This window comes from Pseudoxanthomonas yeongjuensis, assembly GCF_010093345.1.
Lineage (GTDB): Bacteria > Pseudomonadota > Gammaproteobacteria > Xanthomonadales > Xanthomonadaceae > Pseudoxanthomonas_A > Pseudoxanthomonas_A yeongjuensis.
This window is the reverse complement of the sequence record NZ_PDWT01000009.1, coordinates 1-54,965: the sequence shown is the minus strand read 5'-3', so window position 1 is coordinate 54,965 and position 54,965 is coordinate 1. Positions and strand designations below refer to the sequence as shown.

Annotated in this window: 57 protein-coding genes (1 of these 57 running past the window's edge); 21 read left to right on the top strand and 36 right to left on the bottom strand. The window is 65.4% G+C overall.

Features of this window, described 5'->3' with window-relative positions:
- Window positions 1-155, top strand: partial view of a Smr/MutS family protein gene (locus CSC74_RS16045; protein ID WP_162315506.1) — the 3' portion only. Its footprint begins 385 nt before the window's first position; only the last 155 of its 540 coding nucleotides appear in the window; its start codon lies off the left edge, out of view; it ends in the stop codon at window positions 153-155.
- Between the two features lie 33 nt (window positions 156-188).
- Here the strand turns inward: CSC74_RS16045 and CSC74_RS16040 are convergent, their stop codons facing one another.
- From CSC74_RS16040 to CSC74_RS15995, 10 genes are all read right to left on the bottom strand, one after another.
- Complete coding sequence (locus CSC74_RS16040; protein WP_162315505.1) at window positions 189-419, bottom strand: hypothetical protein; 231 nt, start codon at window positions 417-419, stop codon at window positions 189-191.
- 82 nt (window positions 420-501) lie between these two features.
- Window positions 502-1,617, bottom strand: a complete 1,116-nt coding sequence (gene truD, locus CSC74_RS16035) for a tRNA pseudouridine(13) synthase TruD (RefSeq protein ID WP_162315504.1) — start codon at window positions 1,615-1,617, stop codon at window positions 502-504.
- Window positions 1,614-2,108 carry a 2-C-methyl-D-erythritol 2,4-cyclodiphosphate synthase gene (ispF, locus tag CSC74_RS16030; protein WP_162315503.1) on the bottom strand — a complete coding sequence of 165 codons (495 nt, stop codon included), beginning with the start codon at window positions 2,106-2,108 and terminating at the stop codon, window positions 1,614-1,616. Before ispF ends, truD begins: the two co-directional genes overlap by 4 nt.
- A 112-nt stretch (window positions 2,109-2,220) precedes the next feature.
- Entirely contained in the window at window positions 2,221-2,916 is a 696-nt protein-coding gene (gene ispD / locus CSC74_RS16025) for a 2-C-methyl-D-erythritol 4-phosphate cytidylyltransferase (protein ID WP_162315502.1), read from the bottom strand.
- On the bottom strand, window positions 2,916-3,260 hold the full coding sequence (ftsB, locus tag CSC74_RS16020) for a cell division protein FtsB (RefSeq protein WP_162315501.1): 345 nt from the start codon (window positions 3,258-3,260) through the stop codon (window positions 2,916-2,918). The genes ispD and ftsB overlap by 1 nt, the downstream gene beginning before the upstream one ends.
- 3 nt (window positions 3,261-3,263) lie before the next feature.
- Complete coding sequence (gene eno / locus CSC74_RS16015) at window positions 3,264-4,550, bottom strand: phosphopyruvate hydratase (RefSeq protein WP_162315500.1); 1,287 nt, start codon at window positions 4,548-4,550, stop codon at window positions 3,264-3,266.
- A complete protein-coding gene (locus CSC74_RS16010) occupies window positions 4,547-5,035 on the bottom strand; it encodes a hypothetical protein (RefSeq protein WP_162315499.1) in 489 nt (162 codons plus the stop codon). The genes eno and CSC74_RS16010 overlap by 4 nt, the downstream gene beginning before the upstream one ends.
- A 46-nt stretch (window positions 5,036-5,081) precedes the next feature.
- Window positions 5,082-5,915, bottom strand: a complete 834-nt coding sequence (kdsA, locus tag CSC74_RS16005) for a 3-deoxy-8-phosphooctulonate synthase (protein WP_162315498.1) — start codon at window positions 5,913-5,915, stop codon at window positions 5,082-5,084.
- 88 nt (window positions 5,916-6,003) lie between these two features.
- Window positions 6,004-7,680, bottom strand: a complete 1,677-nt coding sequence (gene pyrG / locus CSC74_RS16000; protein ID WP_162315497.1) for a CTP synthase — start codon at window positions 7,678-7,680, stop codon at window positions 6,004-6,006.
- Between the two features lie 173 nt (window positions 7,681-7,853).
- The gene (locus CSC74_RS15995; RefSeq protein ID WP_162315496.1) at window positions 7,854-8,111 is read right to left on the bottom strand and encodes a hypothetical protein; all 258 of its coding nucleotides are present in this window, start codon (window positions 8,109-8,111) and stop codon (window positions 7,854-7,856) included.
- Between the two features lie 162 nt (window positions 8,112-8,273).
- Here CSC74_RS15995 and parE point away from each other — a divergent pair, with 162 nt between their 5' ends.
- The gene (gene parE, locus CSC74_RS15990) at window positions 8,274-10,163 is read left to right on the top strand and encodes a DNA topoisomerase IV subunit B (RefSeq protein ID WP_162315495.1); all 1,890 of its coding nucleotides are present in this window, start codon (window positions 8,274-8,276) and stop codon (window positions 10,161-10,163) included.
- A 138-nt stretch (window positions 10,164-10,301) separates the two neighbouring features.
- Here the strand turns inward: parE and CSC74_RS15985 are convergent, their stop codons facing one another.
- The 5 genes from CSC74_RS15985 to CSC74_RS15965 all read right to left on the bottom strand — a co-directional run bounded on the left by CSC74_RS15985 (window position 10,302) and on the right by CSC74_RS15965 (window position 15,363).
- Window positions 10,302-11,264 carry a DMT family transporter gene (locus CSC74_RS15985; RefSeq protein WP_162315494.1) on the bottom strand — a complete coding sequence of 321 codons (963 nt, stop codon included), beginning with the start codon at window positions 11,262-11,264 and terminating at the stop codon, window positions 10,302-10,304.
- Window positions 11,261-12,037: an N-formylglutamate deformylase gene (hutG, locus tag CSC74_RS15980; RefSeq protein ID WP_162315493.1), complete on the bottom strand. Its 777-nt coding sequence runs from the start codon at window positions 12,035-12,037 to the stop codon at window positions 11,261-11,263. The genes CSC74_RS15985 and hutG overlap by 4 nt, the downstream gene beginning before the upstream one ends.
- A 118-nt stretch (window positions 12,038-12,155) precedes the next feature.
- A complete protein-coding gene (gene gorA / locus CSC74_RS15975) occupies window positions 12,156-13,523 on the bottom strand; it encodes a glutathione-disulfide reductase (RefSeq protein ID WP_162315492.1) in 1,368 nt (455 codons plus the stop codon).
- Window positions 13,520-14,770, bottom strand: a complete 1,251-nt coding sequence (locus CSC74_RS15970) for an NAD(P)/FAD-dependent oxidoreductase (protein WP_162315491.1) — start codon at window positions 14,768-14,770, stop codon at window positions 13,520-13,522. The genes gorA and CSC74_RS15970 overlap by 4 nt, the downstream gene beginning before the upstream one ends.
- A gap of 113 nt (window positions 14,771-14,883) precedes the next feature.
- Window positions 14,884-15,363, bottom strand: coding sequence for an FKBP-type peptidyl-prolyl cis-trans isomerase (locus tag CSC74_RS15965; RefSeq protein WP_162315490.1), 480 nt, complete (start codon window positions 15,361-15,363; stop codon window positions 14,884-14,886).
- 58 nt (window positions 15,364-15,421) lie between these two features.
- Between CSC74_RS15965 and CSC74_RS15960 the strand changes: the two genes are divergently transcribed.
- Both CSC74_RS15960 and CSC74_RS15955 read left to right on the top strand, forming a co-directional pair.
- Window positions 15,422-16,036 (top strand): C40 family peptidase, encoded by a 615-nt coding sequence (locus tag CSC74_RS15960; RefSeq protein WP_425501473.1) that lies wholly within the window; start codon window positions 15,422-15,424, stop codon window positions 16,034-16,036.
- Window positions 16,037-16,142: 106 nt separating this feature from the next.
- Window positions 16,143-16,985 carry a C40 family peptidase gene (locus tag CSC74_RS15955; protein ID WP_211369668.1) on the top strand — a complete coding sequence of 281 codons (843 nt, stop codon included), beginning with the start codon at window positions 16,143-16,145 and terminating at the stop codon, window positions 16,983-16,985.
- 36 nt (window positions 16,986-17,021) lie between these two features.
- Here the strand turns inward: CSC74_RS15955 and CSC74_RS15950 are convergent, their stop codons facing one another.
- Window positions 17,022-17,552: an acyl-CoA thioesterase gene (locus CSC74_RS15950; RefSeq protein ID WP_162315489.1), complete on the bottom strand. Its 531-nt coding sequence runs from the start codon at window positions 17,550-17,552 to the stop codon at window positions 17,022-17,024.
- 115 nt (window positions 17,553-17,667) lie between these two features.
- Between CSC74_RS15950 and CSC74_RS15945 the strand changes: the two genes are divergently transcribed.
- The gene (locus CSC74_RS15945; protein ID WP_162315488.1) at window positions 17,668-18,084 is read left to right on the top strand and encodes a hypothetical protein; all 417 of its coding nucleotides are present in this window, start codon (window positions 17,668-17,670) and stop codon (window positions 18,082-18,084) included.
- 88 nt (window positions 18,085-18,172) lie between these two features.
- Window positions 18,173-18,580 carry a hypothetical protein gene (locus tag CSC74_RS15940; RefSeq protein WP_162315487.1) on the top strand — a complete coding sequence of 136 codons (408 nt, stop codon included), beginning with the start codon at window positions 18,173-18,175 and terminating at the stop codon, window positions 18,578-18,580.
- A 16-nt stretch (window positions 18,581-18,596) separates the two neighbouring features.
- Here CSC74_RS15940 and CSC74_RS15935 read toward each other — a convergent pair whose 3' ends face one another.
- Both CSC74_RS15935 and CSC74_RS15930 read right to left on the bottom strand, forming a co-directional pair.
- Window positions 18,597-19,019, bottom strand: a complete 423-nt coding sequence (locus CSC74_RS15935; RefSeq protein WP_162315486.1) for a GNAT family N-acetyltransferase — start codon at window positions 19,017-19,019, stop codon at window positions 18,597-18,599.
- Window positions 19,016-20,353 (bottom strand): dicarboxylate/amino acid:cation symporter, encoded by a 1,338-nt coding sequence (locus CSC74_RS15930; protein WP_162315485.1) that lies wholly within the window; start codon window positions 20,351-20,353, stop codon window positions 19,016-19,018. Before CSC74_RS15930 ends, CSC74_RS15935 begins: the two co-directional genes overlap by 4 nt.
- Window positions 20,354-20,493: 140 nt before the next feature.
- Here CSC74_RS15930 and CSC74_RS15925 point away from each other — a divergent pair, with 140 nt between their 5' ends.
- Window positions 20,494-22,185, top strand: a complete 1,692-nt coding sequence (locus CSC74_RS15925; RefSeq protein WP_162315484.1) for an alkaline phosphatase — start codon at window positions 20,494-20,496, stop codon at window positions 22,183-22,185.
- A 122-nt stretch (window positions 22,186-22,307) separates the two neighbouring features.
- Here the strand turns inward: CSC74_RS15925 and CSC74_RS15920 are convergent, their stop codons facing one another.
- Window positions 22,308-22,724, bottom strand: coding sequence for a CopD family protein (locus CSC74_RS15920; protein ID WP_162315483.1), 417 nt, complete (start codon window positions 22,722-22,724; stop codon window positions 22,308-22,310).
- Between the two features lie 226 nt (window positions 22,725-22,950).
- Between CSC74_RS15920 and CSC74_RS15915 the strand changes: the two genes are divergently transcribed.
- Together CSC74_RS15915 and CSC74_RS15910 are read left to right on the top strand one after the other, a co-directional pair.
- Window positions 22,951-23,541, top strand: a complete 591-nt coding sequence (locus CSC74_RS15915) for a class I SAM-dependent DNA methyltransferase (RefSeq protein ID WP_162315482.1) — start codon at window positions 22,951-22,953, stop codon at window positions 23,539-23,541.
- A 466-nt stretch (window positions 23,542-24,007) separates the two neighbouring features.
- Window positions 24,008-25,249, top strand: coding sequence for a polyhydroxyalkanoate depolymerase (locus tag CSC74_RS15910; protein ID WP_162315535.1), 1,242 nt, complete (start codon window positions 24,008-24,010; stop codon window positions 25,247-25,249).
- A gap of 81 nt (window positions 25,250-25,330) precedes the next feature.
- On the opposite strand, the gene CSC74_RS15905 is transcribed toward CSC74_RS15910, so the two are convergent.
- The gene (locus CSC74_RS15905) at window positions 25,331-26,239 is read right to left on the bottom strand and encodes a sensor domain-containing protein (RefSeq protein WP_162315481.1); all 909 of its coding nucleotides are present in this window, start codon (window positions 26,237-26,239) and stop codon (window positions 25,331-25,333) included.
- The gene (locus CSC74_RS15900; protein WP_162315480.1) at window positions 26,236-26,601 is read right to left on the bottom strand and encodes a PadR family transcriptional regulator; all 366 of its coding nucleotides are present in this window, start codon (window positions 26,599-26,601) and stop codon (window positions 26,236-26,238) included. The genes CSC74_RS15905 and CSC74_RS15900 overlap by 4 nt, the downstream gene beginning before the upstream one ends.
- 245 nt (window positions 26,602-26,846) lie before the next feature.
- Here CSC74_RS15900 and CSC74_RS15895 point away from each other — a divergent pair, with 245 nt between their 5' ends.
- Window positions 26,847-29,306 (top strand): membrane-bound PQQ-dependent dehydrogenase, glucose/quinate/shikimate family, encoded by a 2,460-nt coding sequence (locus CSC74_RS15895; protein ID WP_162315479.1) that lies wholly within the window; start codon window positions 26,847-26,849, stop codon window positions 29,304-29,306.
- 102 nt (window positions 29,307-29,408) lie between these two features.
- Complete coding sequence (locus CSC74_RS15890) at window positions 29,409-30,338, top strand: peptidylprolyl isomerase (protein ID WP_162315478.1); 930 nt, start codon at window positions 29,409-29,411, stop codon at window positions 30,336-30,338.
- 58 nt (window positions 30,339-30,396) lie between these two features.
- Here CSC74_RS15890 and CSC74_RS15885 read toward each other — a convergent pair whose 3' ends face one another.
- Window positions 30,397-30,627: a cyclase gene (locus CSC74_RS15885; protein ID WP_246193329.1), complete on the bottom strand. Its 231-nt coding sequence runs from the start codon at window positions 30,625-30,627 to the stop codon at window positions 30,397-30,399.
- Window positions 30,624-31,532, bottom strand: a complete 909-nt coding sequence (locus CSC74_RS15880; RefSeq protein WP_162315477.1) for a DMT family transporter — start codon at window positions 31,530-31,532, stop codon at window positions 30,624-30,626. Before CSC74_RS15880 ends, CSC74_RS15885 begins: the two co-directional genes overlap by 4 nt.
- Before the next feature lie 114 nt (window positions 31,533-31,646).
- Between CSC74_RS15880 and CSC74_RS15875 the strand changes: the two genes are divergently transcribed.
- Window positions 31,647-32,579, top strand: a complete 933-nt coding sequence (locus tag CSC74_RS15875; RefSeq protein WP_162315476.1) for a LysR substrate-binding domain-containing protein — start codon at window positions 31,647-31,649, stop codon at window positions 32,577-32,579.
- Window positions 32,580-32,802: 223 nt separating this feature from the next.
- On the opposite strand, the gene CSC74_RS15870 is transcribed toward CSC74_RS15875, so the two are convergent.
- The 4 genes from CSC74_RS15870 to CSC74_RS15855 all read right to left on the bottom strand — a co-directional run bounded on the left by CSC74_RS15870 (window position 32,803) and on the right by CSC74_RS15855 (window position 36,242).
- Window positions 32,803-33,903, bottom strand: a complete 1,101-nt coding sequence (locus CSC74_RS15870; protein WP_162315475.1) for a class I SAM-dependent methyltransferase — start codon at window positions 33,901-33,903, stop codon at window positions 32,803-32,805.
- A gap of 294 nt (window positions 33,904-34,197) precedes the next feature.
- Window positions 34,198-35,088 (bottom strand): DUF2785 domain-containing protein, encoded by an 891-nt coding sequence (locus tag CSC74_RS15865; protein ID WP_162315474.1) that lies wholly within the window; start codon window positions 35,086-35,088, stop codon window positions 34,198-34,200.
- 3 nt (window positions 35,089-35,091) lie between these two features.
- Window positions 35,092-35,853, bottom strand: coding sequence for a DUF4349 domain-containing protein (locus CSC74_RS15860; protein ID WP_246193327.1), 762 nt, complete (start codon window positions 35,851-35,853; stop codon window positions 35,092-35,094).
- Window positions 35,854-35,894: 41 nt separating this feature from the next.
- Window positions 35,895-36,242 carry a GFA family protein gene (locus CSC74_RS15855; RefSeq protein ID WP_162315472.1) on the bottom strand — a complete coding sequence of 116 codons (348 nt, stop codon included), beginning with the start codon at window positions 36,240-36,242 and terminating at the stop codon, window positions 35,895-35,897.
- A gap of 119 nt (window positions 36,243-36,361) precedes the next feature.
- Between CSC74_RS15855 and CSC74_RS15850 the strand changes: the two genes are divergently transcribed.
- Complete coding sequence (locus tag CSC74_RS15850; RefSeq protein ID WP_162315471.1) at window positions 36,362-38,176, top strand: DUF885 domain-containing protein; 1,815 nt, start codon at window positions 36,362-36,364, stop codon at window positions 38,174-38,176.
- A gap of 13 nt (window positions 38,177-38,189) precedes the next feature.
- Here the strand turns inward: CSC74_RS15850 and CSC74_RS15845 are convergent, their stop codons facing one another.
- The 4 genes from CSC74_RS15845 to rraA form a co-directional block, all read right to left on the bottom strand.
- Window positions 38,190-39,416: a putative bifunctional diguanylate cyclase/phosphodiesterase gene (locus CSC74_RS15845; protein ID WP_162315470.1), complete on the bottom strand. Its 1,227-nt coding sequence runs from the start codon at window positions 39,414-39,416 to the stop codon at window positions 38,190-38,192.
- Window positions 39,417-39,462: 46 nt separating this feature from the next.
- The gene (locus tag CSC74_RS15840) at window positions 39,463-40,707 is read right to left on the bottom strand and encodes a cyclic di-GMP phosphodiesterase (RefSeq protein ID WP_162315469.1); all 1,245 of its coding nucleotides are present in this window, start codon (window positions 40,705-40,707) and stop codon (window positions 39,463-39,465) included.
- Between the two features lie 151 nt (window positions 40,708-40,858).
- Entirely contained in the window at window positions 40,859-42,691 is a 1,833-nt protein-coding gene (locus tag CSC74_RS15835; protein WP_281349765.1) for an ABC transporter ATP-binding protein, read from the bottom strand.
- 36 nt (window positions 42,692-42,727) lie between these two features.
- Window positions 42,728-43,207, bottom strand: coding sequence for a ribonuclease E activity regulator RraA (gene rraA, locus CSC74_RS15830; protein ID WP_162315532.1), 480 nt, complete (start codon window positions 43,205-43,207; stop codon window positions 42,728-42,730).
- Window positions 43,208-43,296: 89 nt separating this feature from the next.
- Here rraA and CSC74_RS15825 point away from each other — a divergent pair, with 89 nt between their 5' ends.
- Window positions 43,297-43,722: a VOC family protein gene (locus tag CSC74_RS15825; protein WP_162315468.1), complete on the top strand. Its 426-nt coding sequence runs from the start codon at window positions 43,297-43,299 to the stop codon at window positions 43,720-43,722.
- On the top strand, window positions 43,719-44,591 hold the full coding sequence (locus CSC74_RS15820; protein ID WP_162315467.1) for a DUF72 domain-containing protein: 873 nt from the start codon (window positions 43,719-43,721) through the stop codon (window positions 44,589-44,591). The genes CSC74_RS15825 and CSC74_RS15820 overlap by 4 nt, the downstream gene beginning before the upstream one ends.
- Window positions 44,592-44,696: 105 nt before the next feature.
- Here the strand turns inward: CSC74_RS15820 and CSC74_RS15815 are convergent, their stop codons facing one another.
- Window positions 44,697-45,056, bottom strand: coding sequence for a TfoX/Sxy family protein (locus CSC74_RS15815; protein WP_162315466.1), 360 nt, complete (start codon window positions 45,054-45,056; stop codon window positions 44,697-44,699).
- Between the two features lie 55 nt (window positions 45,057-45,111).
- Between CSC74_RS15815 and CSC74_RS15810 the strand changes: the two genes are divergently transcribed.
- A complete protein-coding gene (locus CSC74_RS15810) occupies window positions 45,112-46,056 on the top strand; it encodes a DMT family transporter (protein WP_162315531.1) in 945 nt (314 codons plus the stop codon).
- An 82-nt stretch (window positions 46,057-46,138) separates the two neighbouring features.
- Here CSC74_RS15810 and CSC74_RS15805 read toward each other — a convergent pair whose 3' ends face one another.
- The 3 genes from CSC74_RS15805 to CSC74_RS15795 form a co-directional block, all read right to left on the bottom strand.
- Window positions 46,139-46,861 carry a pseudouridine synthase gene (locus CSC74_RS15805; protein WP_162315465.1) on the bottom strand — a complete coding sequence of 241 codons (723 nt, stop codon included), beginning with the start codon at window positions 46,859-46,861 and terminating at the stop codon, window positions 46,139-46,141.
- A gap of 148 nt (window positions 46,862-47,009) precedes the next feature.
- Window positions 47,010-49,040, bottom strand: coding sequence for a DEAD/DEAH box helicase (locus tag CSC74_RS15800; RefSeq protein ID WP_162315464.1), 2,031 nt, complete (start codon window positions 49,038-49,040; stop codon window positions 47,010-47,012).
- A gap of 188 nt (window positions 49,041-49,228) precedes the next feature.
- Window positions 49,229-50,254, bottom strand: a complete 1,026-nt coding sequence (locus CSC74_RS15795; protein ID WP_211369667.1) for a fatty acid desaturase family protein — start codon at window positions 50,252-50,254, stop codon at window positions 49,229-49,231.
- Window positions 50,255-50,482: 228 nt separating this feature from the next.
- Here CSC74_RS15795 and CSC74_RS15790 point away from each other — a divergent pair, with 228 nt between their 5' ends.
- Both CSC74_RS15790 and CSC74_RS15785 read left to right on the top strand, forming a co-directional pair.
- Entirely contained in the window at window positions 50,483-50,983 is a 501-nt protein-coding gene (locus CSC74_RS15790) for an RNA polymerase sigma factor (RefSeq protein ID WP_162315462.1), read from the top strand.
- 14 nt (window positions 50,984-50,997) lie between these two features.
- Window positions 50,998-51,666, top strand: a complete 669-nt coding sequence (locus CSC74_RS15785) for a serine/threonine protein kinase (protein ID WP_162315461.1) — start codon at window positions 50,998-51,000, stop codon at window positions 51,664-51,666.
- A gap of 54 nt (window positions 51,667-51,720) precedes the next feature.
- Here the strand turns inward: CSC74_RS15785 and CSC74_RS15780 are convergent, their stop codons facing one another.
- Window positions 51,721-52,239 (bottom strand): DUF4019 domain-containing protein, encoded by a 519-nt coding sequence (locus CSC74_RS15780; protein WP_162315460.1) that lies wholly within the window; start codon window positions 52,237-52,239, stop codon window positions 51,721-51,723.
- Window positions 52,240-52,422: 183 nt separating this feature from the next.
- On the opposite strand from CSC74_RS15780, the gene CSC74_RS15775 reads away from it, so the two are divergent.
- The 3 genes from CSC74_RS15775 to CSC74_RS15765 form a co-directional block, all read left to right on the top strand.
- Complete coding sequence (locus CSC74_RS15775) at window positions 52,423-52,647, top strand: RNA-binding S4 domain-containing protein (protein ID WP_162315459.1); 225 nt, start codon at window positions 52,423-52,425, stop codon at window positions 52,645-52,647.
- Window positions 52,648-52,715: 68 nt separating this feature from the next.
- Entirely contained in the window at window positions 52,716-53,276 is a 561-nt protein-coding gene (locus tag CSC74_RS15770) for a LemA family protein (RefSeq protein ID WP_162315458.1), read from the top strand.
- Window positions 53,273-54,965: DUF2207 domain-containing protein (locus CSC74_RS15765; protein ID WP_162315457.1), on the top strand; the 1,693-nt coding region annotated here is incomplete at its 3' end. The genes CSC74_RS15770 and CSC74_RS15765, both read left to right, overlap by 4 nt.

Here is a 54,965-nt window from a genome sequence, read left to right as displayed (position 1 = left end):
ATGGCAAGGGCCGGCGCGACGATGGGGGAATGCCGGTGTTGAAGAACCTGGTCGACCGCATGCTGCGGCAGCGCGCCGACATCCTCGCATTCCATTCCGCACCGGCCGCGCAAGGCGGTACCGGCGCCGTGCTGGTGTTGCTGGCGCGGCGCTGAGGGGCGGCCGCGCTACGCGCTTTCCGACTGCGGCTATTGAGTGGTGGCTACGGGCTCGACGATCCGCTTCTTCGGCGGGTTGACCCACATGACCCGGGTGCCACGCTGCTTGGCGATGTACTCGACCGTAGCAACGTAGGTGTTGTCGGTCACCACGCTTTCGTGCTGCATCGGCGCTTTTTCATAGGCGGTCCCGGTGCTGGCGCAAGCCGTCAACAACAGGAGCGTCGACGAAACGACCGCGAAGCTCAGAAAAGCTTTCATGACGATTCCCTCCGAAGATATACCTAAAGAAACAGGCCTCCCTGGGTATTGGAACGGACATCATCCGGATGCCCAATTCGGCTTATACGCCGGCTTGCAGCCCCTGGCCGTGCCCATCTGGGCTTTCCGACGAGCGGCATTGCGACAGGGAATCATCGGCGGCATGGCCGAGCTCCTGCAGCAAAGCCGTCGCGTAGCAGCCTGGCGGCAGCGAGAATGCCAGGCGCAGGGCAGAATCGTCCTGCCATTGCCACGCCAGGCCTTCGGCCACCAGCCGCAAGGCCCTGCGCTCCTGCTTCAATCCGGCCGATTCCAGCCCGGCGCGCAGGGCGATCGCATCTTTGTCGTCCAAGGCGGCCAGCTCCCTCTCCGCGCACTTGCCGACGCTGCGCAGTCCACCCGCGCCCCACAACGGTCCACTGGGATGGATATCGAACCGGGCCAGACGCCCGGCCAGGTCCTCGCTCCACGGTTCCGGGCCGAACACGCTGCGGCTGCCGGAAAGCATCCATACCTCGCCGTCCGTACCCTGGTCCCAGCTCGCGTCGCGTACACGCGCGGCAAGCACGCGATTGAACAACTCCGAACGCGCCGCCGACAGCAGGATCGAGCGCTGGTCGCGGCGCACGCGCCGGCCCGCGAACATCGACAATGCCGCCGCGATGTTGCCGCCCCCGCGACCGAATCGCTGTTCGCCGAACCAGTTGGGCAAACCGCATGCGGCGATCCGTGCCAGCCGCGCGTCGATGGCCGCGCGTTCGCCTTGCACGTCGCGCAGCACCAGCGCGAAGCGGTTGCCGGCCAGCGCGCCGCGCGGCAGCTTGCGGTTGTGCCAGGTGGCGTCGAGCACGCTCAGGTAGGGTCCCGGGCCCGATCCGGGACCGTCCGCCTGCAGGGTCGCCATCTCCGGCGCCACGCGCCTGGGCAGGTGCAGGCTGAAACGCTGGCGCGTCACCGCATGCCGGTCTTTCATCCCGGCATAGCCGATCGCCATCTCCGGCAACCCCGCCCATGCGGCCAGCTGCTTGGCTACGGCCGCGGTGTTCAAGCCTCGCTTCTCGATGGTCAGCAGCAGGTGCTCGCCTTCGCCCGTGGGCTCGAACGCATCGATTTCCTCTACCCGGAAATCCTCCGGCGTGCTGCGGATCCGTGCGCTCAGCACCGCCGCGCCGAAAGCGCTGGGAAGGTCTACGCTCACGCCCTGGAAACCAGCAACACCACCGCCTGCGCGGCGATGCCTTCGCCACGGCCGGTGAAGCCGAGTTTCTCGCTGGTGGTGGCCTTGATGCCGATGTCGCCGCTGTCGATGCCCAGGTCATCGGCCAGCTGTGCGCGCATCGCTTCCGCATGCGGCCCGACCTTGGGCCGTTCGCAGATCACGGTGATGTCGGCATTTCCCACGCGCCAGCCGTGTTCACCGAGCAGACCGTTGCAATGGCGCAGGAAGGCGCGGCTGTCGGCGTCTTTCCATTGCGGGTCGGAGGGCGGGAAATGCCTGCCGATGTCGCCCAGCGCCAGCGCACCGAGCATGGCGTCGCACAAGGCATGGATGACCACGTCGCCATCGCTGTGCGCTTCCACGCCCTGGTCATGCGGCACGCGGATGCCGCCGAGCATGAGATGGTCGCCCGGACCGAAGGCATGCACGTCGATGCCCTGGCCGATGCGGATGTTCAAGGATTTCTGCATGGAATGAATACCGCTCGTTATCATCGAAAACCGGTGTAGGAGCGCCCATGGGCGCGAGCTCTCCGGTGGGCTCCTGGATGCGGATCGAAGAGCTCGCGCCCAAGGGACGCTCCTACAGAGAACGTTGGGAGAGTATGAACTCGAAGCGCGCCAGGTCGGCCGGTGTGGTGACCTTGAAGTTGTCCTCGCTGCCTTCGATCAGCAGCGGGCGCAGTCCCTGCAATTCCATCGCCATCGATTCGTCGGTCGCTTCGACACCGGCCCTGGCCGCTTCCTCGAGCGCTTTCGCAAGTTGCAGGCGGCGGAACAGCTGCGGAGTCAGCGCGCGCCACAAGCGCGCGCGCGGTTCGGTTCCGTCGATGCCGCCGTCATCGCCCGCGCGCTTGAGCGTGTCGCGCACCGGCGCGGCCAGGATCGCGCCGACCGGATCGTTGCGGCCGCGTTCCAGCAGCTGCTGCAGGTCGTTCTGGCCCAGATTGGGCCGGGCCGCATCGTGCACCAGCACGAAATCATCGGCCTTCACTTCCGCAGGCAACGCATCCAGTGCCGCGGACACCGAACGCGCACGCGTCGCGCCGCCGATGCAGGTCAGCACCGGCTTGTCCAGGAAGGAGGTCCAGCCCGGCCAGTCGGGATCGTTGTCCGAGATCGCGACCATCGCCCCCTCAATCGCGGGATGCGCCAGCAGCGCAGCCAGCGCATGCGCGAGCAACGGCTGGCCGGCGGCGGCGAGATACTGTTTCGGCACTTCGCCGCCGAAGCGCGTGCCGCGCCCGGCGGCAGGCACCACCGCCCAGATCCCGGGCATCAGTGTTGCGGCTCCGTATCCGTGCCGGCCCGCGATTCTTCATCCACCGGCGCAGGGGACGAAGGCGATTCGACCACCCGGTAGAACTTCTCGCCGGGCTTGATCATGCCCAGTTCGCTGCGCGCGCGCTCCTCCACCGCGGCTTCGCCGGATTTGAGGTCTTCCACTTCCGCGGCGAGCTCGTTGTTGCGCTCCTGCAGCCCGTGGTTCTCATGCTCTTGCTGGGCGACATGGCTCTGCAACGCATTCACCTCGCCCCAGCTGCCTTCGCCCAACCACAGGCGGTACTGCAGCCAACCCAGCAACAGGGCCAGCAGCAGCATCGGCAGCAGCAGGCGCCGCATCGTTTACCGCTTCAGCGAAACGAAGGCGTCGCGACCGGCATAGCGCGCGCCCTTGCCCAGCGCCTCCTCGATCCGCAGCAGCTGGTTGTACTTGGCCACGCGGTCGCTGCGGCACAGCGAGCCGGTCTTGATCTGGGTCGCGGTGGTGGCGACCGAGATATCGGCGATGGTGGTGTCCTCGGTTTCGCCGGAACGATGCGAGACGATGGCCGCGTAGTTGGCGTGGTGGGCCATGGCGATGGCTTCCAGGGTCTCGGTCAGCGTGCCGATCTGGTTGACCTTGATCAGAATGGCGTTGGCGGTAGCGGATTCGATGCCTTGCTTGAAAATCCGCGGATTGGTGACGAACAGATCGTCGCCGACCAGTTGCACCTTGTTGCCGACGCGTTCGGTGAGCAGCTTCCAGCCGGCCCAGTCGTCCTCGGCCATGCCGTCCTCGATGGTGATGATCGGGTATTCGGCCGCCCAGCCGGCCAGGAAATCGGTGAACTGTTCCGAGGTCAGGCGCTTGCCCTCGCCCATCAGGTGGTATTTGCCGTTCTCGTAGAACTCGGTGGAGGCCACGTCCAGGCCCAGCAGGATGTCCTCGCCGGCGGTGTAGCCGGCCTTGCCGATCGCCTCCAGGATCGTGTCCAGCGCTTCCACGTTGCTGCGCAGGTCGGGGGCGAAACCGCCTTCGTCGCCCACCGCCGTGCTCAGGCCGTGGCCTTTCAGCACCGACTTCAGCGCATGGAAGATCTCGGCGCCGGCGCGCAACGATTCGGCGAACGAATCGAAGCCGACCGGCAGGACCATGAATTCCTGCAGGTCGACGTTGTTGTCGGCATGCGCGCCGCCATTGATGATGTTCATCATCGGCACCGGCAGGACCACGTCATTGCCATTGGCGAGGTGCTGCCACAGCGGCATCTTCTTCGAAGCCGCGAGCGCGTGCGCATTGGCCAGGGAAACGCCGAGCAGTGCGTTCGCGCCGAGGCGGCCCTTGTTCTCGGTGCCGTCGATGTCGATCAGGCGGCGGTCCAGGCCTTCCTGGTCGGCCGCGTCGAAACCTTTCAGCGCAGTAGCGATGGCGCCGTTGACGTTGGCCACCGCATGCAGCACGCCCTTGCCCAGGTAGCGGGTCTTGTCGCCATCGCGCAATTCGACCGCTTCCTTGGAGCCGGTCGAAGCGCCCGAAGGCACCAAGGCCCGGCCGAAGGAACCGTCGGCCAGAGTGACTTCCGCTTCGAGGGTGGGATTGCCGCGGCTGTCGAGGATTTCGCGGGCGTGGATCTTGGCGATTGAGGTCATGGTTTTGCCGAGTCTGAGAGGCTGAGAAAGGATTCCACTTCGGCCAGCGCCGTCAGGCTTTGCTGGCTTTCGTCTAACGGGAACGTACCGTAGGTGGGCACGATCTCGACCGATGGGCTGGGCCACTGGGCGAACACCAGATAGTCCTTGCCTTCCAGGAAATAGACGTCGCAATTGGTCGCGCCGTTCTGGATCAGGAATTGTTCCGGCTGCTTTTCTTTCAGGACGCGCACGGTGGAAAATTCCGCTGAAGTGGTCGGGTAACGGAATGGTACGTTCATTGGTGGGTCGGTGAGCAGCCGCTCCATCAATGCCTCATCTCCCGCGCTCAGTGGCCGGATTCGCTCGACATGGACAATGGCAATCAGATCGGACGTACTTGCCAGATCGCTATACGACGGTGTCGTCCTGGGCGGACTCATCCGACATGCGAAGGCATCGAATGAAGCAAATGCCAGCACCGCGAGCAAGATTGCGACTGCCACTCTTCTCATCGAAGCCACCTGACAGATAGATTGAACCCTTCGTCCATCAGATAGCACTCTCCAGAAACCCGTTCTTCTTGGTGACTGCATCTAGCGCCATCAGCGTTTCCAGCAGCGCCTCCATCTTGCCCAGCGGCCAGGCATTCGGGCCATCGGACAGCGCTTCTTCCGGCTTCGGATGGGTTTCCATGAAGATGCCGGCGATGCCGACCGCCATCGCCGCGCGCGACAGCACCGGCACGAATTCGCGCTGGCCGCCGCTCTTGCCATCCATGCCACCGGGCAACTGCACTGAATGGGTGGCATCGAACACCACCGGGCAGCCGGTATCGCGCATCACGCTGAGCGAGCGCATGTCGGAAACGAGGTTGTTGTAGCCGAAGCTGGCGCCGCGTTCGCAAGCCATGATCTGCTCGTTGCCGGTGGCCTTGGCCTTGTTGGTGACGTGCTTCATTTCCCAGGGCGACAGGAACTGGCCCTTCTTGATGTTGACCGGACGTCCGGCGCTGGCGACCTTGTGGATGAAGTCGGTCTGCCGGCACAGGAACGCGGGCGTCTGCAGCACATCGACCACCGAGGCCACTTCCTCCAGCGGCGTGTATTCATGCACGTCGGTCAATACCGGCACTCCGATCTGCTTCTTCACTTCGGCCAGCACCTTGAGACCCTCTTCCACGCCCGGGCCGCGGAAGCTGGTGCCGGAGGTGCGGTTGGCCTTGTCGAAACTGGACTTGAAGATGAAGTTGATCCCCAGTCGGCCGGTGATTTCCTTCAGCTTGCCGGCGACATCGAGTTGCAGCTGCATCGATTCGATGACGCAGGGACCGGCGATGAGGAAGAACGGCTTATCGAGACCGACTTCGAAGTCACAGAGTTTCATGCACGCAACCTTGTTTGTGGGAGGGGCTTCAGCCCCGACCGGAAGAAGGAAAGAGCGTCGGGGCTGAAGCCCCTCCCACATGAACTCCTCACGCCCGCGCTTCCTTCAACAACTTCCCGCCCGCCATGCCTTCATTCGCCTTGCGCTCGCGCGCGGCGCGGATGAAGCCGACGAACAGCGGATGGCCGTCGCGGGGCGTGGACAGGAACTCGGGGTGCGCCTGGCAGGCCAGGAACCAGGGGTGCACCGTGCGCGGCAACTCGATCATTTCCACCAGCAGGTCGTCCATCGACTTGGCGGAAATCACCAGTCCGGCATCTTCCATCTGGGTGCGGTAGCGGTTGTTGAATTCGTAGCGGTGGCGATGGCGTTCGGCGACCACGTCCTTGCCGTACAACTCGCGGGCGAGTGTTCCCGGCTTCAGACGCGCCTCCTGCAGGCCCAGGCGCATGCTGCCGCCCAGGTCGGTGCGCTCGTCGCGCTTCTCGACTTCGCCGGTCGCCGTGCGCCATTCGGTGATCAGACCGATCACCGGATGCGTGGACTGCTTGTCGTTCTCGGTGCTGTTGGCGTCGGCCATGCCGAGGATATTGCGCGCGTAATCGACCACCGCGGCCTGCATGCCGTAGCAGATGCCGAAATACGGCACGCCATGTTCGCGTGCATACCGCGCGCTGACGACCTTGCCTTCGAAACCGCGGTCGCCGAAGCCGCCCGGCACCAGGATGCCGTCGACGTCCTGCAGCGCGGACAGGTCGCCGCCCTCCAGCTCCTGCGCTTCCAGCCATTTCAGGTTGACCCGGGTACGCTGGCGCAGACCCCCGTGCTTCAGCGCCTCGCCGACGGACTTGTACGCATCCTTGTGGTCAACGTATTTGCCGACCACGGCGATGGTGACCTCGTCCAGGGGATTGAGTGTGGCATCGACCGCTGCTTCCCACTCCGACAGATCCGCTGGACCCGACACCGGCAGCTTGAGCTGGGTGGCGACGATCTCGTCCAGGCCCTGCTCGTGCAGGTACAGCGGGATCTTGTAGAGCACGTCCACGTCGCGCGCGGTGATCACCGCGCGTTCGGACACATTGGTGAACGAGGCGATCTTGCGCCGTTCGGAATCCGGCAGCTCCTGCTCGCTGCGGCACAGCAGCACATCGGGCTGGATGCCGATCGAGCGCAATTCCTTGACCGAATGCTGGGTGGGTTTGGTCTTCAGCTCGCCGGCGGCGGCGATGTACGGCACCAGGGTCAAGTGCATGAACAAGGCCTTGTCCTGGCCCCGCTCGGTGCGGATCTGGCGGATCGCCTCCAGGAACGGCAGCGATTCGATGTCGCCGACGGTGCCGCCGATTTCCACCAGGGCGACATCGAAGCCCGACGTGGCCTCGTCGATGCAGCGCTTGATCTCGTCGGTGATGTGCGGGATCACCTGCACGGTGGCGCCGAGGTAATCGCCGCGGCGCTCCTTGCGGATCACGTTCTCGTAGATGCGGCCGGTGGTGATGGAGTTCTTGCGGCTCAGGCGCGTGCGCACGAAGCGCTCGTAGTGGCCCAGGTCCAGGTCGGTTTCGGCGCCATCGTCGGTGACGTAGACCTCGCCGTGCTGGAACGGGCTCATGGTGCCCGGATCGACGTTGATGTACGGATCCAGCTTCATCATCGTGACCCGCAGGCCGCGGGCTTCAAGGATGGAGGCAAGCGAAGCGGCGGCGATGCCCTTGCCTAGCGAGGACACCACGCCGCCGGTAACAAAAATCAGGGGAGTCATGGACGGGGCTCCGGAAAGCCATAGTTTACAGGCCCGCCCGGTTTCCACCAAGCGATCCGGCAATTCGCGGCGACAATTTCGCCCCCCTAGAAAACACGACGCCCCGACTCAGCGGGGCGCGTGTGGGCGAAAAGCCGCCCTAAATCGTGGTTGCTTGCCGGGAATACCGAAGATCAGGGCTTCTTGCGCTCCTCTTCCTCTTCTTCCCTGCCGGAGTTGCCGGCGTTCTCGCCCTTTGCCTTGCGGGCCGCCGCCGCAGCCTCGTTCCTGGCGCGGCGCTGGGCCTTCTTGTCGGCGTCGGACTGGGGCTCGGCGCTCTGGCTGCTGGACGAGGCCTTGTCGGCGTCCGCCTTGCCGGACTGCGCCCAGGCGGTGGCGGCGAGCACGGCGCTGGCGATGACGCCGAGGATCAGGATGTTGCGCTTGTTCATCAGGGTTCTCCCGTGTACGGCCAGCGTGGCGACCGGCCAGCGCGGAAAATAGCCCACTGCGGCCCACCTGCCACTGAACGTGCAAAAAAAATCCCCAAGCCGCACACTTCGGGGCTGCAGTCGCCGCCCGGAAATCGCAACCAAATCCATGAATATCGCCCCATGAATACCCGCTACAACGCCGCCGACATCGAAGTCCTCTCCGGCCTGGACCCGGTCAAACGCCGTCCGGGCATGTACACCGACACTACCCGCCCCAACCATCTGGCCCAGGAAGTCATCGACAACGCGGTGGACGAGGCCCTCGCCGGCCATGCCAGCGGCATCGAGGTGACCCTGTACAAGGACGGCAGCTGCGAAGTCAGCGACGACGGCCGCGGCATGCCGGTGGACATCCATCCGGAAGAGAAGGTTTCGGGCGTGGAACTGATCCTGACCCGCCTGCATGCGGGCGGCAAGTTCAACAACCGCAACTACACCTTCAGCGGCGGCCTGCATGGCGTCGGCGTCAGCGTGGTCAATGCGCTGTCGAAGAAGGTGGAGCTGTTCATCAAGCGCGACGGCAACGAATACCGCATGGAATTCCGCGATGGCGACGCGGCATCGAAGCTGGAAGTGGTCAACACGGTGGGCAAGAAGAACACCGGCACGCGGCTGCGCTTCTGGGTCGACCCCAAGTATTTCGATACGCCCAAATACAACCTGCGCGCGCTCAAGCACCTGTTGCGGGCCAAGGCGGTGCTGTGCCCGGGCCTGACCGTGAAGCTGTTCGACGAGGCCAGCGGCGAGCGCGACGAATGGCATTACCGCGACGGCCTGCGCGATTACCTGCTGGGCGAACTGCAGGGTCGCGAACTGCTGCCGCCGGAATTGTTCGTAGGCCAGCTGTCCCGGCAGAACGAGATCGTGGACTGGGCCGTGTCCTGGATTCCCGATGGCGAACTGGTGCAGGAAAGCTACGTCAACCTGATCCCCACCGCGCAGCACGGCACCCATGTCAACGGATTGCGCAGCGGCCTGACCGATGCGCTGCGCGAGTTCTGCGATTTCCGCAACCTGCTGCCGCGCGGGGTGAAGCTGGCGCCGGAAGACGTGTGGGACCGGGTGGCCTTCGTGTTGTCGCTGAAGATGACCGACCCGCAGTTCAGCGGCCAGACCAAGGAACGCCTGAGTTCGCGCCAGGCCGCCGGCTTCATCGAAGGCGCCGCGCACGACGCGTTCTCGCTGTGGCTGAACCAGCACACCGATTTCGGCGAACGCATCGCCCAGCTGGCGATCGAACGCGCCAGCGCGCGACTGAAGACCGAAAAGCAGATCGTGCGCAAGAAGGTGACCCAGGGCCCCGCCCTGCCCGGCAAGCTCGCCGACTGCATTTCCCAGGACCTGTCGCGCACCGAACTGTTCCTGGTCGAAGGCGATTCGGCCGGCGGCAGCGCCAAGCAGGCGCGCGACAAGGATTTCCAGGCGATCCTGCCGTTGCGCGGCAAGATCCTCAACACCTGGGAAGTCGCCAGCACTTCGGTCCTGGCCTCCGAGGAAGTGCACAACCTGGCCATCGCCATCGGCTGCGACCCGGGCAAGGACGACATCGGCGGCCTGCGTTACGGCAAGGTGGTGATCCTGGCCGACGCCGATTCCGATGGCCTGCATATCGCGACGCTGCTGACCGCGCTGTTCCTCAAGCATTTCCCGGCGCTGGTCCAGGCCGGCAACATCTTCGTGGCGATGCCTCCGCTGTTCCGCGTCGACGTGGGCAAGCAGGTGTTCTACGCGCTGGACGAGGAAGAAAAACGCCTGCTGCTGGAGAAGATCGAGCGCGAGAAGCTCAAGGGCGCGGTCAACGTCACCCGCTTCAAGGGCCTGGGCGAAATGAACCCCTCGCAGCTGCGCGAATCCACCATCCATCCGGACACCCGCCGGCTGGTGCAGCTGACCAACGACGACGACGGCGACACGCGCTCGCTGATGGACATGCTGCTGGCGAAGAAGCGCGCTTCGGACCGCAAGGCGTGGCTGGAGCTGAAGGGCGATCTGGCTTCCTTGGAAGTCTGATATCCGCCATTCACCAGCGGCGGCCGTGGCGACGGCAAATACAGCCTTGCTGCCGAACGCATCCCGTGGTGCGGAAGTGTAGATCGTGGCTCGCCATCGCCGGCCGTCGCGACGGCACACGGAACCTCGCTGCTGGACTTATCCCGGGCGCGGTCGCGTCACCACGAACACGCCCAGCATCACCATTACCGTGCCTGCGACCTGCCAGGGGCCCATCGGTTCGCCGAGGATCAGCAGGCTCATGACGATGGTCGAGACCGGGCCGACCATGCCGATCTGCGAGGCCAACGCCGACCCCAGCCGTTGCACCGCCATCATCGTGGCCAGCACCGGCAATACGGTGCACACGGTGCCGTTGAGCAGCGACAGCCAGTAGACGTCGGCCGGCTGCCCGAACAACGAATGCCATGGCCGCACGATCATGAAATGCAGCAGGCAGAAGCAGGCCGCCACGGCGCTGGCATAGGCGGTCAGGCGCACTGCACCGACCCGTGCCACCACTTCCCCGCTGCCGACCAGGTAGCTGGCGTAACTGAGCGCACTGAGGAACACCAGCACTCCACCGAGCGCGATGCCATCGCCACCGGTTTCCAGGTCATGGCCGAAGGCCAGGGCGACGCCGAGATAGCTGATGGCCAGCGCCAGCAACTGCCGTCCGGCGGGCTTGCGCCGGAACAGCACCACGCCGATCAGCAGGACCAGCGTGGGGGTGAGATACAGGATCAACCGCTCGAGGGTCGCGGTGATGTACTGCAGTCCGGCGAAATCCAGGAAACTGGCCAGGTAATAGCCGCTGAAACCCAGTCCCACCACTTTCCACCGATCGCCTCCACGCAGGCGGAAGCGTTGCGTGTCGCGCCTGACCCACCATGCCATCAAGGCGAAGAACGGCAGCGCGACCAGCATGCGCAACGCCAGCAGGGTGATGGCGTCGGCGCCAAGCCGGTAGCCGAGCTTGACGATGATGGCCTTGCCCGAGAATGCGATGGCGCCGAACAGGGCCAGGCCGATGCCCGACCAGGGATGGCCGGGACGCGTCGGCGGCTCGGGTCGTGTTTCTACATGCGGGGTTTCGTCCGGAACGGTGGACGCCGCGCTCATGCCAGCATCTGGCCGATCAGCTCGCGCAGCACGGCCTGGGTGCGCGCGGCCTTTTCTTCGTCCCACTCGAAGCTGCTTTCGTCCATGTAGATGCGCTGGCTGATTTCCAGTTGCACGGCATCGACGCCCTTGGCGGGATCGCCGTATTCGCGGGTGATGTAGCCGCCCTTGAAGCGCCCGTTGACTATGAAGTCGTAGCCGTCCTGCGACGCCAGCACCGATTCCAGGCGCGATTGCAGCGGTGGGGAACAGCTCGCTCCTGCCGACGTGCCCAGGTTGAGGTCGGGCAATCGTCCCTCGAACAGGAACGGCACCACGCCGCGGATGGAATGCCCTTCCCACAGTCTGGCGCGGCCATGTCGCGCGTGGATGCGCTGCAGCTCGCCCGCCAACGCACGGTGATACGGGCGCCAGTAACGTTCGACCCGTTCCGCCACTTCGGTTTCATCGGGATCGTGCCCATCGCGATAGACGGGTTCGCCGCTGAATTGCACATGCGGGCACAAGCCAGTGGTGTTCTGACCGGGATACAGCGACACGTCGTCTTCGGGCCGGTTCAGGTCGATCACATAACGCGAATATATCGGCACGATCATCGAGGCGCCGAGTTCGCGGGCGAAATCGTAGAGCCTGGAGACGTGCCAGTCGGTATCGGGCACGCTACGCGCGGAATCGGTGAGCCGCGCGGCGATGTCGGCGGGAACAGCGGTGCCGTCGTGCGGCAGGCTGATCAACAGCGGCGCGGTGCCGCGGTGCAAGGTGTAGGTGTCCATCCGCGCATTGTACGTAGGTCCGGTTGTGGGGGTTGTGGGAGCGGCGTAAGCCGCGAAATGATGTCTCGATATCCCATCGCGGCTTACGCCGCTCCCACAATCCTACAGCTTCACGACTTCAGCGCATCAACACCACTTCCTCGGCCGAAGTCGGGTGGATCGCCATGGTGTCGTCCAGGTCGCGCTTGGTGATGCCTTTCTTCAGCGCCACCGCGAACCCCTGCAGCATCTCGTCGACGCCTTCGCCCAGCAGGTGGATGCCGACCACGCGCTCCTCCTCGCCTACGCACACCAGCTTGAACAGGCTGCGCTGCGGCGAATCGGCCAGCGCGTGCAGCATCGGGCGGAACCGGGTGGTGTAGACCTTCACCGCGTCGCCATGGCGTTCCCGCGCCTCGGCTTCGCACAGGCCCACCATGCCCAGCGGCGGATGCGAGAACACCACGGTGGCGATGTCCCGGTAATCCAGCCTGGCTTCCGGTTGCCCGCCGAAGAGACGATCCATCAGGCGACGGGCGGCGGCAATCGCGACGGGCGTGAGCGCGAGGCGGCTCGAGACATCGCCGACCGCGTGCACATTGGCCAAGCTGGTGTCCTGCAACGCATCGACCACGACGAAGCCGCCGCCATCGACGGATACGCCGATGTCGTCCAGCCCGAGCCGATCGCTGTTGGGCACCCGCCCGGTGGCGAAGATCACGCTGTCGAAAAGTTCGCCGGCCCGGCCGGAGTGTTCGACCACCCTGAGCCGCTTTTCATCGACCTGCTCGATCGCGGCCACCGGATCGGCGAAGTGGCAGTGGATGCCGTGCTGCCGCAGGTTTTCCGCGAGTTCGTCGCTGAGTTCCACATCGAACGAATCGAGCAGGCGACTGCCACGCACGAAAACCTCCACTTTGCTGCCTAGCGCCTGCAACACGCCGGCGAGCTCGACGGCGATATAGCCGCCGCCGACGATGGCGACGCGCCCTGGCGCATCGCACAGGCTGAAGAAATCATCCGACACGAGGCCCAACTCCGCGCCCGGGATATCGGGACGCCTCGGCTTGCCGCCGGTCGCGATCAGTACGTGCGCAGCGGATACGCGCAGGCCCTGGTGTGTTTCCACCGTGTGCGCATCGACGAAATGTCCGCGACACGGCATGTGCACGATGCCCGCTGCGTCGAGGCGCTTGCGATAGCTGTCGTGGATGCCTGCGATATAGCGCTGGCGATGGACGATGAATTCGCGCCAGTCGAGCTTCGGCGGCGGCAGGTCGAAGCCGAGTCGAGAGGCCATGTCGATGCGCTGCGACAATTCGGCCGCCAGCCACATCGCCTTCTTCGGCACGCAGCCGACATTGACGCAGGTGCCGCCGAATTCGCCCGGCTCCAGCAAGGCAACGCGTGCGCCATGCGAGGCCGCGCGGAAGGCCCCCGCGAGCCCGCCGGAGCCGCCGCCGATCACTACCAGGTCGTAGTCGTAATCGGGTTGCCTGGCGCTCATGCGAAACGCTCCATGCGATAAGGCGTCGGATCGATCGCGGTACTTTTATCGGTGATCAGGTCGGCCATCAACTGCCCGCTCGCCGCGCTCATGCTGACCCCGAGCATGCCGTGGCCGGTGGCCAGCCAGACATGGCGATGGCGCGGCGCCCGCCCGAGGATCGGCAGGTCGTCCCAGGTCATCGGCCGCCAGCCATACCAGCGCTCGTGCACCGTGGCGCCGAACGGCTCATGCAGGTATTCGCTGGCGCCGCGCTCCAGCGCGGCCAGGCGCGTGGCATTGAGGGTCTGGTCGTAGCCCGAGAATTCCATGGTGCTGCCCAGGCGGAAACCGCTGTCCCAGGCCGTCACGCACACCTGGCGATCCTTCAGCACCATCGGCCGTTTCGGCACGATAGAGGGTCGCGAATAGGTGATCGAATAGCCCTTGCCCGGCTGGATCGGCAGGTCGAGGCCCAGGCTCCGCGCCAGTCGTGGCGACCATGAGCCCAGCGCGATGACGGCCTCGCTGCCGTTGCGGGAACCGAGGCCGGTACCCGCGACTGCGCCGTCCGCGGAATCCTGCAGCGATTCGACCCGGCAATTTTCCTCGATCACGCCGCCACGCTCGCGCACCGCCCTCGCAAGTTCGGCCACATAGCGATCCGGGCGCAGGCGCGCATCGCCCGGGAAGCGGACCGCGCCGACCATCCCAGCTTTCAATGCAGGTTCGTCGCGCAGGTAAGCGTCGCCGTCGAAGATCTCGCTGGCGATCCCGAACTCGCGCAGCAATTCGCACTCCCGTGCGTAGTGATCGAAGTTGGCCTGTTCGCGGAATACGTAGTCGAGCCCTTCCTCGGCGAATTCGCATCTCAGCGCATAGCGATCCACCCAATCGGCGAGCCGGCTACGCGAGTCGTCGAGGATCGCCGAACGCGAAACCGTGCTCTGCCGCCAATCCTTCATGTTGCAGCGCGCGGCGAAATGCGCCAGCCAGCGCCACAGCGCCGGATCCAGTCGTGGTTTCAGGTACAGCGGCGCGTCCGGGGTGAACATCCAGCGCAAGCCCCGCGCGACCATGCCCGGCGCGGCCAGGGGCGGTGCATGGCTGGGAGTGAGCGTGCCGCAGTTGCCGTGCGAGGCGCCGCTGCCGACGGCGCCGGCTTCGAGCACGCGCACGCCGCGGCCGGCTTCGATCAGCGCCAGCGCGGTGGCCAGGCCGATCACGCCGCCGCCGATCACCAGGACGTCATCGCGTGGGGAATTCACCACGCTAGTGTATTCGGATCGGCTGTATCCGGATCGATGGGACGCAAACGCGGACGGCCCGCCGAAGCGGGCCGTCCCAGGTCATAGGTACCCGCTCATCGCATGCGATGCGCTCAGTGGTGGTGGCCGCCGTCGCCATGCACGTGGCCGTGCTCGAGTTCCTCGGCGCTGGCTTCGCGCACATCGACGATCTCCACGTCGAAATGCAGGTCCTTGCCGGCCATCGGGTGGTTGAGGTCGACATCGACCACGCTCATGCCGACCTTCTCGATGGTCACCGCGCGCGGGCCGAAGTTGGTCTGCAGCACGACCTGCATGCCCGGCTCCAGCTTCTGCGCGCCGAAGTGCTTCTTGGGCACGCGCTGGCTCAGGCCATCGCGCTTCTCGCCGTAGGCATCGGCCGCGGCCACGTCCACGCCGAAGCTCTCGCCGGCTTCGCGATCCAGCATGGCCGTTTCCAGGCCCGGGATGATGTTGCCGTGACCGTAGAGGATGGCCAGGGGCTCACGGTCGTTCGAACTCTCCAGCGCTTCCTGGCCCACTTCGGACACGGTGTAGTGGAAACGGACCACGCTGTCTTTTGCGATTTTCATGCTCGGCTCTGGCTGGGCTGCGCCGCACGACGAGAGGGCGACAGCGAAGGGGCGGCTTGTGGGCCACGGGGGATTGCGGTCAAGATTGGCCGCAATGAAGGCCGCGCATTATCCCGGCTTGTCCGGTTCCACGCCAGTTGCCGCCCGATCCACGAGGCGCCGCGGGCTCCTGTTCGCCGCCATGGCCGGCTTCTGCATGCTGCTGGGCGCTTGCGGCGGCAACGACAACGTCCGCCCCTCGAAGCCGGCTTCGGTCGCTCAGCGCCATTGGCCCCAGGTCCGGCCCGCCGATCCGGCCGCGGCCAACGCGGTGCTGATGCGGGCCATCGGCCTGGTCGGCACGCCTTATCTCTATGGCGGCAACACCCCGCAATCGGGTTTCGACTGCAGCGGCCTGGTGACCTATGTCTACCGGGACATGCTGGACCTGCGGCTGCCGCGCACCTCGCGGGAACTGGCCGGGGTCCAGGGGCCACGGATCGCGCCGGAGAAGCTGGCCGCCGCCGACCTGGTCTTCTTCGGCAGCAAGGGCAGCGTCAGCCATGTCGGCATCTACGTGGGCGAAGGGCGTTTCGTGCATGCGCCCAGCACCGGCGGCACAGTCCGCCTGGACCGGCTGGATGGGCCTTACTGGCGGGATCACTATTCCGGTGCCAAGCGGGTCCTGCACTGAATTGTGACCGCCATCGCTTTTGCTCACGTCCAGCTAACGAAATTTGAACCTCATGAACGACTTATGACGGCATGATCCGTCCCTTGCCCGCTACACAGATTTCCGCGTGACGACCGACGACCTGCAAAAAGGCCTGCCCGCCGCCCGCCGCTCCGCGCTCCGGAGCGTGTCACGCTCCCTCTTCTGCGCTACCGCCCTCTGCCTGACCAGCGTTTGCGTCCAGGCCAAGACCGCTCCCGCAAGCATCACTCCCGAACCCATCGCCAAGCCCACACTGGCCTTGACCGGCGATGCCGCCTTGACCAGCGATGCCATGGCTGGCGATGCCAGGTCCGAAACCGTGGCCGCCACCGCGAAAACCGCCCAGAACAGCGTCCGCGAGAAGGCCGCCGCCGCCGCCGCCGCCACCCTCACCGCTTTGCTGCCGCGCCTGGCCGCCAGCGACAGCATGCCGATTCTGGACCGCTCGGCCATGTTCGCCGGCGACCTCAGCCGCCTGCTGGCCAACTACGACCTCAACCAGTCCGGCGCGATCATGCAGGCGGGCACGCAAGCGGGATCGGGCGGCAAGGTCCAGGCCGTGCTCCAGCGCGCACTGACCCTGCTGGGTACGCCTTATCGCTGGGGCGGTACGTCGCCCGACAGCGGTTTCGACTGCAGCGGCCTGGTCGGCTACGTGTTCCACACCGCCCTGGGAATCGACCTGCCTCGCGTTTCCCGCGACATGGCCAGCAAGACCGACGCCGAACTGATCAGGAACCGCAATGAACTGAAGCAGGGCGACCTGGTGTTCTTCGGCCATCGCGGCCGGGTCAACCATGTCGGCATCTACGTCGGCGAAGGCCGCTTCCTGCATTCGCCCAGCACCGGCAAGGACGTGCGCGTGGACAGCCTGCTCACCGGCTACTGGAGCGCCAAGTTCATGCAGGCGCGTCGCCTGACCATGTAAGCAGGCGGCCCGGGAGCCCGCAAGCCAGAAGGCCGCCTAATCCGCGGCCTTTTTCGTGCCCGCTTCTTTCGTGCTCGCTTCCTGGTAGTGGACGAAGGTCTGTTCGATGCCCTTGCTCAGCTCCATCACCCTGGTCGCGTATTCGGCCAGCAAGCGGTCGTCTTCGGTTTCCGGTTTCCATGCCGGTACCGGCATCGGCTTGCCTTCCACGCCGTCCAGGGCCACGAACACGATGATGCAATGCGTGCACAGGCGGTTTTCCGCCTGGCTCGCGTCCAACCCCGGATCGCGGGCGCGCACATCGATGGCGAAATGCATGCTGCTGGTGCCGGTGTAGACCAGGGTGGCGGTGACGGTGACCAGGTCGCTGATACGGATCGGGGCGACGAAACGGATCCCGCCCACGGCCACGGTCACGCTGTAATGGCCGCTCCAGCCGACCGCGGCCGCATAGCCGACCTGGTCGATCCACTTCATCACCACGCCGCCGTGGACCTTGCCGCCGTAGTTGACATCGGTCGGCTCGGCCAGGAAACGGAAAGTCAGTTCGCGTTGTTCGCCACTCATCCGGGTGCGCTCCTCGACGGCAGGGAACAGGTTACGCCAGCTTGCGACGGCGTGTGCTTGAGGCCATGCTTCGCGCAGGGGGATTCACAAACGCAAACCTTCCAGGAGCGAACCTATGCTGCGCACCTTGCTTGCGATCGTGGCCGGCCTGATCACCGCGATGCTGGTGATCTTCGGAGTGGAAGCCGCCGGAATGCTGTTGTTCCCGCCGCCAGCCGGGATGCCGCTGGACACCGAAGCGGACCTGGCCAGGCTGGTGGCGATGTCATCGCCCGCGGCCAAGGCCTGGCTGGTATTCGGTTGGGCGCTGGGCAGTTTCGTCGGCGCCTGGGTCGCGGCGCGGATCGGTCGCCAGCATCGCCGGATCGCCGCATCGGCCGTGGCCTTGTTCATCGTCGCCGGCACGGTGATGAACGCAATGGTGATCGCGCACCCGCTGTGGATGAACCTGCTGGGCATCCTGTTGCCGGTTCCGCTCGCCTTGCTGGCTTCGCGCCTGGTCGGGCCACGGGTAACGCCCGGGAATCCGTAGATACGCCCTCGGCGGGTTGCCAGCCCGCGCCTGCCGCGCCATGCTTCGCCCATTGCAATATCCCATTGCAAACAAGGAGAACAAGGCGATGGCACGCACGATACTGGGAATGATTGTCGGGGCGCTGGTCGCCAGTCTGGCTCTGCTTGGCTGCTGGTACGCCAGCGCGAAGCTGTATCCGTTGCCGACCAGCGACGATTTCGCCACGCCGGAATCGTTGTCGGCCTACGCCGCCGGAACGCCCTCCACGGCGATCGCCTGCATCCTCGGCGGATGGGCGCTGGCCGGGCTGCTCGGCGGCTGGACCTCGGCGAAGATCGCGCAGCCTCATCGCGGCGCGGCGGCGCTGGTGATCGGCGCGGCGCTCACGATCACGGTGATCGTCTATGCCACGCTGATGCCGAATCCCGAATGGGTGACCGTGGTCGGCGTATTGCTGCCGATGCCGTTCGCGGTGGCGGCCGGGTTGCTGGCGATCCCACGCGGCGAATCCTGATCCGGCACGGCCGCGCTCACGGCTTGACCGTATAGTCCATCCCCACCGAAACCGGCCCGGCTTCGACGAAGCCGTACTTCGCATACAGGTGTTTCGCATCGCCATCGGCGAACAGCGAAACATTGGAAGACACCGGCGCATTCGCGCGCAGCCACGCGTCCAGCGCGTCCATGATCCGCCTGCCCAGGCCGCGCTTCTGGTATTCGGGCTGGACCGCGATGTCCACCACGACGAAGAAACAGCCGCCGTCGCCGATGATCCGGCCCATGCCGATGACCCGCTCGCCGTCGATCACACTGACGCCGTACAAGGTGTTGGCGAGTCCGCGCACCGCCGCTTCGGCCGACTTGGGCGAGAGCCCGGCCGCGCTGCGCAGGCGGCGGTAATCGTCGATGCCCGGGAAGCGTTCGACCAGACGGAAGCTTTCCGTCGCGCTCACGGAGATTTCTCCGCGCCCAGCGGATCTTCTTCGATGCCGAGGTTGGTCGGCGCGGCTTCGTAGATCTTCCGGTCCAGCAACCCGGTTTCCTTGGCTACCAGCACCGGCACCAGCATCTGTCCGGTCACATTCGTCATGGTCCGCATCATGTCCAGCACGCGGTCGATCGCGTAGAGATAGCCGATGGTTTCCAGCGGCAAGCCCGCGGCGCTCAACACCACCGTGGCCATGATCACCGCCGTACCCGGCACGCCGGCGGTACCGAAACTGCCCAGCACCGAGGCCAGGGCGATGATCAGGTATTGCGCCAGCGACAGTTCGATGCCCGCGTATTGCGAGATGAACACCGCGGCCAGCGCCGGATAGATCGCGCCGCAACCGTCCATCTTGATGGTCGCGCCCAGCGGCACCGCGAATGCGGCGTAATCCTTGTCCACGCCCAGGTTGTGGGTGGCGCTGCGCAACGACACCGGCAGCGCGGCGAAGCTGCTCGAGGCGACGAACGCCACCTGCATGCCCGGCGCGGCGCCGCGGAAGAACTTCAACGGATTCAGCCCATGCGCCAGCAGCAGGCCGCCATACACCACGACGATATGGAATGCGCAAGCCGCGTACAGCGCGAAGACGAAGGCCAGCAGCGGCCGCAGTTGCTCGAATCCGTAGCCACCGACCAGCGCGGCGATCAGGCCGAACGTGCCCAGCGGGGTGAACTCCAGCACGAAGCGGGTCACCTGGATCATGATCTCGCTGGCTTCGCCCACCAGCTTGCGCGCTGCGGCGACGCGGTCGCCCAGCTTGACGATGGCGAAACCGACCAGGCCGGCGAAGAAGATCACCTGCAGCACCGTGCCGTTGCGCGGCACCAGCACGGTCATGCCATCGCTGCTCTTGGCGCTGGCCGCGCCCGACAACGCCTGGAACGGGTTGGACGGCACCAGGTTGAGCAACATGTCGAGCACGCCCGGCACGTCCTTGGGCTTGTAGTCGGATGCCACCTGCAGCACGCCGACGCCGGCGCCCGGCTTGATGATCCAGCCGAAAGCCAGGCCCACGCCTACCGCCAGGACCGCAGTGACCGCGAACCAGACGAAGGTGCGCCCGGCCAGCGCGGCGATCGATTTCTGGCCATGCAGCGAGCTCACCGCATTGATCACGGCGAAAAATACCAATGGCACCGCGATCATCTTGATCAGGGTCACGTACAGGTCGCCCAGCGGCCCGAACCAGGTCTCCGCCGACGGCCCGAACGCCCATCCCGCCAGCGCGCCGAGCACGAAGCCGGCGAGCACGCGTTGCCAGAACGGAATCCTGAACCAGGCAGCCACTGATTTCATTTCATCGAATCGCTTTGAACATGCGCGAACGATAGCGCAGCCCATCGGTTGGCGCGACGGCAACACTGGAATTGCCAGTTGTCATCGGCAGGACGCTGTAGCCACGGCATAATCGGCCCTTGTCCAGCATGGAATACATGATGCGTCGTCTGTCCCCCGTCCTGACCAGCCTTGCCCTCACCCTGCTTTCCTCCTGTGCCGCCACGCCCGTACGCCGCGCGGAATCCGCAGTCCACACCATCGAAGTCCCCGCCGTCGCGCACCCCGCTGGCGAAACCCCCGCCTGGTGGTATCGCAGCGGCGCCGCGCGCGCGGCCGGCAACGGCGCGATGCAGGGACGGGCGAAGAACGTGATCCTGTTCCTCGGCGATGGCATGAGCCTGACCACGGTCGCCGCGGCGCGCATCCTCGAAGGCCAGCGCAAGGGCAGTCCGGGCGAGGAGAACCAGTTGTCGTGGGAAACGTTCCCCAGCACCGCTTTGAGCAAGACCTACAACACCGATTCGCAGACGCCCGATTCGGCCGGCACCATGACCGCGATCACCACCGGCGTGAAGAGCCACATGGGCGCGATCGGCGTGGCCTCCGGGCGCAAGGACGATTGCGCCACCAGCCTGGAACAGCCGCTGCTGAGCTGGCTGGAGCTCGCCGACAGTGCGGGCCTCGCCACTGGCGTGGTCACGACCGCGCGCCTGACCCATGCCACTCCGGCGGCGACGTATGCGCATGCACCCAATCGCAACTGGGAAAACGACACCGACCTGCCTGCCGAAGCAAGGGCGCAAGGATGCAAGGACATCGCCCAACAGTTGCTTTCATCGTCACGTTTCGGGCGAGGCCCCAGCGTGGCCCTGGGCGGTGGCCGTGGCGAATACACCACAGTCGGACAACGCGACCCCGAATACGACGACAAGGTCGGCCAGCGCCTCGATGGCCGTGATCTGGTCGGCGAGTGGCAGCGCGCGCATCCCGATGGCGCTTACGTGTGGAATACCCGGCAATTCCAGGCGGCAAAGGAGGCCCCGGCGATCCTCGGCCTGTTCGAGCCCGACCATATGCAGTTCGACCACGACCGCAACCGGAGCCCGGAGGGCGAACCGAGCCTGTCGGAAATGACCGTCGCCGCCATCCGCACGCTGTCGAAGAATGCCGAAGGCTACGTGCTGATGGTGGAAGGCGGACGCATCGACCACGCCAACCACAACGGCAACGCCTTCCGCGCGCTCGATGAAACCATTTCCCTGTCGGATGCGGTCCGTGCCGCGCGCGCGGCCACCTCCGCCGACGACACCCTGATCATCGTCACCGCCGACCATTCGCATGTGCTCAATTTCGTCGGCTATCCGGTCCGCGGCAATCCGATCCTAGGCAAGGTCCGCGGCATGGGCGGGGAAGACGACGTCCCTGGCGACCTGGCGCGCGATGGTGCCGGACAGGTATTCACCACGCTCACTTACGCCAACGGCCCGGGCAACACCGGCGCCAGCAACCAGCAGCCGGCCGGGCCCAAGAGCTACCCGCATGCTCCCAGCAGTTACGAGCCGCGCGAGGGAAGGCCGGATCTGTCCAATGTCGATACCGCCGACCCCGACTACCTGCAGGAATCGCTGGTGCCGCTGAAATCAGAATCGCATGGCGGCGAGGATGTCGGCATCTGGGCCAGCGGCCCCGGCAGCGCAGCGGTGCGCGGCACGGTGGAGGAAAACACGATCTACCACTTCATCGTCCAGGCCACGCCGAAACTGCGCGAGCGCCTGTGCGCGGCCAATACCTGCAATGCCGACGGCGTGCCGGTGGAACTGCCGAGGCCAGCGGACTTCGAAAAGAAATAGACCAGGACCGTAGGAGCGACGTGAGTCGCGAACGAAAAGCCGTTCGCGAAAAGCCGGATTGGATGTGGTGATCCCGGATCCGGGAAATCGCGACTCACGTCGCTCCTACGGCGTCTTCTATTTCAGAACGGCTTGGCCAGCACCAGGTACACGACCGCCACCAGTAGCAAGACCGGCAGCTCATTGAACCAGCGCAGGGCTTTTGAGGATGGCAACGCAAGGCCCTTCTCCACGCCCTTCAGCCAGCGTCCGGCGATGATGAAGTGGGCGAGCAGCAGCACGACCAGCGTGAGTTTGGCGTGCAACCAGCCGCCGCTGATGTGGAAATACAGCCACAGCACCAGGCCAAGTATCAGCGCCAGACCGAACATGTTGTGGCCGAAGCGGTAGAGCTTCTTCCCCATCATCAACAGACGCGCCTGTACCTCAGGCTGGCTGCTGGTTTCGCTCAGGTTGACCAGGATGCGCGGCAGGTAGAACACGGTCGCCATCCAGGCGATGACGAAGACGAGATGTGCGGTCTTGATCCAGAAGTACATGCGTTTTCCTCTATGGAATCGTCGCGGCAAGGATAACCCGGACCATGCGGCCTTGTTTCGTTCGTCACTCCGGTTTTTCTTGCTCGTCATGAACAGCCATTCGGCTGTTCATGACGGTCAAAGGCAAAGGCGGGCAAAAGCGTTACGCTTCCCTCACTCCTCACTCCTCACTCCTCACTCCTCACTCCTCACTCCTCACTCCTCGTTCCTCGTTCCTCACTCCCCAATGCAAAAACAATACGACGAAAACTACTTCCAGCACTGGTACCGCCGCGGCGACATCGGCGGCCCGCAGCGCCTGGCGCGCAAGGTGGCCTTGGCGGTGTCCTGCGCCGAGTACTACCTGGAACGCCCGATCCGCAGCGTGCTGGACATCGGCTGTGGCGAAGGCGCATGGCGCGCGCCGCTGCTGAAATTGCGTCCGAAGCTGCGCTACCTGGGTTTCGACAGCAGCGAATTCGCGATCTCGAAATACGGCCCGCGACGCAACCTGCACTACGCGCACTTCGGCGATTTCGCCCGGTTGCGCCCCTGCCCGCCCGTCGACCTGCTGGTCTGCGCGGATGTGCTGCATTACCTGCCTGCGCGCGAGTTGCAACGCGGCTTGCCGGGGCTGGCGGAACTGTGCGGCGGCGTGGCTTTCCTGGAAACCTTCGCCCGCGAGGACGAATTCGAAGGCGACCACGTCGGCTTCCAGCCCCGCGCCGCGTCCTGGTACCGCAAGCAGTTCAACGCCCATGGCCTGCGCGGGCTGGGATCGCATTGCTGGCTGTCGCCATCGCTGGCCGATCAGGTTTCCGCACTGGAGGGCTCTTAGCTCCCTTCCTTGCGTGGCAGGGAGGGTTGGGGGAGGTGAAGAACGAGGAACGAGGAACGAGGAGTGAGGAAAGCGTAACGCCTTTGCCTTTAGCCTTTGCCTTTAGCCTTTGCTCGTCATTCCCGCGCAGGCGGGAATCGCTCTTGTTCTTGCTGTTGCTTTGGAGGGAGGCGAATTTCCGCTGTACCAGGAACGAAGAGCCAGAGCGATTCCCGCCCCCGACTACAGCATTCGAGGGCAGGCTCTGCGCGGGGCTTTCAACAGCCGAATGGCTGGTCATGACAGGTCGGGAAGACAAGCAAGCATGAGCAAGAGCCCCTCCCAGCCTCCCCTACCCGCTGCGCGGGCAAGGGCGGTGTCGAAACAGCTTCCCTGCACGCCGTCTGGGCAAGGTGAAGAGCCCGAATCGGCTTTGCGGTATGCTGCGACGCAGCAACCCGCCTTCCGCAGGACCCGCCCCACGATGATGCTTTATCAATGGCACGAATTTAACCGCAACTGGATGGCCCCCTGGATCCACCAGGCGGGGGCCAACGCCAAGCTCTTCTCCGATCCCAACAGCTGGCTTTCCGCCCTGCCCGGCGCCGACCGTATCGCCGCCGGCAACGAACTGATGCACCGCCTCGGCAAGGATTACGAAAAACCGCCGTGGGACATCCACAGGATCGAGGTGGATGGCGCGGCCATTCCCGTGATCGAGCAGGAAATCCTCGCCACCCCGTTCTGCCGGCTGCTGCGCTTCAAGCGTTATACCGATGAAGCGAAAAGCATCGCCGCGATGAAGAAGGAACCGGCGGTGCTGGTGGTCGCGCCGCTGTCCGGCCACCACGCCACGCTGCTGCGCGACACCGTGCGCACCCTGCTGCGCGACCACAAGGTCTATGTGACCGAATGGATCGACGCGCGCCTGGTGCCGGCGGCGGAAGGCGAGTTCGGCCTCGACGATTACGTCGCCACCATCGAGGACTTCATCCGCCACATCGGCGCCGACAACCTGCATGTGATCAGCGTATGCCAGCCGACCGTGCCGGTGCTGGCCGCGGTCTCGCTGATGGCCGCGCGCGGCGAAGCCACGCCGCGGTCGCTGGTGATGATGGGCGGGCCGATCGACGCCCGCCACAGCCCCACCCAGGTCAACGACCTGGCCACCAAGAACCCGTTGTCGTGGTTCGAGAACAACGTGATCCACACCGTGCCCGCGTCGTACCCGGGCCACGGCCGCGCGGTGTATCCGGGTTTCCTGCAGCACGCCGGCTTCATCGCCATGAATCCTAGCCGGCATTTCATGTCGCACTGGGACTTCTACGCCGACCTGGTCAAGGGCGATCTGGAAGACGCCGATTCGCATCGCAGGTTCTACGACGAATACAACGCGGTATTGGATATGCCCGCCGAGTATTACCTGGACACCATCCGCACCGTGTTCCAGGAGTTCTCGCTGCCGCGCGGCACCTGGAAGATCAAGGGCGAACGGGTGAATCCGGCGGCGATCAGGAAGACCGCGTTGCTGAGCATCGAAGGCGAACTCGACGATATCTCCGGCCTGGGCCAGACCGCCGCCGCGCACGATCTGTGCACCGGAATTCCCAAAGCGAAACACCAGCACCTCACCGTGAAAGGCGCCGGCCACTACGGCATCTTCAGCGGCCGTCGCTGGCGCGAAGTGGTGTATCCGGACGTGCGGGATTTCATCGCGAAGTACGCTTAGGGGCAGGAACGAGTGGAGAGGAACGAGGAACGAGTAGAAGCTCCTTGCTTCCACTCGTTCCTCGCTTCTCGCTCCTCGCCCTCAAACCACCGCACTGCGCACCAGCAGGTGCTTGGCCAGCAAGCCATGCAGCCTGCCGATGCCGCGCGCCAGATGCAGGGTGGCGAACAGCAGCACCACGCCGGCGATCGACATCAGCGGCAACAGCCAGGGCGCGTTCGCGACCACGTCGTAATCGCCAATGGTCATTCCATAGTTGCCATTGGCGAAGAAATAACCGAAGGGTGCGGCGATGAAGGCCAGCGACGTGCTCAGCAGGGTGACCGCAGTGGTGAAGTAGGCGATGCCCAGCGGCAGCATCAGCAGGAAATACAGCATCGCGGTCCAGGTGCGGCCGTCGGTGAAGATCTCCTTGATCCGCTCCAGCCAGCCCTTGCCGCGCTGTGTGTACAGCGGCCTGCGTGGCATGCGTTCGCCCAGCAGCGTTTCCACGATACGTCCTTCGACCAGCGACAGCACCCGGATCAGGGCCAGGAACAGCACCAGCAGCGGAATGCCGATGATCAGGATCAGCAGGCCCAGCGACAGGCTGGCGCCGGTGGTGACCACGGTGAAGTAGACGATGCCGGTGGCCAGCGACAGCAGCATGTAGAACAGCGCGCCGTAGGTGCGCGGATCGACGACGACGCCGAAGAACTTGCCGAGCGCCGACTCGCGCTTGCGCGGCGCAGGCGCGCGCAGGGCGCGGTTGACCGTGACTTCGGTGTCGCGATAGATCTCGGCGACCTCTTCGGGTGCGCCGTAGCTGCCGGCGACCGAGGCGATCACTTCCGCCTCGCTCTTGCCGGATTGTTCGGCGAGTTCCGAACGCAGGTATTCCTCTGCGTCGTACAGCGCGTCCTGGACCATGGCCGGGTCGGCATCGCGCAGCGCGGCACGCAATTGTTCCAGGTATTCGGGAATGGTGGTGGGCAGGATCTTGGCGTTCATTCGAGTATCCCCAGCAGGACGGAATCGACGGAGTCGCGGGTCGCGCGCCAGGCGGCGACCCATTCAAGCAGGGTGGTTCGCCCTGCTTCGGTAATTCGGTAGTAGCGTCGCGGCGGGCCGGACATCGAAGGCTCGACGAAACTTTCCAGCAGCCCCGCGCCCTCAAGATTCCTCAGCACCGGATACAGCGCGCTCTGCTTGCCGCTGAGCACGCCTTCGCCCACGCGCTCGAGTTGCTTGGCGATCAGGTAGCCGTACATCGGCTCCGGCGCCTTCGAGAGTACCGCCAGCAGTACCAGCGACACGGTGCCGGTGCTGAGCTCTTTCTGGAACTTCTTGAGATGCAGCTCGGATTCGCTCATGGCCCCTCCCTTGCGGTGGGGCCGCTAGGTTGGAGGGAATACTATTGCTTAGTTACGTATAGCGAATGTGCCATTAGTGGGGGTATCGCCAGGCATGGCGCTATCCCGCTTCGCATCGTGGCCTTGAATACTTTGCCCGCGAAGAACCGCCGCCCCGAGAGGTTGTTTCAGCGCAGCGCCGCCCGCCGATCGTGCGGCGTAGACTCGGGCCGCAAATCCTTGTTTCCTTAACCTGAGGACGCCTCATGCCGAATCACGACAGCCATTCTCACAAGGGTCATTGGTTGCTGCCGCTACTCGGTCTGCTCATCGCGCTGACAGGACTTGCACTGGCGGCAGGCGGTGGCTGGCTGATCGCGCTCGGCGGTTCCTGGTATTACCTGCTGGCCGGCGTCGGCATGCTGGTATCGGGTGTGCAGTTGATCCGCGCGCGCAGCAGCGGCTTCTGGTGGTACGTACTGGTGTTCGTCGGCACCTTGCTGTGGACGATCTGGGAATCCGGATCGGATTACTGGCGCTGGGTGCCGCGCATGGGACTGGTCACGGCATTCGGTTTCTTCGTCGCCCTGCTGGCGCCGCGCCTGCGGCGTCCGGTATCGAAAACACTGTCGCGGCTTTGCGCGGCTTCCCTCGCCGCGATTTTCGTGGCGGCTTTCGCGCTCGCGTTCAAACCCTATTACGTGACTCCGGCGATCGGCCCCGGACCGCAAGCGACGAATGCGTCGACGGCCTCGTCGCTCACGCCGCAGGCCGATGGCGACTGGACGGCGTATGGACGCGGCTACGACGCCACCCGCTACTCGCCGCTCAAGCAGATCAATCGCGACAACGTGGCCACCCTGGCGCGCGCCTGGGAATTCCGCACCGGCGATCTGCCGGGCCATCGCTGGGGCGCGGAGACCACGCCGCTGAAGATCGGCGACACCGTCTACCTGTGCACCGCGCGCAACCAGCTGATCGCATTGCAGGCGACCACCGGCAAACAGTTGTGGCGCTACGATCCGAAGGTGAAGGACGAGTCCATTCCCTACACCGCGGCCTGCCGCGGCGTGGCCTATTACGAAACACCGGTTCCTCCGCTGCCCGACAATCCGCCTTCGCTGGCCAGCACCAATCCCGGTCCGCCACCACCGCCGGTGGCGCCGCCCGACCCCATCTGCGAGACCCGCATCATCGAAGGCACCCTGGATGGCCGGTTGATCGCGGTCGATGCGCGCAACGGCAAGCCGTGCGCCGGCTTCGGCAACAACGGCCAGGTCGACATCACCGCCGGCATGGGCGACACCTTTCCGGGCATGGTCTCGATCACTTCGCCACCGACCATCGTGCGTGGCGTGGTGGTGACCGGGCACCAGGTGCTGGACGGGCAATACCGCTACGCGCCCTCGGGCGTGATCCAGGGCTACGACGCGGTCACCGGCCAGTTGCGCTGGGCCTGGGATCTGGCCAATCCGGCGATCAACGGCCTGCCGCCACCGGGCCAGACCTATACCCGCGGCACGCCCAACATGTGGACCACCGCCTCGGGCGACGAACAACTGGGCCTTGTCTATCTGCCGATGGGCAATTCCGGCGCCGACTACTTCAGCGGCTCGCGCACCGCGCCGGAAAACGAGTACGGCACCTCGCTGGTCGCGCTGGACGTGACCACCGGCAAACCGGCATGGCATTTCCAGACCACCCACATCGATGTGTGGGACTACGACCTGGGTTCGCAGGGCACGCTGGTGGATTTCCCCACCGTCAACGGCCCGGTGCCGGCGATCGTGTTGCCCAGCAAGCAGGGCGACATCTATGTGCTCGACCGCCGCAGCGGCAAGCCGTTGGTGGGCGTGGAGGAACGCGCGGTGCCGCAAGGCGGCGTCGAGCCGGACAAGCGCAGCAAGACCCAGCCGTTCTCGCTCTACCATACGCTGCGCAAGGACGATCTGACCGAACGCGACATGTGGGGCATGACCCCGCTGGACCAGCTGGTCTGCCGCCTGCAGTTCCGCCGCGCCAGTTACGGCGGTTTCTACACGCCACCGACCGCGGATCGCCATTCCATCGAATATCCCAGTTACAACGGTGGCTCGGACTGGGGCGGGATCGCGATCGACACTGCGCGCGGAATCATCGTCGCCAACTACAACGACATGCCCAACTACAACCTGCTGGTGCCGCGCGCCGAAGCCGACAGGTTGGGGTGGGCTCCGCGCGACCAGGTGCGCGGCGACGCGGGCGGTGCCGAAGGCGCGGGCGATCCGCAGATCGGCACGCCTTACGCGATCAACGTCAATGCCGGCTGGCGCCTGCCCTTCACCAAGCTGCTGTGCAAGCAGCCGCCGTATGGCGGCATCCGCGCAGTGGATCTGAAGACCGGCAAGACCCTGTGGGATCGCCCGTTCGGCAGCGCCCGCGGCAATGGCCCGTTCGGCATCCACTCCGGTTTGCCGATCGAAATCGGCACGCCGAACAATGGCGGCGCCGCGGTGACCGCCGGCGGACTGGTCTTCATCGCCGCGGCCACCGACGACCTCATCCGCGCCATCGATATCGATACCGGCGAGACCGTGTGGCAGGACAAGCTGCCCGCCGGCGGCCAGGCCACGCCGATGGTGTACGAGGCCGGCGGACGCCAGTACCTGGTGATCATGGCCGGCGGCCATCACTTCATGGAGACGAAGGAAGGCGACTACGTGATCGCCTACGCGCTGCCGAAATAGGCGGGTGCATGAGTGCAGACGAACGGGCCGCCGACGCGGCCCGTTTTTCGTGCGCCGCGAGTAGCCGTAGAATCGACCGCACTCTTCACGGGAAATCCCGCCATGCCCGCACGCACCCTGCTGTTCTCCAGTTTGTTGTCCCTGGGCCTGGCCGCCCTGCCCGCTTCGGCACCGGCCATCGCAGCGGAACCCGCCAAGTATAAAAGCGCGCAGGAAATCATCGATGCCGCACCGGCCGATGCCTGGCGCACGCTGGACCCGGCGAACACTCTCTACCTGGAACTGGAATCCGGCCGCGTCGTCATCGAGCTGGCCCCGCAGTTCGCGCCCGAGCATGTCGCCAACATCCGCACCCTGGCCCGTGAGCATTTCTGGGACGGGTTGAGCATCTACCGTTCGCAGGACAATTTCGTCGTGCAGTTCGGCGATCCCGATGGCGACGACCCGGCCAAGGCGCGATCGCTGGGAACGGCGAAGAAGAAACTGCCGGCCGAATTCCACCGCGCTTCGGCCGGCCTCGCATTCGACCGCCTGCCCGACAGCGACGGCTGGGCGCCGCAGGTGGGCTTCGTCGATGGCTTCCCGGTGGGACACGACCCCAAGGCCGCCACCACCTGGCTGGCCCACTGCTACGGGACCCTGGGCGCAGGCCGCAACAATGACGAAGACAGCAGCATCGGCGCCGAACTCTATGTGGTCGATGGGCAGTCGCCGCGCCAGCTGGACGACAACATCACCGTGGTCGGCCGCGTCGTGCAGGGCATGGAGTTGCTCAGCGTGATTCCGCGCGGACCTGCGCCGATGGGTTTCTACGAGAAGCCCGAACTGCGCACCACGATCAAGTCGATCAAGCTCGCAAGCGAGCTGCCCGAAGCCGAACGCGTCCCGCTGCAGTTGCTACGCACCGACAGCAAAACGTTTGTCGAAGCGACCGAAGCGCGCCGCAACCGTCGCGACGATTTCTACAAGCGTCCGGCCGGGCATATCGACTTGTGCAATGTGCCGTTGCCGGTGCGCGTTGCAAAGAAGTGAGGCATACGCGCACCAAGAATTCGTCGCCCCCGCGAAAGCGGGGATGACATCAAGGATTTCACGCGATCCGCTTGTGCGCTTCTTCGATGATCCGCTTGTTGCGGATCCGCACCGCGCCGACCATCAACAAGCGCATGTCGTTAACGATGTAATCGGCGAGCTCCATATCGGCAATGTCGTCGCCTTCGATATCCAGGCGGAACTCCTGCCCCTGCAGGCCGCCGCCGTTGCTGAAGTCGATCTCGAAATCGAATACCACCCGCTTCTGCACTCCGGCACGCGCGCTCACTTGGCCGCCGTACGCTGGCTTGCCGCCACGCTGCCCAGGATCAGCAGGCCGGCCGCGATCATGGTCGGCGTCACCGGTTCGCCCAGGAACAACCAGGCGAAGGCCGCGCCGAACAACGGCACCAGGTAAGTCACCGTCGCCGCGCGTGCCGGACCGATACGCTGGATCAGGCGGTAATACAGCAGGAAGGCGTAGCCGGTGCAGACCACGCCGAGCGCCAGCACGCTGCCCCAGGCCAGCACCGGGATCGGATGATCGGGCCAGTAGCTGGCCGCGAACGGCAACAGCAACAGCGCCGAACAACCCAGCGTCGCCGCCGCGGCCGCGGCCGGAGGGATATGGCCCATGTGCCTGCGCACCAGGTTCACGCCGAAGCCGTACAGCAGGGCCGCGGTCGCGCCCGCCAGCACCGCGCCGCCGATGCTCATGCCCCCGATCTTGCCGCTGGCCAGCACGACCACGCCGGCGAAGCCGGTCAGCAACGCCAGGCTCCGGCGCAGGCCGATTTTCTCGCCATAGAACACGAAGGCGACCAACGCCGCGAACAGCACGGTCATCGCATTGCAGATCGCACCGATGGCCGCGGGCGCACGCTGCGCGGCCCAGGCGAACAGAAGGAAGGGAATGGCCGAATTGATCAGACCGATGATCGCCAGCTTCGGCCACATCGAGCGCGCGATCGAGGTGCGATCCCGCCACAGGAACGGCAGCAGGACCAGCGCGCCCAAAGCCAGGCGGATATCGACCAGAGCGAAGGCGCCGAATGGTTTGGCCGCGATCCGCATGAACAGGAACGAGCCACCCCAGATGGCGCCCAGCAGCAGCAATTCCAGCGGAGTGCGCCAGTCGCGGGCAAGCGTCGCAGGCTTCCCGGCCAGCGCCACCGTTGTGCTTTCCACCGACATCGCACCCGCTCCAGATTTGTGCCTGACGCCCATTTTCCTTGAACCGACTATCCCCACAAGCGCGTACTATCAGGGTCAGCCACAAATCTGGCTTGTGCCTTGCCGGTAATCGTCATGAACCTGCGTCCTGCCCTCTTGCCCGCCCTCGGAGTGTTCGCCGCTGCGGCCCGGCACCAGAATTTCGCTCACGCTGCGGAGGAGTTGCACCTCACCGCCAGTGCGGTCAGCCACCACGTCCGCAAACTGGAGGCCAGCCTGGGCGTGGTCCTGTTCCAGCGCAACGCGCGCGGGGTGACCCTGACCGCCGAAGGCCGCCAGCTCGCCGATGCGGCCAGCGCCGCCATCGCCGACATCGGCGCCGTCGCCGCCAATCTGCATCACGGCGGCAGCATCACCCGGCTGCGGATTTCCACCCTGCATTCGCTGGCCTATTGCTGGCTGCTGCCGCGGCTCCCACGTTTCTGCGCCACGCATCCGGACATCCGCATCCACATCGAAGCGAGCATCTCGCTGGTCCGTTTCGACGGAGACGGTCCGGACCTCGGTATTCGCCACGGACCCGGGCAATGGGCGGGTTTGACTTCGCATCACCTGATGGACGACGAACTGTTCCCGGTGGCATCGCCCGCACTCGCCGGTGCCGGCGGACTGACCGAACCCCGCCAGATCGCCTCGTTGCCTCTGGTCAGCGACATGGCCCTGCAGGGCTGGCGCGACTGGTTCCGCGCGGCCGGCGTGCGCGGGCTGAGCCTGCCGGCCATGCACACCTTCAGCGACAGCACCGACGCCATGCGCGCGGCGGTCTACGGCATCGGCGCGGCGCTGGCGCGCAAGCAGATCGTCATGCCCTACCTGCAACGCTACGAACTGATCCGCCTGCCGGGCCCGGCCTTGAAGGCGCGCTTCGCCTACTACGCCGTGCATCCCACCCATCGCCCGCTCGCTCCGGCCGCCGAGGCATTCATCGAGTGGATGAAACGCGAAGCCCTGGACGAGCGCACGCCGATGCCGGCGATTCCGGCGGAGTTGCTCGGGCAGAACATCTGAGAATTTGCGCTCGCGAAAGAATCCGGGATCGCACCGGATACCGCAGCAGGGTCTCGGCAGCGGCCATCCCACATCGATGAGCGAGCCCGACCCAGTTCCCGGGGGCCAGTGTCTCGTGTGGCCCGCGAACGGCCGAAGCCACCAGGTTCCTGCTTTCGCGGGCATGACGAAAAACTGTGTTCCGCGCTCGAGCGAGCGCCATGCGGATCCGGATCCGTTGCCGCTACTTCATCGAAAGTTCGAGTTCACGCGCGATGGCCGCCAGGTACTGGCTTGGCGATATCGGATCAAGCAATTCCTCGGAAGTCGCGCCTTTCCATCGAAGCGCGCCAAGCAAGCTGGACGGAGGATAGGTGCCTTCATGGATTGCAGTCGCGTCCTGCCTGGCAACGCGATCGATGAACTCCCGGTCCGGCGCCGAGTCCGGATCGAAGTTGAACCCGACGCGTCGTTCCACGAACGGCACTATCGCCCCCGCATAAGTCAAGAACACTTCGAAATCAAGCTCTGCAAGAAGCGCTGTTACGACATCTTGAGCCCTTATTCCTTCGTTCGAATAGGAGGCGTGGTTCTCGGCAACGTAAATCTTCGGCGATGAATTCGTGAACCGATCGAACCGCTTGTCGGCTGGAAGCTCCGACCAGTACTGTTGCACGCCAGCCTCGACCGATGGCCAGAGAAGGTGGCCGTTCCGCCCGATTACATCCGAAGTCAGTACGAGGCCGCGCGGATGGATAGCCGCCCTGATCCTCGAAACCATGGCTTCCAGATCCTCGACATGGTGAAAGAACTGGTTGACGATTATTACGTCTACCGATTTCCCCTCGAGGCCATGGTTCACGTCGGCGACCGAAAACCGCATGCGCCTATCGACGCCAGCCGACCTCGCGGCTTCTTTCGCGGAAAGCATCAGCGCTTCATTCAGGTCGATGCATTCGAAATCCACATCTATGCCCTGCTCCGCGAGGGATCGGACGAGTTGGATCTCAAGCGAGCAAGCCCCGGAACCAAGGCTCATGACCCGCATACGGCCATCGATGCGAGCGGCCTCCTCTACCAGCTTCGCAAGGTAGAAATGCTCGGGCGATTCGAATCCATGCCTCTTCAAAAGGGGGCGCACATACCTTTCCGACCAATAATGAAATATCGGCGGAAGTGTCTCGCCTTGATAGTGCGGCGTCATGCGAAACGCGACAACCTCGGCGACGTTTCGCAGCTTCCGCGCCCATAAGCGCGGAAGCACGCGATTGAGGACCGCAAGCAGGCGCTTTGCGACAAGCCTGTTCCTGTAAAGAACGCTGCCGAATAAACCACGGGAGTGCATTGTTCGACCTCCATTCCATTGGCGGCCCGATTGGAAGCCGTCAATCCCCATCAATCATTGCACACGGAGGACCAGGGCGCGCGATATCGCCTGGCGACGAGGCCAGTCTGGAATTGCGCATCGAAGCCGGCGGAGCTGTCGGGAAAGAGCTCCTGGACATTCGTGCTCGCGGGGGGAAAAGATGCAGCGCCCGGCGACTGAAGGGACGAGGGACGGAAGGGGTCAAGAGCGGCTGGTTCCTTGAGCCGCACCCGCTTTATCGGATGTCTATCGAACCTGCCAGCAACCGCGGATTCAGGGCACCGACTTCATCGCCATCGCCACCGGCCTCTTCAAGGCCTTGATCTGCGCGTCATCGGACTGGTCGGCTTCCAGGTGAATCGCAGTAAGGAAGGCGAGCAGATCATGCCGGCGCGCAAGCCATGCGGTATCCGCATAAGCCTTCGCGGGATCGCCGATGCGTGCAGGCAATCCGCCGAACCACGCGATCCACTCGGCCTCGCTGAGCCAGCCATGCCTGGCGAGATAAAGCACCGGCCGCGCCAGTCGCCCGGGTTCGCCGTACACATAGGCATGCGCCGACTCGGGAACCGCCTGGCTGGCGATGGCCTTGAGCATGGGATCGAGGTGCGTGCGTTCGAGCGCCGGGTTCAATGCCAATTGCATCAGCCAGTCGCTGCCGTGGGCCACGCCATGGCGCCAGCCCTGCGCATCGTCGTAGCCGCGGTAGTCGCGCACCGACGCTAGGTAATCCGCCGCGGCCGCGACCATCGCCGCGCGTTCCTGCGGCGACATCCACGGCGCGATGCGGTCGGTGCGCGCGACTTCGGACAGGACCAGCGCCGAGAACGGCCGGCGGAAACCGTTCGCATCGGGTTCCTTCAGCATCGCCTGCAACCGGTCGCGCAGTTGCCTGCGGGTGGCGGCGTCGAGCTGCTCGCCGCGCATCCATTGGGCGAGCGCCCCGTAGGCGATGCCATCGCGCAATGCCGGATCGGGATCGGACAGGCAATCGAGCAATCCCAGCGCCAGGGCATTGCGTGTGGCCGTGCCATCGATCGCGAACTTCTGCTGTTTCAATCGCTGCAGTGAGCCGGCGTCGATGCCTTGCGGCGGACAGGTGTCGGCCCACGCGGGCGCGGCAGCGGCCAGCAACAGCGAACAGAACAAGGCCGCGCCACGCATGGATCACCTCGACCGCTTGCGCCGGCGCCAGCGCCGCCAGACGAACACCAGCAGCGCCAACAGCGCCGCCACGGGCAGCAGCGCGGCAGTGGCCCGGATCAGCCAGGCGATGCTGGTGGTGAGGATCGCGCCGAAGTCGCGTACCGATTGCGCTATCTCACTGCGGCCCTGCTGGCCCCCGGGCGTGGCCAATTCGATGGTCAGCAACTGGGTGTCGATGCGGCGCTGTTGCTGCGCGCCCGCGCGTTCGACGGCTTCGGCCTGGGCTTCGATCTCGGAGAGCTGCCTGGAAAGCGCGATCATGTCGCTGACGCTGATGTCCTTGCGCTGCTGGAACTCGGTGAGGCGCGCATGTTCTTTCTGCAGGCGCGACTGCTGCAGCCGGTTGTCGGCCACCACTTCCGCCAGGTCCTCGGCATGGGTGCTGCGGCTGCCGATCTTCGCGCCCTCGCCGGCCGACCTGATCATCGACTCGACTCCCGTCGGCGCGATTCGCACCTTCAGACTTGCCCGTGGATAGTCGCCACCGCTCTGGCTTACCCCCAGGACCGTGCAATCTCCGAATTTAGCCTGCTGACAATCGGCTTGCAGCGCCTGCAGGCGGGGCGCCATTTCATCGGCGGGGATTTCGACCTGCACCTCGTGCTCGTAGGCCAGGAAAGCGCTTTGGGGAGCCGGATTCGTCGCCATCCGGGCTTGCGCCAGTTCCGGGGAACTCCCCGCACCGGTCTTGTTGCTACAGGCCGTGAGGGGCAGCAGCAACATGCACGACACCATGATGGCCCATGCCCGACCCGCGGCCGGACTCATCGGCTGGCCCCATCGATAGGAACGATCTTCAGGCTGGACAGATCGACATCCGGCAGGCAGCGCACATTGACCGCCGCCATCGGTCCCGACTTGGGATTGTCGCCTTCGCCGTACGGCGAAATTCCGCAGGTGGCGCAGAAGTGGTGCTGGATATGGTGCTTGTTGAAGGTGTAGGTGGAGAGGTCGGATTCCGGCGTCTTCAGCACCAGCGCAGCGCGCGGGGCGAACCAGAGCAGGCCGCCGCGGCGCCGGCACATGGAGCAATTGCAGTCGTAGGCCTCGCTGATGTCGCCTTCCACCTCGAACGCGATCTTTCCACAATGACAGCTGCCCTGATGTTTCATCGTCGCCGATCCGTATTGGAGTTGCGCCGAGCATAAGCCATCGGCACATGCGCGGGCTGGCGGTTTTACCTATGCTCTGGGGCTTCGTGCGATGCCGCACTGCAACGGGAACCTTCGGAATGCGCCACAGCCTGCTCGCCCTCGCCCTGCTCTCCAGCCTCGCCGCCTGCCAGAAGGCCGAGGCGCCCGCTGCCGCCGCTGATACAGCCGCGCCCGTAGCTGCCGCCGGCGACACCGCCGAGGCCGACGCGAAATTCGCCGACCTGTCCAAGCGCGCGCTCGATGGCTGGTTCCAGCTGTCGCCGGTCGGCGCCACCCAGATCGGCGAACACAAATACGATACCGAGATCGACGACCTAAGCGCCGCGGGCCGGCAGAAGGGCGTCGACTTCGGCAAGCAGATCCTGGCCGAACTCGATGCGCTGGATGCGGGCAAGCTGTCGCGCGAGAACCAGGTGGATGCGGCGATCCTGCGCAACCAGTTGCAGTACGGCATCTGGGACACCGAAGTCCAGCAGAGCTGGGCCTGGGATCCGCAGGTGTACAACGGCCTGGCCGGTGGCGCGCTGTACAACCTGATGGCGCGCGAATTCGCGCCGTTGCCCGATCGCCTGCGTTCGGCCACCGCGCGCATGGAGAAGATCCCGGCCCTGCTGGCGCAATCGCGCGAGAGCCTGGATCCGGCGCGGGTCCCGAAGATCCACGCGGAAACGGTGCTGAAGCAGAACGACGGCATCCTCAGCATCGTCGCCATGTTCATCACCCCGCACCTCAAGGAACTGCCGGAAGCCGATCGCGTACGCGCGGAAAAGGCGAGCGCAGCCCTGACCAAGGCCGTGGCCGAGCAGAAACAGTGGCTGGAAAAGACCCTGGTGCCGAACGCCAAGGGCGACTTCCGCATCGGCGCGAAACTTTACGACGAGAAATTGCAATTCGCATTGCTGTCGTCGCTGTCGCGCGCCGAGATCAAGCAGCGTGCGGAAGGCGAACTGAAGCGCGTGCGCGAGGAGATGTACGGCATCGCCCGCACCGTGCTGAAGGACAAGCCGGATGCGCCGCAGATGCCCGACGCGCCCAGCGACGAGCAGCAGCAGAAGGCGATCGAAGCGGCGCTGGAACTGGCCTACGCGGACAAGCCGGCGCGCGACAAGGTGGTCGAGGCGGCCGAGGCGGCGCTGAAGTCGGCGACCGATTTCGTCCGCGAGAAGGACCTGGTCACCCTGCCCGACTCGCCGGTCAAGATCATCACCATGCCCGAGTTCCAGCGCGGCGTGGCTGTGGCCTATTGCGATTCGCCCGGTCCGCTGGACAAGAACCTGGAGACGTTCTTCGCGGTCTCGCCGATTCCCGAGGACTGGGACGCGAAGAAAGTCGATTCGTTCCTGCGCGAATACAACAACCGCATGATCCATCTGCTCAGCATCCACGAAGGCACGCCGGGCCATTATCTGGAAGGCTGGCATTCGGCCAAGTTCCCCTCGACCCTGCGTGCGGTGCTGCGCTCGGGCATGTTCGCCGAGGGCTGGGCGGTGTACACCGAGAACATGATGGCCGAGGCCGGCTACATGGATAACGATCCCTTGTTCCGCCTGGTGCAGCTGAAGTTCTACCTGCGCACGATCGCCAACGCGATCCTCGACCAGGGCGTGCACGTGGACCACTGGACCCGCGAACAGGCCATGGACCTGATGGTCCGCCAGACCTTCCAGCAGGAGCGCGAGGCCGATGGCAAATGGACCCGCGTGCAGCTGACCTCGGCGCAGCTGCCCACCTACTTCGTCGGCGTGCAGGAGCACTACGACACGCGCAAGGCCATGGAAGCCAGGCTGGGCGACAAGTTCAACCTCAAGGCCTACCACGACCAGGTGCTGTCCTACGGCGCGCCGCCTGTGCGCTTCGTACGCGAGTTGATGCTGGACCAGCCGATCAAGTAATGCGCATGCCGGCTCAGGAAGCGTCGGCCAGCATGGCCAGCGCTTCCTCGGCCGGTTGCGGGCGGCCGGGGTAGAAGCCCTGGCCGTGGTCGCAGCCCATCTCCTGCAGCAGCCTCCATGTCTCCGCGCTCTCGATGCCTTCGGCAACGGCGATGGCGTCGAGGCCGTGGGCCATGTCGATGATCGATGAGACCAGCCGCGCGGCACGCGGGTTGACGGTGAGTTCGCGCACGAAACTCATGTCGATCTTCAGTTCGTCGACCGGGAACTGCTTGAGGTAGGAAAGCGACGAATAACCGGTGCCGAAATCGTCGATGGAAATGCCCAGGCCCATGCCATGCAAGGTGGACAGGGTGTGCGCCAGCTGGCCCTGGTTGTCGACGAAGGCGGTCTCGGTGACTTCCAGCATCACGTTGTCCGGCCGCAGTTTCCATATCCGCACGGCGGCGGTCATCTGCTCGACGAATCCGGGGGTGGTCAGGGCCAGGGGGGAAATGTTGATCGCGCACTTCAGACCGGGCTGGTTTTCCAGCCACGCCGAGCAATGGCGGAACGTGGCATTGATGTTCCAGCGGGTGATTTCATGGATCAACCCGGCCTGCTCGGCCATCGGCACGAACACATCCGGGCCGATCATGCCGTGCAAGGCGTGCGGCCATCGCGACAGCGATTCGACGCCCTTCAGCGCTCCGTCCTGCAGCGAATAGATCGGCTGCAGGAATACCTGCAGTCGATTGCTGGCGATCGCTTCGTACAACTGGTCGTAGCTCACCAGCGACGCCGGCGCGCCTTCATGCAGGGCATGGCGTTCGCGCAGGCGCCACGCCAGCTTGCAGGCCGCGTCGGCCTGGCGGCACGAAGCCGCGGGCGTGGCGGCATCGGCGGACAGGCAGGCGCCGACCGCCACGTTCACCCATGCGGGTCGGCTGCGGACCTGCAGCGGATCCTGGAAGGCCCGCGCCACCTTGGCCGCGGCCATGCTCACGTGGTTGCGGTCCCGCAGGTCCGGCAGCACCACCGCGTAATCGCATTCGCCGATGCGCACCATGATGTCGGCATCGCGCAGGCAGTCGCGCAGCTTCGCCTCGAAGGCCTGCACCAGGAATTCGCCGGTGTCGTAGCCGAACATGGTTTCGTAGTCGCGCAGGTTCTGCACGCGCACAACCAGCAGCGCCCCATCCGGGCCGCCGGTCGGGGCGGACTGGTCGATCGCCTTGAACAGCTGTTCCCGGTTCAACATGCGCGGCTCTCCCCGTCCGGGACGACCGCTGGCATGCGCTGCGGGGTCACAAGTAGAGCTCCTTCGGATCCAGTCCGTAACTCCCCGCCTGCAGGCAACGGCGGATGCTGACCTGGGCCGAAGCCTTGCCCGCCAGGGTGTCGCGCAGGTCCAGCGATTCGAAACCCTTGCGCAGTTTCTTGCCTACGTCGGTCAACAGCATCACCCGCGGGAACAATCGCCGCACCGGGTTCTGGGCCATGACCACCGCGACCTCGCCCGTGCTCAGTTCGACCAGCGTGCCCACCGGATACACCCCGAGGCATTGCACGAACTGCTCGAGCAGGTCGCTCTGGAACAACTGGCCGCGCTGGCGGTACATCCGCTGCAGCGCCTCGTATTTCGATACCGGCGGCCGGTACGGGCGCGCGCTGGTCATGGCATCGTACGAGTCGACGATGCCGGCCAGGCGGCCGAACAGCGGGATGTTCTCGCCGGTCAGGCCCGACGGATAACCGGAGCCGCCTTCGCGCTCGTGATGGGTCTGGATGATCCCGCGCACGTAGGCGTTACCCGCGCCCGACTCGTCGTACAGGCGCAGGCCATGCTCGACGTGGTCGCGCATCTGGCCCTGCTCGTCGTCGGTCAATGCCTGCGCACGCTCCAGCAACTCCTCCGGGACCACGATCTTGCCGATGTCCAGCAGCAGGCCACCGGTCGCCAGGTCGTGCAGGGCTTCATCGGCCAGGCCGAGATGGCGGCCGAACGCCGCCATCAGCACGCAGCAATTCATCGCATGGCTGTAGGTATAACTGTCGTGCTGGCGCAGGGACTCGAGCCAGAAATAGGCGTCGGGATTGCGCAGCACGCTTTCGACCAGCGGCGCGACCACCTGGTCCACTTCCGTTTCGCTCAATTTGTTGCCGGCGCGCAAGCCATCCATGATCTGCGTGGTCGCCTCGCGCGCTTCCTGCACCGCCTTGCGCGCGCGCGGCAGTTCGTCCTCGACCTTGTGCAGGACCGGATGCGGGCGGCTGTCGGCGATCGCCTTGAGATCGGGCACCTCGTAGCCGCCCGGCCCCGGCCCCGGCCGCGTCAGCCGCTGCAACGAGGACCTGACGAAGTTCTCGCTCTTGACGATATCGACGAATACGTGCCGGCAGTATTGTCCGAGCAGATCGATATCCTCCTGGGTCTGCACCAGGAACCCCTGCAGCAGGAACGGCGTGCCGATCCAGTCCCGGTCCAGGCGACTGACGTACATCCCCGGCCGCAGGCTGGCGACGCGGATTTCGCGTTCTTCTATCAGCATGATTCCCGGCACCCGAGTGAAGCGCGTCGACCCGGGCGATGCCCTTCCGACAGCTTCGCATCATAGACGACAAAACACCGGTCATTGGAAAGTCCCCGGATCCGGAACCTGGAATTTCCAGCACGCGCCGCCGCCGATAAAGGGCGGTGGCTCAGCCCGCCGCCACGAATCCGCCGGTCTGCCGTTGCCACAGGCGCGCGTAAAGGCCGTCGCGCGCGATCAATTCGGCGTGGGTTCCGGTTTCCACCACCTCGCCGCGGTCCATCACCACCAACCGGTCCATCCGCGCGATGGTGGACAGCCGATGGGCGATGGCGATCACAGTCTTGCCCTGCATCAGGATGTCCAGGCCGTCCTGGATAGCCGCCTCCACTTCGGAATCCAGTGCCGAAGTCGCTTCGTCCAGCACCAGGATCGGCGCGTCCTTCAACAGCACGCGCGCGATGGCGATGCGCTGGCGCTGTCCTCCCGACAGCTTGACCCCGCGTTCGCCGACCTGCGCGTCGTAGCCGCGTCGCCCTTCCCCGTCCACCAGTTCGGCGATGAACGCATCCGCGCGCGCGTTGCGCACCGCGGCGGCGACTTCGTCCTCGCTCGCATCCGGACGTCCGTACAACAGGTTCTCGCGTATCGAGCGATGCAGCAGCGAGGTGTCCTGGGTGACCACGCCGATCTGCCCGCGCAGGCTTTCCTGGGTGACCCCGGCGATGTCCTGCCCGTCGATCAGGATCCGGCCCGCTTCCAGGTCGTACAGCCGCAGCAGCACGTTCACCAGCGTGGACTTGCCGGCGCCGGACGGGCCTATCAGGCCGATCTTCTCGCCGGGCCGCACCAGCAGGTCGAGGCCGGCGATCACCCCGCCCTGCTTGCCATAGTGGAAATGGATGTCCCGGAATTCGACTTCCCCACGCGCGATGGCCAGGGTGCTGGCGGTGGGGCTGTCGACCACGGCATTGGGCTTGGCCACTGTCTCCATGCCGTCCTGCACCGTGCCTATGTCCTCGAAAATGCCGTTGACCACCCACATGATCCAGCCCGACATGTTCTCGATGCGGATCACCAGCCCGGTGGACAGCGCTATGTCGCCGACGGTGATTCGCCCCTGTTGCCACAACCACAGGCCCAGGCCGGCGGTGACCACCACCAGCAAGCCGTTGAGCACGGTCAGGGTGACGTCCATGCCGGTGGTCATGCGGGTCATGATGCGGACCTTGGCCACGTTCTCCTGCACGGCCTCGGCGACGTAGGCGTCTTCCTGGCGGGTGTGGGCGAACAGCTTCAGGGTGGAGATGTTGGTGTAGCCATCGACGATGCGGCCCATCAATTTCGAACGCGCTTCCGAAGCCTTCCACGAACGCTCCTTCACCCGCGGCACGAAGAACGCCAGCGCGCCGATGTACAGGAATACCCAGACGATCAGCGGCACGGTCAGGCGCCAGTCGGCCTGCGCGAACAGGAACAGCGCGCTGCCGGTATAGACGCTGACGTACCACAGGGCATCCACGATCTGCACCGCCGATTCGCGCAGCGACGCGCCGGTCTGCATGATCCGGTTGGCGATGCGCCCGGCGTAGTCGTTCTGGAAGAAGGACAGGCTCTGCCGCACCACGTACTGGTGCTGCTGCCAGCGGATCCGCGCGGTCAGCCCCGGGGTGATGGCCTGGTGCTGCAGCAGGTCGCTGAGCGCGATCAGCAGCGGGCGCGCGATCAGCGCCACGAAGGCCATGAACAGCAACTCGCGGCCATGCCGGGCGAAGAAATCGGGTGCCGGCACGTCCCTGGTCAGGTCGACCAGGCGGCCGAGGAAATCGAACAGCGCCACTTCCACCAGCGCGACCACGAAACCCAGCGCGCACATCACCCCGAGCACCGGCCAGGCCTGGCGCAGGTAATGCGCGTAGAAACGCCATACGCCGCGCGGCGGCATGCGCATGTCCGGCTTGCCGAACACATCGATCAACGATTCGAACCAGCGGAAGATCATGCGTGCATTATCGCCTGGCGCATCGTCGGGATCGTGTCATCCGAGCAGGTCCGTTCGCGCCACGATCACGCCATTGGCATCCGCATAGAGCCAATACCCGGGCACGAAGACGACGCCAGCGAATGAAACCTCGACATCCACCTTCCCCACCCCGAGTTTTTCGGTCTTGACCGGACAGGCTGCGAGCGCCTTGATTCCGAGCGGCAATTTCGCCAGTGCCTGCACATCGCGCACGCAGCCATTGATGACGAAACCGCTCCAGCGATTGGCCACGGCCTTCTCCGCCAGCATGTCGCCCAGCAGCGAACGCCGCAGCGAAGCCCCGCCCTGCACCACCAGGACCTTGCCGTGCCCGTCGGTGGCGACGAGGTCGCGCACCCGCGAGTTGTCCTCGAAGCAATCGAGGGTGACGATCCTGCCGCAGAAGGCGGCATCGCCACCGTAATCGCGGAAGACCGGCTCGGCGACCGCGACTTCGGGGTGGGCATCGCAAAGATCGGGCGTGGTCCAGGTCATCGGATCGGTTTCCATGGGAATCGACAGGAATGGTAGCGCCGGCTCCGTCGTCGCGGCGTATGCTGCCCGGGCCAAGACCGGAGACTGCCATGTCGCTTGCCGCCGACACCACCAGCACCATCGTCCCCTGCCTGCGCTATCGCGATGCGCACGCCGCCATCGAGTGGCTGCGCAAGGCCTTCGGCTTCGAGAAGCATGCCGTGTACGCCGACGGCGACACGGTACACCACGCGCAGCTGACCTTCGGCAACGGCATGATCATGCTCGGCTCCGCCGACAACAGCAGCGAATGGGGCAGGCAGATCGTGCAGCCGGAGGAAACCGGCCTGCGCGAAACCCAGAGTCCCTGCGTGATCGTCGCCGATGCCGACGCGCACTACGCACGGGCCAGGGCCGCGGGTGCGATCATCGTCATCGACATCGCCGACCAGGACTACGGCGGTCGCGGCTATTCCTGCCGAGACCTGGAAGGACACCTGTGGTGGTTCGGCAGCTACGACCCGTGGAAAGCATGAACAAGCGCAGCGGAACCACGGCGACCGCCGATCTGTTTTCGGCCAATCCCTTCGCTGCGGCGGCGGCGAAGGAACATTCGCGGATCCGTGTCGGCATCGGCGGCTGGACCTATGCGCCGTGGCGCGGCGGCATGTTCTATCCCGCCGGGCTGGTCCAGCGCCGGGAGCTCGAGTACGCCAGCCGCCAGCTCACGTCCATCGAGATCAACGGCACCTATTACGGCACCCAGAAACCGGCGACCTACGCCAAGTGGCGCGACGAGACGCCAGACGGCTTCCTGTTCTCGGCCAAGGCGCCGCAGCGGATCATGGAGTCGCGTGCGCCATCGAAGGCCGGGCACCAGGTCGAGGACTTCATCGGCGGCATCGCCGAACTCGGCGACAAGCTGGGCCCGCTGGTCTGGCAATTCGACAAGGGCAGGCGCATCGATGCCGGGGAATTCGCCGCCTTCGTCGAGCTGCTGCCGCGCGAACATGCGGGCCGCTGCCTGCGCCACGTGCTGGACGTGCGCGATCCCGACTTCATCGATGCGCGATACCTTGCGCTGGCACGGAAGCACGGCATGGCGACCGTGTTCACCGATTCCGGCGAATACCCCTCCTTCGCCGATATCACCGCCGATTTCGTCTACGCACGGCTGATGCGTTCGCAGGCACCGATCGAGACCGGCTACGCCGGTGCCGACCTCGACGCATGGAGCAAACGGGCGTTGCTATGGGCCGATGGCGGCGATCCGGCCGAACTGCCGCATGTCGAAGCGCCGACACCGATGGCATCGCCGCGCGACGTCTTCGTCTATTTCATCAGCAGCGCCAAGGAACGGAATCCTGCCGCGGCGATGGCATTGCTCAAACGCCTGGGCGCGTAGGCCGGGGCCAGGCCCGCCGCATGTGGAGTCGCGAGCGCGTAGGGTGGGCCTTGGCCCACCGCTTTAGGAAGCAGCAAGATCCCGGAAGGCGGGTCGAGACCCGCCCTACTTTCTGTGCCGCTTGGCAGCGGGCTTCTCGCCCGCCTTTTTACGCAACGCCGCTTCCCAGGCCAGTTGCGCCCATGGCTTCATCGATTGCGCCGACTCCATCGCTTCGGCCGGCGGCGACAGGTAACTCATCACCACCGGCTTGCCCTTGCCCAGGTAGGTGAAAGGCTCGCCACCCGCCTGCTCGAAGGCGTCGCGGGTAATGGCATCGGTCTTGAGGAACAGTTCGTCGCCGATGACCAGGCCGATGATCACGCCATCGTGATAGAGGCCTTGTCCGCCGAACATCTTGCGCAGGGAAACCGGCCCCAGTTCCGAGAACAGGTCGCGCAGGTAACCGGTGAAGGATTCGCCCATGGCCACCTCCGTGGTGTCGTATCGCCGGCGCGCCGGCATCGGCGACAATAGTGGCATGCCCCTGTCGCCGACCGCCAAAGCCCAGCTGCAGATCCACTTCTGCGTGCTGCTGTGGGGCTTCACCGCGATCCTGGGCAAGATGATCACCCTGCCCGCCCTGCCTCTCGTGTGGTGGCGGATGCTGCTGGTGGTGGCGACGCTGGCCGTGTTGCCCAGCGTGTGGCGCGGGCTGCGTGCGATGCCCGCCAGGACCCTGCTGGCCTACTCGGGCATCGGCGCGCTGGTGGCGCTGCATTGGCTGACCTTCTATGGCGCGGTCAAGCTGGCCAACGCCTCGGTGGCCGCCACTTGCATCGCCCTGGCGCCTGCGTTCACTTCGGTGGTCGAGCCCTGGCTGACGCGCCGGCCGTTCTCGATGCGCGAACTGGCCTTCGGCCTGGCGGTGCTCCCGGGCGTGGCCCTGGTGGTCGGCGGCGTTCCGCATGGCATGCGCATGGGCATCGCCATCGGTGCATTGTCGGCCCTGCTGGTAGCGCTGTTCGGTTCGCTCAACAAGCGCATGGTCGATGGCGGCGATCCCCTGACCATCACCGCCGTGGAACTGGGCGCCGGCACGCTGCTCCTGACCCTGCTCGCGCCGCTGATGCCGATGCTGTTCCCGGCCTTCTCGGGCGACCTGCTGCTCGTCCCCAGCCTGCGCGATGCCCTGCTGCTGCTGGCATTATCGCTGCTGTGCACGCTGCTGCCGTTCGCCCTGTCGCTGGTCGCGCTGCGCCACCTCAGCGCCTACGGGGTGCAACTGGTGACCAACCTCGAGCCGGTCTACGCGATCGTGCTGGCCATGGTCCTGCTGGGCGAACAGCGCGAGCTGACGCCGTTGTTCTACCTGGGCGTTGCGATCATCCTGGCCGCGGTGTTCCTGCATCCGCTGCTCAACCGCAACAAGCCGCTGCAACATGCGGAAATCCTGGCGACCTCCGAAGCCAAAAGGGTCGAGTAGGAGCGGGCCTTGCCCGCGATGCCTTTCGTTGGCTGGCGAGAAAGCATCGCGGGCAAGGCCCGCTCCTACATGCTTGGAAATCTCACCAATCGGTACGCTGCGGCAACAACCCGCGCAACTCGATCTCGGTCAGGTTGCGCCATTGTCCCGGCTTCAACGCGCCCAGCTTGAGGTTGTCGATACGCACCCGGCGCAGTTGCTTCACGCGGTAGTCGAACGCCGCCGACATCAGCCGGATCTGCCGGTTCAGGCCTTGCGTAAGCACGATGCGGAAGCCGAACTTGGCCAGCTTCGCGGTCTTGCACGGCAAGGTCGTCTGGTTGTGGATGCGGACGCCGCGGGCCATGCCGCGCAGGAATTCGTCGGTGACCGGCTTGTTCACCGCCACGTGGTATTCCTTCTCGTGCCGGTTCTCGGCGCGCAGGATCTCGTTGACGATGTCGCCGTTGCTGGTCAGCAGGATCAGGCCTTCCGATTCCTTGTCCAGGCGGCCGATCGGGAAGATCCGCTCCTGGTGGTCGATGAAATCGACGATGTTGCCGTCCACCGCCTGTTCGGTGGTGCAGGTGATGCCGACCGGCTTGTTCAACATGATGTAGACGTGCTTGCGGCCGCCGGCCTTCTTCTGGCGCGTGCGCAGTTCCTGCCCATCCACCTTCACTTCATCGCCCTCGCCCACCACCGCGCCCATGCCCGCGGCGATGCCGTTGACGGTGACGCGACGCTCCGCGATCAGCCGGTCGGCTTCGCGGCGCGAGCAGAAGCCGGTCTCTGCGATGTGCTTGTTGAGGCGGGTGGTGGTCATTGAGGAAAGTTCGAAGTGCGCACGTGAAAATAGGCCTCGTCATCCCCGCGAAAGCGGGGATCCAGTGACTTTCGTGCGGTGGCCCTGTCGCCAAGCGAAGAGCAAAGGCGCTGGATTCCCGCTTCCGCGGGAATGACGATTAGGGATGTCACTCGCGCGGCTTGGGCGGACCTTTCCGATGCAGCTTGCCCGGCGGACCCGGCTTGAAACCCGACGGCTTGCCGCCGGTGCGCGCACCGGCCGGCTTGAACTTGCGTGGCGCGGCATCGCCGTCATCGCCCTCGCCGACCTTGTGGATGCGAAGCTGCTGCCCGGACACCCACACCTTCTTCAGGTGCATCAGTAGTTCCTTGGGCATGCCTTCGGGTAGGTCCAGCACGGTGTAGTCGTCCTGGATGTCGATGCGGCCGATGTACTTGCTGTCGAGCCCGGCCTCGTTGGCGATCGCGCCGACGATGTTGGCCGGCTTCACCCCGTGGGCGTGGCCGACTTCGATGCGGAACGATTCCATGCCGACATCGGGTTTCTCGCGTGGCGCCTTGTCGATGCGCGGACGTTCACTGGGAGCGCGCTCGAAACTCGGCCGCTCGATCCGCGAAGTTTCGCGTGGCGGCTTGTCGAAGCTGCGCGGTGCGGCGGGACGTTCGAACGGAGTGGGAGCTTCCTCGCGACGGGGCGCCGGATGATCGCCGTGCGACGCACGCTCGCTACGTGCGGGACGCTCGTTGTAAGCCGGTCGCTCGCCCTGCGCGGAATGCTCGCTGCGTTGCGGCCGCTCGCCGCGTGTCGGGCGCTCGCTGCGCTCATGGCGTTCGTTGCGTTCGAAGGCCTGCGGAGCCGCCGGCGTGCGGTCGGGGCCGAGCAGCAACGGCGTGTCGCCCTGCAGCAGGCGCGCCAGCGCGGCGGCGATGTCGACCATCGGCACGTTGTTCTCCGACTCGTAGCGCTCCACCAGCGAGCGGTATTCGCCGGGTTCGCCGGTCGCCAGGGTATCGGTGATGCGGCCGAGGAAGCGTTCGACGCGCCTGTCGTTGACCGCTTCCACGCTGGGCAGCTTCATCTCCTCGATCGGCTGGCGCGTGGCGCGCTCGATCGAACGCAGCATGCCCTTCTCGCGCGGGGTCACGAACAGGATCGCGTCGCCGCTGCGACCGGCGCGGCCGGTGCGGCCGATGCGGTGCACGTAGCTTTCGGTGTCGTAGGGAATGTCGTAGTTCAGCACGTGGCTGATCCGTTCCACGTCGAGTCCGCGCGCGGCCACGTCGGTGGCGACCAGGATGTCGAGTTTGCCGTCCTTGAGCTGCTGGATGGTGCGCTCGCGCTGCTGCTGCTGGATGTCGCCGTTGATGGCGGCGGCGGCCAGGCCGCGCGCCTGCAGCTTCTGCGCCAGTTCCTCGGTGCCCAGCTTGGTCCGGGCGAATACGATCATCGCTTCGTAGGGTTCGGCCTCGAGGATCCGGGTCAACGCATCCAGCTTGTGCATGCCGCTGACGAACCAGTAACGCTGGCGGATGTTGGTCGCGGTGGTGGTCTTGGAAGTGATGGTCACTTCCTGCGGGTCTTTCAGGTAAGTCTGGGCGATGCGGCGGATCGCCTGCGGCATGGTCGCCGAGAACAGCGCGACCTGGCGCGTCGGCGGGGTCTTCTTCAGCACCGTTTCGACGTCGTCGATGAAACCCATGCGCAGCATTTCGTCGGCTTCGTCCAGGACCAGCGTGGTCAGCTCGGACAGGTCCAGGGTGCCCCGTTCCAGGTGGTCGATCACGCGACCCGGCGTTCCCACCACCACGTGCACGCCGCGCTTGAGCGCGGTCAGCTGCGGCGCGTAGCCCTGGCCACCGTAGATCGGCAGCACCACGAAGCCGGGAATCTTGTTGGCGTAACGCTGGAAGGCCTCGGCGACCTGGATCGCCAGCTCGCGGGTCGGCGCCAGCACCAGCGCCTGCGGCTTGCGCTGGTCCAGCTTGAGGCGCGACAGGATCGGCAGGGCGAAGGCGGCGGTCTTGCCGGTGCCGGTCTGGGCCTGGCCCAGCACGTCCTTGCCGTCCAGCAGGGCGGGAATGGTCGCGGCCTGGATCGGCGAAGGCGACTCGTAGCCTACTTCGGTGACCGACGCCATGACCGGCGCGGAAAGGCCAAGATCGGCGAAAAGAAGGGGGGTGTCTGACTCGTTGGACATGCGAAAAGCTCCGGCGCGCCCCGGAACAGGGCCTACGCAAGGCGATATTGTGCGCCCTGGCGGAAGAGCTGTCGCCCTAAACCCCTGTCGCGACGGCAATCAGCCTCGTAGAGCCGAGCTTGCTCGGCTGCTCCTGGTTCATCGCAATGAGCAGCCGAGCAAGCTCGGCTCTACGGAGTCTCAGGGCCTTAGGCGACAGCCCTGCGCTTGTAACCGAAGCCCACCATCCGCTGCGACTGTTCGTCCCACAGTTTCAGCCGTGCGGACTTCAGGCTGGTCCACAGGGTCAGCCGCGGCGCCGACCGCAGCAATTCGCTGGACTCGAACGCCTCACGCAGGCGGTAGTTGGGGATGCGGCTGGCCAGATGGTGGATGTGGTGGTAGCCGATGTTGCCGGTGAACCAGTGCAGCACGTGCGGCAGGTCGAAATACGAGCTGCCGGCGACCGCGGCCTTGCCGGCGTCCCACTCGTCCTTGTTGGTCCAGTAGGCGCCTTCGAAGGTGTGCTGCACGTAGAACAGCCACACGCCCATGGCGCCGGCCAGCAACACGATCGGCAGATGCACCATCAGCACGGTATGCCAGCCGATGGCGAAACCGAGCGCGCCGCCCACCACCAGCAGCATCAGGTTGTTGAGCATCACGCTGGCCCATTCCTTCTTCCAGCTGAAAGGCAGGTCGAACGGGAAGCGGTGCTTGATCACGAACTGGTACAGCGGGCCGATGCCCAGCAGCACCGGCGTGCTGCGATAGAAGCGGTAGGCGAAACGCCCGAGCCACGAACGCGATTCGTACTCGGCCACGGTCAGGGTCTCGATGTCGCCCATCTCGCGGCGATCGAGGTTGCCCGAGGTGCCGTGGTGCACGGCGTGGGTCTTCTTCCAGTAGCCGTAGGGAAACAGCGTGATCAGGCCGAGGCAGCGGCCGACCAGGTCGTTGGCCTTCTGGCTGGCGAAGAACGAACCATGCCCGCAGTCGTGCTGGATGATGAAAAGACGCACGTAGAAACCGGCGGCGGGAATGGCCATCAACAACGTCCAGCCATAACCCCACTCGGCGACCACGCTCCAGGCCATCAGCGCCCAGATCGCCAGCAACGGTGGCAGAGTATTGAGCAATTGCCAGATGGCGCGGCTCAGGCGGGGCTTGGCGAAGTGTGCGCACAACTTGCGCAACTGGGCGGCCGGGGTCGGCGCCGGGGTGTCGGAACTCAAAAGATATCTCCCGTGGGAGTTCCGATTGTCAGGGACGGATCGGGTCAGCGCAATGACGTGCGCGGGCGTATGGCCCGGATTGTTCATGCCGGCACGTTTCCGCCTGCTGAAACTGAACGGCTGTGAGGATTCGCGCCCCGTTGCGAATCACGGCACAAAGCAGCATGACACACCAGCACGGCACGGCAGACACAATCGGCAGGTACGGGAATGGAGTACACCGCAACCATGGCAAGGGGCACGGACCGGCAGGAGCGATTCCGCGAGCTGATCGAGCGCCATCGCGGGATCGTGTTCAAGGTCGCCCACACCTATGCCTGGCAGGCGGACGACCGGGAAGAACTGGCCCAGGAGATCGCCGCGCAGTTGTGGCGCGCGTTCCCAGGCTACGACCCGGCGCGTCCGTTCCCGACCTGGATGTACCGGATCGCGCTGAACGTGGCGATCAGCTTCGTGCGTGGCAACAGCCGCCATCGCCACCATGCGGTGCCGCTCGATGAAGAACTGCACGACCAGGCCGACGGCAACGCCGCCGACCACGAGTCCGACCAGCAGGTGCGCGCCCTGCACCGCTTCATCCATGCCCAGGATCCGCTGAACCGCGCGCTGTTGCTGCTCTACCTGGAAGACCGCAGCTATCGCGAAATGGCCGAGGTCCTGGGCATCAGCGAAACCAACGTGGCGACCAAGATCAGCCGCCTCAAGCAACGCATCCGCAACGAAATCTGACCGCGAAGACAATCATGGAAAACCTCATGGAACTCGACGAACTGAAAGCCGCATGGCAGAGCCTGGACCGCAGGCTGCAACGGCACGATGCGATCAACCTGCAGCTGTTCAAGGATACGAAGCTGGAGAAGGCACGCAGCAGCCTGCGTCCGTTGTTCTGGGGCCAGATGCTGCAGCTGCTGCTCGGCATCGGCCTGGTCGTGCTGGGCGTCGCCTGCTGGACCCGCAACACCGGCGTTCCGGGGCTGCTCGTGGCCGGCATCCTCGTCCATGCCTTTGGGGCCATCACTGTCGCCGCCGCCGGGATCACGATGGGCCTGATGGGCAACATCGACTATTCCGCGCCAGTGCTGAAGATCCAGAGGCAGATGGCGATGCTGCTGCGCTTCTATACCGTCAACGCCAATGTCTGCGGCCTGCCGTGGTGGATCATGTGGGTGCTGGTGGTCGTCGCCTTCGCCGGACTGGGCCCGGTTGAACCACGGGCGGCCACGCCGGCATGGATCTGGATCAGCCTGGCCATCGGCGTGGCGGGTCTGCTGGGTACCTGGGGCTTCTCCCTGTGGAAGCGGCGGACACCGGCGCGGCACGCGCGCGAAGACGCCTGTATCGCCGATGGTGCGGACGGCATCCGCCGCAGCCAGCGGATCCTCGACGAGATCGCGCAATTCGAGAAGGAGTAAAAAAACGAAGCCGGCAATGCCGGCTTCGTCGTGTCCTGCCGCTACGTCGCCGGCTCAGCGCAGGCTGTAGCCCGACACGCGCCAGGTCTTGTCGTTGTCGAGGTGGAAGGACACCAGTTCGCGCACCGGCTCGGGTGTATTGGCGAACTTGGTCGCATAGACCACGTTGATGTAATTGCCCGCCGGTACCTGCCCGCCGGCCGCATACGCGGCACGGGTCACCCCGACCTGCTTGCGCTCGGTCGGCGCACCGAGCTTCTGCCGGTCCGAGGCGATCTGGCTGACGAAGTTGCTCTTGCCCACCACCGACTTGGCCACGGCCGAAGCGCCGTCCCAGACTTCGGCGAGCCTGTTCTGGTCGACCAGCTGGATCACCTGCGCGGCGGCCTTGCCCATTTCGGCGTTCTGTCGCGTCACCTGGGCCTGCTGTTCCGGGGTGAGCTGCGGTTGCTTGACGGGTTGCGATTGCGGCTGCGGTGCCGGCGCGCTCGCGGGCTGGGTGGCCTGCTGGGCATGGGTGGGGGCAGTGAAAACGAGGATTGCGGCGATCAGGACCAGGCGGGAAGTCTTCATGGGGTCTCCGGAAAGCAGGTGGTTTGTGCAAGCGAGCGCCAGTCTACGCCAGCGTCGCCAAGGACACAGGCCGGCATTCCGGCATGGCCCGCGCCGCATCATCTTGTGCCGCCGACGGACCGGATTGCACGCGGCCCTGTCCGCTTGCCGCACAATTCTCCCCTCCCTTGCCGATCATCCACCATGACCCAACTCGAATTCGAGCTCGACCGCGACCACGTGGAGCTCAACCAATTGCTGAAACTGTGCGGAGTCTGCGACAGCGGCGGCGCCGGCAAGGCGCTGGTGGCCAGTGGCATGGTCTCCGTGGATGGCATGATCGAGCTGCGCAAGACCTGCAAGATCCACGCCGGCAGCACGGTGACCTTCGAGGATGTGGAAATCCGCGTGCGGTCGGCAGCGGGATAACCGGCCAGCATCCCGACACGCGGCCATTCGCTCGAATCCGCCAACGATCCACCCGCAGAGGAGCACGCATGACAATCACGACACTGGCGATCGCACTTCTGTTGCTGGCCCTCGGGGCATGGATGGCGATCGCGTTCAACCGCCTCGTGCGGCTGCGCAACCAGGTGCGCACCGCCTGGGCCGACGTGGACGTGCAGTTGATCCGCCGCCACGACCTGGTGCCGTCCCTGGTCAGCGCCGTGCAGGCCTATGCCGGGCATGAAAAGGCGGTACTGGCCACGGTGACCGAATTGCGCGCGCAGGCGCTGGCCGCGCCGGCACCGGGCAAGCTGGGCGCCATCGAATCCGCGCTGGAACAGGGTATCGGCCGCCTGCTGGCTTTGCAGGAAGCGTATCCGGACCTCAAGGCCAGCGAGAATTTCTCGCAGCTGCAGCGCGACCTGGTCCAGGTCGAGGAACAGCTGCAGTACGCGCGCCGCTTCTACAACGGCGCGGTCCGCGACCTGAACGATGCCGTGCAGCGGGTACCTGATCTGTTCGTGGCCCGCCTTGCCGGTTTCGACAATGCCGAATTCTTCCAGGCCGACGACAGCAGCCGGGCCGCGGCGAAAGTGGAGCTTGCCCGATGAAAGCGATTCTTCTCGCCTGCCTGCTGTCGTTGCTCGCCGCGCCGCTGGCCGCGCAGGAACGGATCCTCTCCTACGACAGCGTAGTGCAGGTGCAAGCCGACGGCGGCCTGGAGGTCACCGAACGCATTGCCGTGCGTGCCGAAGGCAACAACATCCGCCGCGGCATCTACCGCGACTTCCCTACCCGCTACAAGGATGGTTACGGCAATCGGATCGTGGTCGATTTCCAGATGATCGACGTGCAGCGCGACGGCAAGCCGGAGCCGTGGTTCACCGAAAACAAGCCCAACGGCGTGCGCATCAATACCGGCAACGACGACTTCCTGCCCACGCCCGCCGAATTCACCTACACCCTGCACTACCGCACCACCCGCCAGCTGGGTTTCTTCGCCGACCACGACGAGCTGTACTGGAATGCGATCGGCACCGGTTGGGATTTCCCGATCGAACGCGGCAGCGTGGAAGTCCGCCTGCCTGCGGCCGTGCCCGTGGACGGGATAAAGGTCGAGGGCTATACCGGCGCGCAGGGCGAGCAAGGCCATGGCTACGACGCGAAAGTCGCAGCGCCCGGCATCGCGCGCTGGTTGCTCGCCCGGCCGCTGGCGCCGCGCGAAGGCATGACCGTGGTGATGAGCTTTCCCAAGGGCCTGGTCGCCGCGCCGACGCGCATGCAACGCGCGCTGTGGTTGCTCAAGGACAATCGCGGCGTGCTGATCGCACTGGCCGGACTGGTCGCGCTGCTGCTGTTCTGCGCGCGGCGCTGGAATCGCCTGGGCCGCGACCCGAAACCCGGCGTGATCATCGCCCGCTACGATCCGCCCGCCGGCTATTCGCCCGCCGGCCTGCGCTTCATGCAGCGCATGGCTTACGACATGCGCTGCTTCTCTTCCGACCTGCTGTCGCTGGCGGTGGCCGGCAATGTGGACATCCGTCGCGACACGGGCCTGCTGAAGGACGACTGGGAACTGGAAAGGACCTCCGCCACCAGCCAGCCGGCCACCACCGAACAGCAGACTCTGCTGACCAAGCTGTTCGTCGACGGCAAGTCCACGCTGGAATTGAAGAACACCAATGCCTCCACTGTTTCCGGGGCGCAGGCGGCGCACTCGGCGGTGCTGGAAAAGCGTTTCAAACCAGCGCTCTTCGTGCGCAACGGCGGCAGCATCGGCATCGCCGCCCTGATCGTCGTGGCCAGCGGCGTGCTGGCCCTGGTGTTCGGCCACGGCGGCGGAATCCCGCTGGTCATCGGCGTGCTGGGATTGATGGTGCTGGCGCTGGTCGTGTTCGGCGTGCTGGTGAAGGCGCCGACACCGGCGGGTCGCAGGCTGCTGGACGAGATCGAAGGATTGAAACTGTATCTCTCGGTCGCCGAACGCGACGAGCTGAAGAGCCTGCCCGGTCCCGATGCGCCGCCCGTGCTCGATGCCAGGCGCTACGAAATGCTCCTGCCCTATGCGGTGGCGCTGGAAGTCGAAGATGCCTGGACGAAGAAATTCACCGTGGCCGCGGGCGCCGCGGCGGTGGCCGCGGCGACCGCGGGCATCGCCTGGTACCACGGCAGCAGCGTCGGCGACCTCGGCAGCTTCACCAAGGCGGTGGGCAGCAGCCTGAGTTCGCAGATCGCCTCGTCTTCCAGCGCGCCGGGAAGCTCATCGGGCGGCGGCGGCGGCGGATCGTCCGGTGGTGGCG

What these genes read in the sequence shown, in the direction of transcription:
- CSC74_RS16040 (WP_162315505.1), bottom strand. Translation starts at nt 419, where the DNA reads ATGAAAGCTTTTCTGAGCTTCGCGGTCGTTTCGTCGACGCTCCTGTTG.
- ispF (WP_162315503.1), bottom strand. Translation starts at nt 2,108, where the DNA reads ATGCAGAAATCCTTGAACATCCGCATCGGCCAGGGCATCGACGTGCAT.
- ispD (WP_162315502.1), bottom strand. Translation starts at nt 2,916, where the DNA reads ATGCCCGGGATCTGGGCGGTGGTGCCTGCCGCCGGGCGCGGCACGCGC.
- ftsB (WP_162315501.1), bottom strand. Translation starts at nt 3,260, where the DNA reads ATGCGGCGCCTGCTGCTGCCGATGCTGCTGCTGGCCCTGTTGCTGGGT.
- eno (WP_162315500.1), bottom strand. Translation starts at nt 4,550, where the DNA reads ATGACCTCAATCGCCAAGATCCACGCCCGCGAAATCCTCGACAGCCGC.
- kdsA (WP_162315498.1), bottom strand. Translation starts at nt 5,915, where the DNA reads ATGAAACTCTGTGACTTCGAAGTCGGTCTCGATAAGCCGTTCTTCCTC.
- pyrG (WP_162315497.1), bottom strand. Translation starts at nt 7,680, where the DNA reads ATGACTCCCCTGATTTTTGTTACCGGCGGCGTGGTGTCCTCGCTAGGC.
- CSC74_RS15995 (WP_162315496.1), bottom strand. Translation starts at nt 8,111, where the DNA reads ATGAACAAGCGCAACATCCTGATCCTCGGCGTCATCGCCAGCGCCGTG.
- parE (WP_162315495.1), top strand. Translation starts at nt 8,274, where the DNA reads ATGAATACCCGCTACAACGCCGCCGACATCGAAGTCCTCTCCGGCCTG.
- CSC74_RS15985 (WP_162315494.1), bottom strand. Translation starts at nt 11,264, where the DNA reads ATGAGCGCGGCGTCCACCGTTCCGGACGAAACCCCGCATGTAGAAACA.
- hutG (WP_162315493.1), bottom strand. Translation starts at nt 12,037, where the DNA reads ATGGACACCTACACCTTGCACCGCGGCACCGCGCCGCTGTTGATCAGC.
- gorA (WP_162315492.1), bottom strand. Translation starts at nt 13,523, where the DNA reads ATGAGCGCCAGGCAACCCGATTACGACTACGACCTGGTAGTGATCGGC.
- CSC74_RS15965 (WP_162315490.1), bottom strand. Translation starts at nt 15,363, where the DNA reads ATGAAAATCGCAAAAGACAGCGTGGTCCGTTTCCACTACACCGTGTCC.
- CSC74_RS15950 (WP_162315489.1), bottom strand. Translation starts at nt 17,552, where the DNA reads ATGAGTGGCGAACAACGCGAACTGACTTTCCGTTTCCTGGCCGAGCCG.
- CSC74_RS15945 (WP_162315488.1), top strand. Translation starts at nt 17,668, where the DNA reads ATGCTGCGCACCTTGCTTGCGATCGTGGCCGGCCTGATCACCGCGATG.
- CSC74_RS15940 (WP_162315487.1), top strand. Translation starts at nt 18,173, where the DNA reads ATGGCACGCACGATACTGGGAATGATTGTCGGGGCGCTGGTCGCCAGT.
- CSC74_RS15930 (WP_162315485.1), bottom strand. Translation starts at nt 20,353, where the DNA reads ATGAAATCAGTGGCTGCCTGGTTCAGGATTCCGTTCTGGCAACGCGTG.
- CSC74_RS15925 (WP_162315484.1), top strand. Translation starts at nt 20,494, where the DNA reads ATGCGTCGTCTGTCCCCCGTCCTGACCAGCCTTGCCCTCACCCTGCTT.
- CSC74_RS15920 (WP_162315483.1), bottom strand. Translation starts at nt 22,724, where the DNA reads ATGTACTTCTGGATCAAGACCGCACATCTCGTCTTCGTCATCGCCTGG.
- CSC74_RS15915 (WP_162315482.1), top strand. Translation starts at nt 22,951, where the DNA reads ATGCAAAAACAATACGACGAAAACTACTTCCAGCACTGGTACCGCCGC.
- CSC74_RS15910 (WP_162315535.1), top strand. Translation starts at nt 24,008, where the DNA reads ATGCTTTATCAATGGCACGAATTTAACCGCAACTGGATGGCCCCCTGG.
- CSC74_RS15905 (WP_162315481.1), bottom strand. Translation starts at nt 26,239, where the DNA reads ATGAACGCCAAGATCCTGCCCACCACCATTCCCGAATACCTGGAACAA.
- CSC74_RS15900 (WP_162315480.1), bottom strand. Translation starts at nt 26,601, where the DNA reads ATGAGCGAATCCGAGCTGCATCTCAAGAAGTTCCAGAAAGAGCTCAGC.
- CSC74_RS15895 (WP_162315479.1), top strand. Translation starts at nt 26,847, where the DNA reads ATGCCGAATCACGACAGCCATTCTCACAAGGGTCATTGGTTGCTGCCG.
- CSC74_RS15890 (WP_162315478.1), top strand. Translation starts at nt 29,409, where the DNA reads ATGCCCGCACGCACCCTGCTGTTCTCCAGTTTGTTGTCCCTGGGCCTG.
- CSC74_RS15880 (WP_162315477.1), bottom strand. Translation starts at nt 31,532, where the DNA reads ATGTCGGTGGAAAGCACAACGGTGGCGCTGGCCGGGAAGCCTGCGACG.
- CSC74_RS15875 (WP_162315476.1), top strand. Translation starts at nt 31,647, where the DNA reads ATGAACCTGCGTCCTGCCCTCTTGCCCGCCCTCGGAGTGTTCGCCGCT.
- CSC74_RS15870 (WP_162315475.1), bottom strand. Translation starts at nt 33,903, where the DNA reads ATGCACTCCCGTGGTTTATTCGGCAGCGTTCTTTACAGGAACAGGCTT.
- CSC74_RS15865 (WP_162315474.1), bottom strand. Translation starts at nt 35,088, where the DNA reads ATGCGTGGCGCGGCCTTGTTCTGTTCGCTGTTGCTGGCCGCTGCCGCG.
- CSC74_RS15860 (WP_246193327.1), bottom strand. Translation starts at nt 35,853, where the DNA reads ATGTTGCTGCTGCCCCTCACGGCCTGTAGCAACAAGACCGGTGCGGGG.
- CSC74_RS15855 (WP_162315472.1), bottom strand. Translation starts at nt 36,242, where the DNA reads ATGAAACATCAGGGCAGCTGTCATTGTGGAAAGATCGCGTTCGAGGTG.
- CSC74_RS15850 (WP_162315471.1), top strand. Translation starts at nt 36,362, where the DNA reads ATGCGCCACAGCCTGCTCGCCCTCGCCCTGCTCTCCAGCCTCGCCGCC.
- CSC74_RS15845 (WP_162315470.1), bottom strand. Translation starts at nt 39,416, where the DNA reads ATGTTGAACCGGGAACAGCTGTTCAAGGCGATCGACCAGTCCGCCCCG.
- CSC74_RS15840 (WP_162315469.1), bottom strand. Translation starts at nt 40,707, where the DNA reads ATGCTGATAGAAGAACGCGAAATCCGCGTCGCCAGCCTGCGGCCGGGG.
- CSC74_RS15835 (WP_281349765.1), bottom strand. Translation starts at nt 42,691, where the DNA reads ATGATCTTCCGCTGGTTCGAATCGTTGATCGATGTGTTCGGCAAGCCG.
- rraA (WP_162315532.1), bottom strand. Translation starts at nt 43,207, where the DNA reads ATGACCTGGACCACGCCCGATCTTTGCGATGCCCACCCCGAAGTCGCG.
- CSC74_RS15825 (WP_162315468.1), top strand. Translation starts at nt 43,297, where the DNA reads ATGTCGCTTGCCGCCGACACCACCAGCACCATCGTCCCCTGCCTGCGC.
- CSC74_RS15820 (WP_162315467.1), top strand. Translation starts at nt 43,719, where the DNA reads ATGAACAAGCGCAGCGGAACCACGGCGACCGCCGATCTGTTTTCGGCC.
- CSC74_RS15815 (WP_162315466.1), bottom strand. Translation starts at nt 45,056, where the DNA reads ATGGGCGAATCCTTCACCGGTTACCTGCGCGACCTGTTCTCGGAACTG.
- CSC74_RS15810 (WP_162315531.1), top strand. Translation starts at nt 45,112, where the DNA reads ATGCCCCTGTCGCCGACCGCCAAAGCCCAGCTGCAGATCCACTTCTGC.
- CSC74_RS15805 (WP_162315465.1), bottom strand. Translation starts at nt 46,861, where the DNA reads ATGACCACCACCCGCCTCAACAAGCACATCGCAGAGACCGGCTTCTGC.
- CSC74_RS15800 (WP_162315464.1), bottom strand. Translation starts at nt 49,040, where the DNA reads ATGTCCAACGAGTCAGACACCCCCCTTCTTTTCGCCGATCTTGGCCTT.
- CSC74_RS15790 (WP_162315462.1), top strand. Translation starts at nt 50,483, where the DNA reads ATGGCAAGGGGCACGGACCGGCAGGAGCGATTCCGCGAGCTGATCGAG.
- CSC74_RS15785 (WP_162315461.1), top strand. Translation starts at nt 50,998, where the DNA reads ATGGAAAACCTCATGGAACTCGACGAACTGAAAGCCGCATGGCAGAGC.
- CSC74_RS15780 (WP_162315460.1), bottom strand. Translation starts at nt 52,239, where the DNA reads ATGAAGACTTCCCGCCTGGTCCTGATCGCCGCAATCCTCGTTTTCACT.
- CSC74_RS15775 (WP_162315459.1), top strand. Translation starts at nt 52,423, where the DNA reads ATGACCCAACTCGAATTCGAGCTCGACCGCGACCACGTGGAGCTCAAC.
- CSC74_RS15770 (WP_162315458.1), top strand. Translation starts at nt 52,716, where the DNA reads ATGACAATCACGACACTGGCGATCGCACTTCTGTTGCTGGCCCTCGGG.